Annotated in this window: 44 protein-coding genes and 2 pseudogenes; 29 read left to right on the top strand and 17 right to left on the bottom strand. The window is 56.7% G+C overall.

All coding sequences use genetic code 11. The features are described 5' to 3' along the window. Positions 1 to 520: 520 nt before the first annotated feature. A complete protein-coding gene (locus AC1RO0_RS30635) occupies positions 521 to 1,396 on the top strand; it encodes a glycosyltransferase (RefSeq protein WP_498596287.1) in 876 nt (291 codons plus the stop codon). 142 nt (positions 1,397 to 1,538) lie between these two features. On the opposite strand, the gene AC1RO0_RS30630 is transcribed toward AC1RO0_RS30635, so the two are convergent. The 5 genes from AC1RO0_RS30630 to asnB are packed head-to-tail and all read right to left on the bottom strand — an operon-like array spanning position 1,539 to position 7,386. After that, positions 1,539 to 2,543: a thioesterase domain-containing protein gene (locus AC1RO0_RS30630; RefSeq protein ID WP_498596286.1), complete on the bottom strand. Its 1,005-nt coding sequence runs from the start codon at positions 2,541 to 2,543 to the stop codon at positions 1,539 to 1,541. A gap of 20 nt (positions 2,544 to 2,563) precedes the next feature. After that, positions 2,564 to 3,562 carry an NAD(+) synthase gene (nadE, locus tag AC1RO0_RS30625; protein WP_498596285.1) on the bottom strand — a complete coding sequence of 333 codons (999 nt, stop codon included), beginning with the start codon at positions 3,560 to 3,562 and terminating at the stop codon, positions 2,564 to 2,566. Beyond that, positions 3,559 to 5,112 (bottom strand): class I adenylate-forming enzyme family protein, encoded by a 1,554-nt coding sequence (locus tag AC1RO0_RS30620; protein ID WP_498596284.1) that lies wholly within the window; start codon positions 5,110 to 5,112, stop codon positions 3,559 to 3,561. The genes nadE and AC1RO0_RS30620 overlap by 4 nt, the downstream gene beginning before the upstream one ends. 21 nt (positions 5,113 to 5,133) lie before the next feature. After that, a complete protein-coding gene (locus AC1RO0_RS30615) occupies positions 5,134 to 5,409 on the bottom strand; it encodes an acyl carrier protein (protein ID WP_498596283.1) in 276 nt (91 codons plus the stop codon). 15 nt (positions 5,410 to 5,424) lie between these two features. Then, the gene (asnB, locus tag AC1RO0_RS30610) at positions 5,425 to 7,386 is read right to left on the bottom strand and encodes an asparagine synthase (glutamine-hydrolyzing) (RefSeq protein ID WP_498596282.1); all 1,962 of its coding nucleotides are present in this window, start codon (positions 7,384 to 7,386) and stop codon (positions 5,425 to 5,427) included. A 363-nt stretch (positions 7,387 to 7,749) separates the two neighbouring features. On the opposite strand from asnB, the gene AC1RO0_RS30605 reads away from it, so the two are divergent. Beyond that, on the top strand, positions 7,750 to 8,421 hold the full coding sequence (locus AC1RO0_RS30605; protein ID WP_498596281.1) for a N5-glutamine methyltransferase family protein: 672 nt from the start codon (positions 7,750 to 7,752) through the stop codon (positions 8,419 to 8,421). Positions 8,422 to 8,478: 57 nt separating this feature from the next. Here the strand turns inward: AC1RO0_RS30605 and AC1RO0_RS30600 are convergent, their stop codons facing one another. Continuing rightward, positions 8,479 to 9,306, bottom strand: coding sequence for a LuxR C-terminal-related transcriptional regulator (locus AC1RO0_RS30600; RefSeq protein ID WP_498596280.1), 828 nt, complete (start codon positions 9,304 to 9,306; stop codon positions 8,479 to 8,481). A gap of 384 nt (positions 9,307 to 9,690) precedes the next feature. On the opposite strand from AC1RO0_RS30600, the gene AC1RO0_RS30595 reads away from it, so the two are divergent. The 7 genes from AC1RO0_RS30595 to AC1RO0_RS30565 all read left to right on the top strand — a co-directional run bounded on the left by AC1RO0_RS30595 (position 9,691) and on the right by AC1RO0_RS30565 (position 19,108). Further along, positions 9,691 to 10,383 carry a sugar transferase gene (locus AC1RO0_RS30595; protein WP_498596279.1) on the top strand — a complete coding sequence of 231 codons (693 nt, stop codon included), beginning with the start codon at positions 9,691 to 9,693 and terminating at the stop codon, positions 10,381 to 10,383. 2 nt (positions 10,384 to 10,385) lie between these two features. After that, positions 10,386 to 11,264: a glycosyltransferase gene (locus AC1RO0_RS30590; RefSeq protein ID WP_498596278.1), complete on the top strand. Its 879-nt coding sequence runs from the start codon at positions 10,386 to 10,388 to the stop codon at positions 11,262 to 11,264. 27 nt (positions 11,265 to 11,291) lie between these two features. Next, positions 11,292 to 12,755, top strand: coding sequence for a GumC family protein (locus AC1RO0_RS30585; protein WP_498596277.1), 1,464 nt, complete (start codon positions 11,292 to 11,294; stop codon positions 12,753 to 12,755). Then, entirely contained in the window at positions 12,752 to 14,185 is a 1,434-nt protein-coding gene (locus tag AC1RO0_RS30580; protein WP_498596276.1) for an O-antigen ligase family protein, read from the top strand. Before AC1RO0_RS30585 ends, AC1RO0_RS30580 begins: the two co-directional genes overlap by 4 nt. A gap of 79 nt (positions 14,186 to 14,264) precedes the next feature. After that, positions 14,265 to 16,490, top strand: a complete 2,226-nt coding sequence (locus tag AC1RO0_RS30575) for a family 16 glycosylhydrolase (protein WP_498596275.1) — start codon at positions 14,265 to 14,267, stop codon at positions 16,488 to 16,490. Beyond that, positions 16,487 to 17,710: a polysaccharide biosynthesis/export family protein gene (locus AC1RO0_RS30570; protein WP_498596274.1), complete on the top strand. Its 1,224-nt coding sequence runs from the start codon at positions 16,487 to 16,489 to the stop codon at positions 17,708 to 17,710. Before AC1RO0_RS30575 ends, AC1RO0_RS30570 begins: the two co-directional genes overlap by 4 nt. Positions 17,711 to 18,070: 360 nt before the next feature. Then, positions 18,071 to 19,108 (top strand): nucleotidyltransferase family protein, encoded by a 1,038-nt coding sequence (locus AC1RO0_RS30565; protein ID WP_498596273.1) that lies wholly within the window; start codon positions 18,071 to 18,073, stop codon positions 19,106 to 19,108. Here AC1RO0_RS30565 and AC1RO0_RS30560 read toward each other — a convergent pair. Both AC1RO0_RS30560 and AC1RO0_RS30555 read right to left on the bottom strand, forming a co-directional pair. After that, positions 19,105 to 20,184 carry a transporter gene (locus tag AC1RO0_RS30560; protein WP_498596272.1) on the bottom strand — a complete coding sequence of 360 codons (1,080 nt, stop codon included), beginning with the start codon at positions 20,182 to 20,184 and terminating at the stop codon, positions 19,105 to 19,107. The two genes, AC1RO0_RS30565 and AC1RO0_RS30560, sit on opposite strands and share 4 nt — an antisense overlap. A 20-nt stretch (positions 20,185 to 20,204) precedes the next feature. Next, a complete protein-coding gene (locus AC1RO0_RS30555) occupies positions 20,205 to 20,429 on the bottom strand; it encodes a hypothetical protein (protein WP_498596271.1) in 225 nt (74 codons plus the stop codon). 581 nt (positions 20,430 to 21,010) lie between these two features. On the opposite strand from AC1RO0_RS30555, the gene AC1RO0_RS30550 reads away from it, so the two are divergent. Together AC1RO0_RS30550 and AC1RO0_RS30545 are read left to right on the top strand one after the other, a co-directional pair. Beyond that, positions 21,011 to 21,232, top strand: coding sequence for a hypothetical protein (locus tag AC1RO0_RS30550; RefSeq protein ID WP_153363083.1), 222 nt, complete (start codon positions 21,011 to 21,013; stop codon positions 21,230 to 21,232). Between the two features lie 183 nt (positions 21,233 to 21,415). Next, positions 21,416 to 21,880, top strand: a complete 465-nt coding sequence (locus AC1RO0_RS30545) for a VOC family protein (protein WP_498596270.1) — start codon at positions 21,416 to 21,418, stop codon at positions 21,878 to 21,880. A gap of 27 nt (positions 21,881 to 21,907) precedes the next feature. On the opposite strand, the gene AC1RO0_RS30540 is transcribed toward AC1RO0_RS30545, so the two are convergent. From AC1RO0_RS30540 to AC1RO0_RS30515, 6 genes are read right to left on the bottom strand one after another with little or no spacing between them, the layout of a single operon-like run. Beyond that, complete coding sequence (locus tag AC1RO0_RS30540; protein WP_498596269.1) at positions 21,908 to 22,246, bottom strand: slr1659 superfamily regulator; 339 nt, start codon at positions 22,244 to 22,246, stop codon at positions 21,908 to 21,910. Between the two features lie 18 nt (positions 22,247 to 22,264). Continuing rightward, positions 22,265 to 22,819 carry a slr1658 superfamily regulator gene (locus tag AC1RO0_RS30535; protein ID WP_498596268.1) on the bottom strand — a complete coding sequence of 185 codons (555 nt, stop codon included), beginning with the start codon at positions 22,817 to 22,819 and terminating at the stop codon, positions 22,265 to 22,267. A gap of 4 nt (positions 22,820 to 22,823) precedes the next feature. Further along, positions 22,824 to 25,184, bottom strand: coding sequence for a PP2C family protein-serine/threonine phosphatase (locus tag AC1RO0_RS30530; RefSeq protein WP_498596267.1), 2,361 nt, complete (start codon positions 25,182 to 25,184; stop codon positions 22,824 to 22,826). Continuing rightward, a complete protein-coding gene (locus AC1RO0_RS30525) occupies positions 25,181 to 26,356 on the bottom strand; it encodes a methyltransferase domain-containing protein (protein WP_498596266.1) in 1,176 nt (391 codons plus the stop codon). Before AC1RO0_RS30525 ends, AC1RO0_RS30530 begins: the two co-directional genes overlap by 4 nt. After that, a complete protein-coding gene (locus tag AC1RO0_RS30520) occupies positions 26,353 to 26,868 on the bottom strand; it encodes a ubiquinone biosynthesis methyltransferase UbiE (RefSeq protein WP_498596265.1) in 516 nt (171 codons plus the stop codon). The genes AC1RO0_RS30525 and AC1RO0_RS30520 overlap by 4 nt, the downstream gene beginning before the upstream one ends. 35 nt (positions 26,869 to 26,903) lie before the next feature. Continuing rightward, on the bottom strand, positions 26,904 to 28,607 hold the full coding sequence (locus AC1RO0_RS30515) for a putative bifunctional diguanylate cyclase/phosphodiesterase (RefSeq protein ID WP_498596264.1): 1,704 nt from the start codon (positions 28,605 to 28,607) through the stop codon (positions 26,904 to 26,906). A 695-nt stretch (positions 28,608 to 29,302) separates the two neighbouring features. On the opposite strand from AC1RO0_RS30515, the gene AC1RO0_RS30510 reads away from it, so the two are divergent. The 8 genes from AC1RO0_RS30510 (at position 29,303) to AC1RO0_RS30475 (ending at position 38,321) form a co-directional block, all read left to right on the top strand. Then, complete coding sequence (locus AC1RO0_RS30510) at positions 29,303 to 30,433, top strand: helix-turn-helix domain-containing protein (protein WP_498596291.1); 1,131 nt, start codon at positions 29,303 to 29,305, stop codon at positions 30,431 to 30,433. 563 nt (positions 30,434 to 30,996) lie between these two features. Continuing rightward, the gene (locus AC1RO0_RS30505; protein ID WP_498596290.1) at positions 30,997 to 32,010 is read left to right on the top strand and encodes a UDP-glucuronic acid decarboxylase family protein; all 1,014 of its coding nucleotides are present in this window, start codon (positions 30,997 to 30,999) and stop codon (positions 32,008 to 32,010) included. Next, the gene (gene galE / locus AC1RO0_RS30500) at positions 32,010 to 32,996 is read left to right on the top strand and encodes a UDP-glucose 4-epimerase GalE (RefSeq protein WP_498596263.1); all 987 of its coding nucleotides are present in this window, start codon (positions 32,010 to 32,012) and stop codon (positions 32,994 to 32,996) included. The genes AC1RO0_RS30505 and galE overlap by 1 nt, the downstream gene beginning before the upstream one ends. Next, positions 32,993 to 34,828, top strand: coding sequence for a glycosyltransferase family 2 protein (locus AC1RO0_RS30495; RefSeq protein WP_498596262.1), 1,836 nt, complete (start codon positions 32,993 to 32,995; stop codon positions 34,826 to 34,828). Before galE ends, AC1RO0_RS30495 begins: the two co-directional genes overlap by 4 nt. Positions 34,829 to 34,861: 33 nt before the next feature. Further along, positions 34,862 to 36,283 carry a UDP-glucose dehydrogenase family protein gene (locus AC1RO0_RS30490; RefSeq protein WP_498596261.1) on the top strand — a complete coding sequence of 474 codons (1,422 nt, stop codon included), beginning with the start codon at positions 34,862 to 34,864 and terminating at the stop codon, positions 36,281 to 36,283. After that, positions 36,280 to 36,843: a DUF995 domain-containing protein gene (locus AC1RO0_RS30485; protein ID WP_498596260.1), complete on the top strand. Its 564-nt coding sequence runs from the start codon at positions 36,280 to 36,282 to the stop codon at positions 36,841 to 36,843. The genes AC1RO0_RS30490 and AC1RO0_RS30485 overlap by 4 nt, the downstream gene beginning before the upstream one ends. Then, complete coding sequence (locus tag AC1RO0_RS30480; RefSeq protein ID WP_498596259.1) at positions 36,840 to 37,787, top strand: glycoside hydrolase family 26 protein; 948 nt, start codon at positions 36,840 to 36,842, stop codon at positions 37,785 to 37,787. Before AC1RO0_RS30485 ends, AC1RO0_RS30480 begins: the two co-directional genes overlap by 4 nt. A gap of 33 nt (positions 37,788 to 37,820) precedes the next feature. Next, complete coding sequence (locus AC1RO0_RS30475; protein WP_498596258.1) at positions 37,821 to 38,321, top strand: DUF995 domain-containing protein; 501 nt, start codon at positions 37,821 to 37,823, stop codon at positions 38,319 to 38,321. Positions 38,322 to 38,454: 133 nt separating this feature from the next. Here the strand turns inward: AC1RO0_RS30475 and AC1RO0_RS30470 are convergent, their stop codons facing one another. Then, a complete protein-coding gene (locus AC1RO0_RS30470; RefSeq protein ID WP_498596257.1) occupies positions 38,455 to 38,775 on the bottom strand; it encodes a hypothetical protein in 321 nt (106 codons plus the stop codon). A 511-nt stretch (positions 38,776 to 39,286) separates the two neighbouring features. On the opposite strand from AC1RO0_RS30470, the gene AC1RO0_RS30465 reads away from it, so the two are divergent. Then, positions 39,287 to 40,417, top strand: a complete 1,131-nt coding sequence (locus tag AC1RO0_RS30465) for a helix-turn-helix domain-containing protein (RefSeq protein WP_498596256.1) — start codon at positions 39,287 to 39,289, stop codon at positions 40,415 to 40,417. A gap of 160 nt (positions 40,418 to 40,577) precedes the next feature. On the opposite strand, the pseudogene AC1RO0_RS30460 reads toward AC1RO0_RS30465, so the two are convergent. Continuing rightward, positions 40,578 to 41,285: pseudogene (locus AC1RO0_RS30460) on the bottom strand (IS6 family transposase). Positions 41,286 to 41,361: 76 nt separating this feature from the next. Here AC1RO0_RS30460 and AC1RO0_RS30455 point away from each other — a divergent pair. Next, positions 41,362 to 41,742, top strand: coding sequence for an ANTAR domain-containing response regulator (locus AC1RO0_RS30455; protein WP_498596289.1), 381 nt, complete (start codon positions 41,362 to 41,364; stop codon positions 41,740 to 41,742). On the opposite strand, the gene AC1RO0_RS30450 is transcribed toward AC1RO0_RS30455, so the two are convergent. After that, entirely contained in the window at positions 41,644 to 42,990 is a 1,347-nt protein-coding gene (locus AC1RO0_RS30450; RefSeq protein WP_498596255.1) for an MmgE/PrpD family protein, read from the bottom strand. The two genes, AC1RO0_RS30455 and AC1RO0_RS30450, sit on opposite strands and share 99 nt — an antisense overlap. A gap of 112 nt (positions 42,991 to 43,102) precedes the next feature. Here AC1RO0_RS30450 and AC1RO0_RS30445 point away from each other — a divergent pair, with 112 nt between their 5' ends. From AC1RO0_RS30445 to AC1RO0_RS30410, 8 genes and pseudogenes are all read left to right on the top strand, one after another. Continuing rightward, the gene (locus tag AC1RO0_RS30445; RefSeq protein WP_498596254.1) at positions 43,103 to 44,008 is read left to right on the top strand and encodes a LysR family transcriptional regulator; all 906 of its coding nucleotides are present in this window, start codon (positions 43,103 to 43,105) and stop codon (positions 44,006 to 44,008) included. 84 nt (positions 44,009 to 44,092) lie between these two features. Next, on the top strand, positions 44,093 to 44,995 hold the full coding sequence (locus tag AC1RO0_RS30440) for a LysR family transcriptional regulator (protein ID WP_498596288.1): 903 nt from the start codon (positions 44,093 to 44,095) through the stop codon (positions 44,993 to 44,995). A 176-nt stretch (positions 44,996 to 45,171) separates the two neighbouring features. Continuing rightward, positions 45,172 to 46,116, top strand: a complete 945-nt coding sequence (locus AC1RO0_RS30435) for an ABC transporter permease (RefSeq protein WP_498596253.1) — start codon at positions 45,172 to 45,174, stop codon at positions 46,114 to 46,116. Continuing rightward, positions 46,113 to 46,931: an ABC transporter permease gene (locus AC1RO0_RS30430; RefSeq protein ID WP_498596252.1), complete on the top strand. Its 819-nt coding sequence runs from the start codon at positions 46,113 to 46,115 to the stop codon at positions 46,929 to 46,931. Before AC1RO0_RS30435 ends, AC1RO0_RS30430 begins: the two co-directional genes overlap by 4 nt. Beyond that, complete coding sequence (locus tag AC1RO0_RS30425) at positions 46,928 to 48,556, top strand: ABC transporter ATP-binding protein (RefSeq protein WP_498596251.1); 1,629 nt, start codon at positions 46,928 to 46,930, stop codon at positions 48,554 to 48,556. Before AC1RO0_RS30430 ends, AC1RO0_RS30425 begins: the two co-directional genes overlap by 4 nt. 1 nt (position 48,557) lies before the next feature. Next, the gene (locus tag AC1RO0_RS30420) at positions 48,558 to 49,421 is read left to right on the top strand and encodes a serine hydrolase (RefSeq protein WP_498596250.1); all 864 of its coding nucleotides are present in this window, start codon (positions 48,558 to 48,560) and stop codon (positions 49,419 to 49,421) included. Positions 49,422 to 49,451: 30 nt separating this feature from the next. Further along, a complete protein-coding gene (locus AC1RO0_RS30415) occupies positions 49,452 to 50,996 on the top strand; it encodes an ABC transporter substrate-binding protein (RefSeq protein WP_498596249.1) in 1,545 nt (514 codons plus the stop codon). 112 nt (positions 50,997 to 51,108) lie between these two features. After that, positions 51,109 to 51,305, top strand: a pseudogene (locus AC1RO0_RS30410) (amidohydrolase); the annotation flags it as partial. Positions 51,306 to 51,574: the final 269 nt, after the last annotated feature.

Below are 51,574 nucleotides of genomic sequence, written 5' to 3'. Positions count from 1 at the left end.
GGCCGCTGCAAAGCAGCAAAGGTATAGCGTCTGCTTCAAAGACAGAAAGCCGTTCCCCTTGTGACCCATGCACCAATACCGCGGTGGGACCAACTTGATAGTTTAATCGGTGATGTGCAAAATCCCGCTCGGGTTCTCTCCATATCAACAGTGTAAAATCTCGACATTAATAATAGAAATGAGTGATATTGGGAAGTATTCATGATCACCGGATGGTTTTTCCGCTCGCATTCGCAGGGTTTTTATCAGAACGTTGCGTGACAACCGAAATCGTTCTTTGTTCGAGCAGTTACGAGGTTGAAATATTCTTATGGAAGAGCGCCGACTCCTTTATATCTGTGGCTTTGCGCCACATCCCAATTCGAGCTCCTCGGGACAGAAAATTGCCTTTGCGAAAATCGAGGAATTTTCCAAATCCTTCGTCAGGATCGATGTTTTATATTTTATCAATGAGCTGGAAGAACTTGACGCTGGCCGCGCTTTGCCCCCGTGGCCCGCCAACGTTGGCGACAAGATCCCGATGCGCATCACGAAGAGTATGCGGGTCGTAGCCGGTCTACTGATGCCGCATCTGCCGATGTTCGTATCGGTTCGTCGGCTTGCGGCAAGACGGGAAGTCGCGCGGCGCCTTTCCGATCCGGCCTATACGGACTTTTACAGCGATTTCTCTCAGGGCTCGGCCGTGCTGTCGCGCCGCCAGTTGGCGCGGTTCATCGTTCGCCAGCATGATGTGGTGTCAAAACTTTATGGACGACAGGCCGATAATGCCGGCGGACTGAAGAAACTCTTCTACCGGATGGAAGAAGCGAAGACCCGAGCATGGGAGCATGGTGTGTGGTCCAGCGCCGCGGGGATTGAAACTCTCTCCGAGGACGATGCGGCACTTATCCGCGACGCACACCCGTCGACGCCGGCGAAGTGCGTACCGCCAATGACCACGGTGGCGCTGGACCCTCAAATGCGAACCGCCGCCACGATCGTGCCCGGACGCATGATCTTCTTCGGAAACATGTCACGGCAGGAAAACATCGATGCCGTCGTCTGGATGGCGCGCGATATCCTGCCGCAAATTCACAAGCGCAATCCGGAAGCTCATCTTTGGATCATCGGGGCGCATCCGTCGGACGAAGTATTGGCTCTGTCAGGGCCATCGATCCATGTGACAGGGTTCATCGAATCTCCGATGGAATTGTTTGCCCAGGCGGAGATCGCCGTCGTTCCCTTGCGGCTTGGATCAGGCGTCAAGATCAAGGTGATCGAGACGATCGCAGCCGGCATTCCAACAATTACGACACCGGTCGGCGCCGAGGGCATTCCCTCGCACAGTTTGCTGACGATTGCGGGATCGGCGGTGGAATTTGCAGACAGTGTCTGCCGTGCCTTTGCCAGAGGGTAGTGCGCGAATTCGTCGTTCAGTAAGAGATCGCGGACGGCATTACGCGCTCCCGGCATCGATATGCATTGCAATGGCAGACAACGGCATCGCCGGCGTGTCGTCCATGGCGGCGATGCGGCGTGAGTATTTGCACAATATCCGGTTACGTCCGGTGAACGACCGCGAGCTTCAGGCTATCCTTATATGCCGGTATCCGTGACGAAACAGACAGTGGACCGTGCAGAACCCTGGCGAGATTTGCGGCCAGTTCGCTGGCATGCTCCGACAGACATGTCAAATGATGGCCCGACAGCTGGATATGGAGAAAGCTGCTGGCCAGGCGCAGCCACTGCGTTCCATCATAGAGCCCGCACCGCCGCCCACCGTGATCGAGCCCTGTCGAAAGAACGACGATCGGCGTCGTCGTCGTCGGTGGCAGATAGGATGCGGTTGCGGCCAGATAAACACTACGCAGCGCAGCGTTCGTTTCCCGGATACGCCGCTCCTCAACTCCCGCCAAATCCTCGCTCTTGGCTGCATGCTTCAAGTGGTGTGCCGCGAGATTGCGCGCGAGCCGCCCGATATCGCCGGGCGGCAGACGGACGGTTCGGCCTATATTCCAGAGCGCGTTCATCAGGTGGCCGAACGATTTCTGCACCTTCAACGAACGCCTCTCCACCGTGGCAAGGGTTGCGGCGATGGCCCCGTGCAAACGCCTGTAGTAGGGCCACGTATTCAGCGATGGCGGCTCGATCATCAAGACGAGTTCGACCTCGCGGCCCTGCTCCTTGAGCAATCTGGCGCATTCGTAGGCGACCAGTGCGCCATTGCAATAGCCGCCAAGCCTGTAGGGGCCGGCGGGACGGAAGGCGAGAATGTCTTTCAGACGTTCTTTTGCCATCCATTCGATGCTTGGGCGCAAGCCTGGATCCGCAAGCCCATGCGGCGCAAGGGCTGCAATGGGATAGCCGCACTCGGCGGCTAGACGGCGAACATAGAAGCCGCCCATCTCGAAATCACCATGCAGGAAGATGAGCGGATTGCCCGCCATCTCGGCATTGTAGAGTTTGAGCGTTTCGCTTTCCTCCGCACACGCCCTGCGCCAGAATCTCAACTTTTCAAGACGACGGCCCCTGATGTCGTCTCTTGTCCTGTTTTCGTCATTCATGACTTCCCCCGTCACCCACCTTAGAATACGGGTTGCACCAGCAGCGGCGCCAGATGCAACGGCCGCGTAGCCTTTCTCTTGGAATGAATATCCAACCACACTCGCTCCACCTGATCGGTCGTCAACTGCGTGGCTTTAGCTGTCTCCTCTACCCCGAGCCCCTCGTTCAGAGCATGGAGACACAGATCCATGCGGTCGTAGGGCAATGCGAAGTAAAACTCCTCCTGGGTTTGAGTGAGCGACCATGTATCGGTTGTCGGGGGTCTGCGGCAGACCTCTTCCGGCACGCCCAGATATTCGGCGATCTGATAGACCTGCGACTTATACAGATGCGCGATCGGCTTCAGGTCGGCTGCTCCGTCACCATTCTTCACGAAGAAGCCCTGATCGTATTCGAGCCGGTTCGGTGTTCCCAAGACTGCATAGTTCAGGCGATCCGCGTGGTAGTATTCCATCTGCTTGCGGGTTCGCTGCTTCATATTGGTGGCGGCAACAATACCGAGATAGACGGAAGCCGGCATGCGGTGCCGCGTCTGCGATCCATCCGGAGCTTGAAGCACCAGCGTCGAAAGGGCATATCCTTTGCCGGCTAATAGATTGGACATCACCACCTTGCAAGACCAACCCGAACCATAGGCGGGTTCTACTTGCCGGATGAAGTTGTCGCGCCGCTCGTAACAGCCCATCGCCGCAAGAGCAGACCCAATATCCTCGATCGCGCCTTCCAGCGAAAAGGCCTTGGCGACCTCTTGCCCAAGCGAGAGACTTTCCGGGTCGGAATCGTTTTCCGGCATGAAGATAGCAAAGACGTTGCGTGCGCCGAGCGTATAAGCGGCAAGAGCCGCGCAGACACTGGAATCCACGCCTCCGGACAGACCTATGACAAGCCCTCGACGACGCATCTTGTTGTGCACCTGATCGCGCATCGCCTCCGCGATACGATCGACCTCTGCCGCAGCGTCGATCCGCAAAGCGTCTGAGGACAGCGCGCTATGGATGGAGAGAGGACTTGGGTTCATTCTGCCGGCTCCATTGATTGCTCGAATTCTTCTGCAGCGAGCCTGCGGCTCACCTTCCCAGTATCGGTCTTGGGCAATTCCATCCGGAAAGAGACGGAACGTGGCACCATGAAATCCTCAAGATTTCTCTGGCAGTGGCGAATGACCATCTGCTCGTTCAGAGAAGGATCGGAGGCAACGACGACGGCGTGAATCGCCTGCCCCAGAATGGGATCCCGCCTGCCGAAGACGACGACTTCCGCCACACCCGGACAGGCGTGAATGGCAGCCTCTACTTCCTTTGGCGCGACTTTCTCGCCGCGTGTCTTGATGATGTCGTCCTTGCGGCCGACGAAATAGAGGAAGCCATCGGCATCGGCTCGAAACAGGTCGCCAGTGTAGAGAACGCGCTCCCACGGATTTGGCCCGCGTCGCAACACCTTCGCGGTTGCCTCCTCATTCTCCCAATAGCCCTGCATGACGTGCGGACCACGAATGACGAGTTCTCCCACGACACCGTGCGCAACCTTTCGGCCCTGATTGTCCACCACATAGGCCTGTGTATTCGGTATGGCGACGCCGACCGAACCAGGACGAAGATCGAGTTGCGACGGCGGCAGCCAGGTGCAACGCTTGCATTCGGTCAAACCGTACATCGAAAATAGCATCACATCCGGAAATAGCGCCCGCAGACGTTCAATATGCTCGGGCGGAAGCGCAGCAGCGGTGTTGGTGATATAGCGAAGAGCCGGCAGAGAACCGGGAACCAGATCCCGCATGCCGAGGATCAACGCGGCCATGGTTGGAACCAGTGGGAATCCCGTGACCTTCTCCCGACGCATGGTATCGAAAATGACTTGAGGGAAGGCGAAGGATTTCTCCAGAACGATAGTTGCGCCGACCTTGGTCGCCATCAGGACCTGATAAAGCCCATAGTCGAAGGCGATCGGCAGAACATTCAGGATCACATCGTCGGCGGTATTCCTCAGATAGGCGGTGATCGATGTCGCTGCCGCCTCGATATTTCGATGCGTCATCATCACGCCCTTCGGCCGTCCCGTTGAACCCGAGGTATAGATCAGCATTGCCAGATCCATGTCGATCCCGACATGGCCAACCGGCCGTGCCGAACCGGCGATACTGTCGGAAAAACGCGCGGCGCCGGGCAGAAGCGAGCCGGGATCTCCTGAGATGATTGCCACCTCCACACTGGTTTCTTCCGCCAGGGCCTGCTCGAGAACACCGGCCAGTCTTGCCTGCGTAATCACCGCGCGCGCGCGGCAATTGCGCAGTACAAATGCCAGCTTGTCCGCTTTGGTCGAAGGATTGACCGGACTGAAGACTCCTCCAGCTTTCAGAACGGCAAAAATCGAAACAACCGCCTCCCAGCAATTATCCATGAAGATCATCGTACGATCACCCGGCCGCAGGCCCTTGATCTGCAGGTCTGCCGCCAGATGATCTGAAAGCGCGTCAAGATCGGTGAAACTCAGGCTCATGTCCCTTGTCACAAGAGCCAACTTGTCTCCCCACCGTCTGGCGCTGTAGCGCAGGAAATTCTCGACGCGCATTGTCCCCTCCCATTCGTGTTTTCAGGCTACCGCTGCAACCGGATCGGTTGCCGATCTCTTGCTGGCGATGAAAGCAGCGACCTTGGAAATCGAGTCGAAGTTGGCTGGCAGGATTTCCGCATCGCCGACGGTGATGCCGAAGCTATCTTCGACGAACGTGACCAGCTCCAGAATGCCGGTGGAATCGATGATGTCGTTCTCGATCAATGAGGCATCGTCGGCGATCGCCCTTGTCGTGTCTCCAAACAGAAAGCTCTCGACGACAAAGGTCCTGATTTGCTCTTTCAGCGGAATCATGGTGTTTTTCTCCCTTCAGATAACGGCTGCCATTTCACGATCACTCCCATCCCCGGCCGATCGTGTTACGAATGTTTCATTCCATAGCTGCGTCGACAGGATGCCGACGAAGGCCGTATTGTCCCGAAAGCCATCGGTTTGCCGCCTGCATTTCGCGAGCAGCTTTTCGGCCGACACCGGATTGAACAAGCCCGTTTCCTGCAGCGCCCGCGGCGAAAACAGGCGTTCGACATAGTCCGGCTCCCGCCCGGCAAAGAACGAGCGGCTGTCGGGCGCGCGGTAGGGCTGCTTGGTCCGATTTCCGATCGATGGTGGCAAAAGGCCCGCTGTCGCTCTGCGCAGGATATGTTTCTCGACGAAACCCTTGAGCTTCATTCCCGGAGAAATCCGCGAGGCGAACTCCACCAGACGATGATCCAGGAACGGAAACCGCCCTTCGACGCCATGGGCCATCGACATGCGGTCGCCCTGGCTGGACAGAATATAGTCGGGGAGCAGGAACTTCGTTTCCAAGTACTGCGCCCGGTGCTGCGGATGCCAACGCGCAAAATCCCTAGGTAGCCGGGACAGCACTTCGTCGGTCGCATCATAGCCGGCAAGCCTTGCCTTGAGGTCGCAGGAAAAAAAGATCTTCGCTGCCGCCGTGCTGCGATACCGCGGACGATGCGAGAACAACGGATCGTCCATATCGGCGCTGCCAGCCCCGAAGAAGGCGGCAAGTGCTTCCGGCGTCTGCTGGCTCAGGCCGGGTAAATAAGGATAGAGCCGTCGGAACAGGAGCGGCCTGCGAGACGAGGCCGGTTGCCTGGCGCAGAAGCTGCGAACGCGAGCCTCCTTGAAAATATCGTAACCCGCGAAAACCTCATCCGCACCTTCGCCTGTCAGCACGACCTTCATCCCTTCCTCGCGCACATGGCGTGACAGGAGATGGAGAGGTGCTGGCGCCGTGCGGATGACAGGTTTCTCCGTTTGGGCGATGACCGAAGGAAAGATGCCGGCTATCTGATCCGGCCCACACGCAACTGCCGAATGGCGCGTGCCGAGTGCCTGGACCATCTCATTCTGAAAATAGCTCTCGTCATGCTCGGCGGTGTCGAAGGTGACGGAAAATGTTCTCAGACCCGCTACCGCATAAGGCTTGGCCAGGGCGCAAGTGATCGACGAATCCAGCCCTCCGGACAGATAGGCGCCGACTGGAACATCGGCCCTCATGCGGATCGCTGTCGCATCGTCGAGCAAGGCAAGCAGCTCGTCCGCGATATCGGCTTCATCGCGTTCATCCGCCTTCTCGTCGGCATCCGGAAACGAAACGTCCCAATATCGGCGTATCGCAACGCCGTTGCCATCAACGATCATAAGGTGGCCGGCCGGCAATTCCGAGATACCCTTGAACATGGTACGCGGAGGGACCGGCGCCCACATGGTGAATACCTGGTCCAGCGCGAAAGGATCGATCTCTGCATCAACCCCCGGCACTTTCAGCAGGGCTTTGACCTCGGAGGCGAAAAACAACATCCGCGAATGTTCGACGTAAAAGACCGGACGTACGCCCATGCGATCGCGCGCGATTAACATACGCTGCCGAGTGGCATCCCAAATCGCAAAGGCGAAATCGCCGTTCAGCAGATAAACGCAATCGGGACCCATATCCTGATAGAGATGAATGATCACTTCGGTGTCGGACGCAGTCCGGAAGATGTGTCCCTTGGCTTCCAGGGATTGGCGCAATTCGATGTGATTGAAAATCTCACCGTTGAAACTGATTGAAACGGAGCCGTCGACATTCGACATCGGCTGCTGGCCATCAACCAAACCCACAATGGAGAGGCGGCGATGTCCTAATCCAACGCCGATGCTGGTGAATACGCCATCTTCATCGGGGCCGCGGTGCTGGAGAGATCCCGCCATCCGCTTCAGCAGGCTTACGGCATCAGCCGGTACCATGCCATTTCCGAAATATCCCAGAATGCCGCACATACAAATTCCCCGCTGGAACGAAGGCATTGGAAACGCCTCATGCAACGTTCCCGTCATCCGTAAGCTTGTCGGTGCGGACCGGGGGAAGCAATGGAGCAATGGGATTACCCCGACTGGAAGGAGTAGACATAACCACCCTCAGCCAAAGGTAGGTAGCCCACATGCCCCGGCCCCATCGCCTTTACGCACCTCGCCTCCAATGGGAACATCCGCCCAGCTAAATGCGGGCGAGGCAAAGCGGTATGTCGGGCGGCATGCAAGACAGAAGGGATCAGGATCGTGACAGATAATACGAGAGCGAATGAGACGCGCACGACGAACGTCAAACCTTACTTCACTCGACAGACTGAGGACTTTCCCGCGATGGCCACAGAGAAAGAGACTACCGCAACCTTCATGAATCTTGACTTCGAGCTCGGGCCAAACGTTCTTGTGCCGCGCAAAGAGACGGAATTGCTGGGAACGGTCTGCATCGATCGTCTCAGCCAGGGCACCGTTGCCCCAGTTGTCGTCGACATGTGTTGCGGTTGTGGCAATCTGGGAATTGCTATCGCAACGAAGATTGATGACGCTCAGGTCTGGTCTTGTGATCTGACGCCGGAGACGGTCGACGTGGCTTGGCGTAATGTCATCCGGTTTGGCCTGCAGGACAGGATGAGCGTTGTTCAGGGCGACATGTTCGAAAATATCAGAAACATCGGGCTGGAAGGTCACGTCGACCTCGTTGTCTGCAATCCGCCCTATATTTCGAGCGGCCGCCTTGAGGCGGACCGTGCACATCTGCTGGAGAGTGAGCCTCGCGAAGCCTTCGATGGCGGCCCATACGGAATTTCGATCCAGCAGCGCCTCATCCGGGATGCAGTCGAATTCCTGAAGCCCAGCGGCTGGCTGGCGTTCGAATTTGGCGAAGGGCAGGAGCGGCAGGCCGCCGCTTTGCTCGCACGGACACGCGCCTACGCGCCCGTTCAGTTCATTCTCGATCCATCGGGAATTCCGCGCGTCGCGCTTGCCATGAAACTGTCAGGCGGTCAGTAGAGCTGCCGGATGGATGGCCGTGAGATTGCGGCATGCATAAACAAACATGCAAGCCGCTTACGTATGCTGGCGGGTCTCGAGAAAATCAGGATCCGCCATTGCCCATATTGCGGCCTGGGTGCGGTTCCTGACGTCAATCTTGCGCAGTATGGTCTTGATATGGACCTTGACGGTGCTTTCCGTGATTTCCAGTCGGCGGGCAATCTGCTTGTTCGACTCTCCGCCCATGACCAGTTTCAGGATTGCTTTTTCCCTTGGGGAGAGGTTGCGAACGCCGTTGACGAGCCTCGTTGTTTGAACGGGTATCGCAGCCATGCGCGCGTCATGTTCGTGGACATCGAAAACATCGGAACCAGCATCCGGGCGGATGATCGCGTCGCCCAGTTCAAGCTGTTTCGGCGCGAATGACGTCGTATCGTCGAGCGCCACAAGTCGCAAGTCGGGCTTGTCAACGGATACCACGGGCGTCCGTGGATCCTCCCGACCGCCCGCGTTCGAAACGGACCAGCCCGAGATCACCGAACACTCCTCGGAGATCAGCTGCAAAGCTTTCACAAAACTCTCCGACGAGAGGCCTTTATGGAGATAGCCTTTCGCACCCCGGTCAAGGATGGCAGTCGCCTCGTCGTGGTTATAGGCATCGGCAAGCACAACGACGCGCACTTTTGGATTGATCGACAGCACGGCCGTCACAAAATCCAGAATGGCAACATTGGCAACCGTGCCAATCACGCACACTGCAAGAGGCTCCATTTTCGGCAAGTCACGGAGATCCTCCAGTGTTTCTCCCATTCCGATTACTTCAAAAGACGACGACCCGAGAATAAGTCGAGTACCCTCCCGGAATAAGCGGCTTGAATCAAATATATAAGCCGGGCTGAGCATAAAAATACCCCCCCTTCCCCGACAAGAAAAGATGCATAACCCCAATTTTGATCTTATTGGCGCTCGTCATGCAACGATTGCGCGCATATAAATTAATAAATACTTTATTTATCTTGTCAAATACTTTCGTAAAACCGCAACATCCTACACCCTCGTAATAGTCAATATTTCGCAAAATAAAGTGTCATTATATTGTAATTATACCTCTTTTTCCAACGATTAATATTCAACTAATAACTCGTATTAGTTCGTTCGAACAATAGTCATTGGAGTTACCTCCTCTGTTTCCTTGCAAACCTTGCGCCACAAATGATGTGCTCTGCCTGAGGAAACACGGATCGGCTGACAATCTCGGCCGTAACCAGACCCGAAGAGGAGCATCCCGTGAACCAACCGCCGAAATTTACTCAAGACGTCAGATCGCTGCGGGCCATGCCTGGGATGAGATACACGCCGCGACAAGGGGCGTTCGGCATATTGATCAAGCGGGCATTCGACGTGTGCGCCTCGCTTTTCCTGCTCTTACTCGCCGCTCCGCTATTTGTCGTCATCGGCCTGCTGGTTGCGCTTGACGGAGGCCCGATCATCTACAGGCATGCGCGCGTCGGAAAGGGCATCAGGCCGTTCGATTGTCTCAAGTTCCGCACGATGATGCTTGGTGCAGACGGCTGCCTGCAGGAATATTTGTCATATCACCCGCAGGCCAAGGCCGAATGGGTTCGCGACCAGAAACTCGTGTTCGATCCGCGCGTTACGCCGACGGGGAAATTCCTGCGGGCAACCAGCCTCGATGAGCTTCCACAGCTGATCAATGTCCTGCGCGGAGACATGAGCCTCGTCGGACCACGCCCTGTCACCAGTGCGGAGCTTAGCCATTACAACCGGCATGTCAGCGAATACGCCAGCGTGCTGCCTGGCATTACCGGCCTATGGCAGGTCAGCGGGCGTAACGATCTCAGCTACGAGCGACGCGTCGAGCTCGATTGCGAGTATGTGCGGCAGCATACGCTCCTTATGGACTTCAAAATCCTGTTTCGGACTGCAGGGGTTCTTTTGTCCCGCAGGGGAGCACGATAGCCATGAAGAACGTCGTTGCGTCCGATGCTGCCACCCTCGATGGTGGCACCCGTTCAGAAATAGCCGGCGTATCGGTTCTCATGGCAACCTATGTACGGGAAGAGGCCAGCAATCTCTATGCGAGCCTGGAAAGCCTGCGTATCCAAACGCGCCCGGCGGATCAGATCGTACTCGTTATTGACGGTGCGATCGACGAGGCTCAGGAAAAAGTAATCGCGACTTTTGCCGCGTTGAATGCGCCATGGGAATTCACGGTGCTGCGGCTGCAACAGAATGGGGGGCTCGCCCGCGCACTGAATGCCGGGCTTGGTGTGTGCACCCGGTCGGTCATCATGCGTATGGACAGCGACGATATCTGTCTTCCCGACAGGATAGAGGTCGAGGTCAGGTTTCTTGAAGCCCATCCGGAGATCGGCCTCGTCGCAAGCTGGGCCGAGGAGTTCTATCACGAGAACCCCTCATCGACGCGCTTGCGTGCGGCACCAACCGTTCATGACGCCGTCGTGCAGGCTCTACGCTGGCGCAACGTCATCGTTCATCCATCCGTGGCGATCAGGGCGCACTTCCTGCGCTCGGTCGAAGGCTACAATTCGAAATTCGGCCTTCTGGAAGATTATGACCTCTGGATACGACTGGTGCTGTCCGGGGTGCGTTTTCATGTGATTCCAAAAGTCCTGATCAAGTCGCGAACGGGAATGGGATTGAACGAACGCCGCGGCGGTTGGCGCTACGTCACCAACGAGGTGCGTTTCAGGCTGCATTTCCTGAAGGCGGGATTTCTGTCCTTCAACCAGTTTCTAATCGTCACAACACTCTACACAGGCTTCCGCATGATCTCCGGATCCCTGCGCGGCAGAATGTATGCCTTTGTTCGCAACTGAGACAATTGAAGGAGGCAATGAAACGCAATGACAAAACAAAACGCAGCCGATCCTGTCTCGCCGATCGCGCTTGTCGCTCCCGCGACGGAGAGCCATCCGGGCAGCCCCGATGCAATCCAGGACGCACCGGCAGACCAGGAACCTCGCTATTCACTTGGCCGGTTTCTGCTTGGAGGAACGGCCGTCATTGCAATCGCACTGTTTGCCTGGCCGATGCTTCCACGCGTCTATGAATCGACGGCAACCCTGGTGCTGCGTCCGACGGATAACGAAGGCCAGACCGACTTTGCTCAGGCCATGCGACAGCCTCTGGACGAGAACTCCATCATTTCCGCTCTCGACGCCTTCAATTCCGTCGCTCTGGCCCAAAACGTGATCGACGCCAACCAACTCGCCTTTGACGATGAGTTCAAGGTGAGGCAGGGGCTGGCCAGCAAGGTTCACAGTGCGATTATCAGCATGCTGGGCAGTATTCTGCCGCAAACCCTGGCACGCGACACGCCTTTGCCCGCTCCGAAGGATATGATGGCCGGCAATGGGTCCTCCGCGGATACGCGGGACGCCGCCAAGCTGAGGAATAATCTCTGGGCCAAGCTGGTGATCAATCGCAACCGTCTGTCCTACACGGTCAATGTCGGCTTTCGTTCAAATGACCCGCTGAAGGCGGCCATGCTGACCAAGTCGCTTGTTTCCGCCTATCTTGACACCCAGGTTAGGCGCAAGGTCGAGAATGTCGAGGGCATGAACAGGGTTCTCGAGGACCATGTGCGCCAGGCCCGCGACCGGGCGAATACGTCGGCTGCCGAGATGGAGGCGTTTCTCGAGAAATCGGGCCTTATCGACCAGGGCGCCGAGATCTCGCTCGAGGCTCAGTTGAGCGCCCTTAGTACAGAGCTTGCAACTGCACGGGCGCGCAGCATCGACGCACGGACCCGTGCGGATAGTCTCGAGGTCATGAAGTCGAAAGGCACCTTGGAGAGTGCGCCGGAGGTTCTGGCATCGCCAACGATACAGCGCCTGAACCAAAGCCTCACTGAAAGCATGTCTCGGCTTGCGGTGATGTCGACGGAATCGCGCAACATTCTGGAGCAGGCTCAGGTTGAGCGCGACCGGATCGTTGCCAGCGTTCGCGTGGAAGCCGACAATTGGGCTGAGCGTGAACAGCTTCTCTCTGCGGAGATCGACAAGATCCGGCAGGATATGGTCGAGCGACGCAAGGCAGGCCTGCGTCTCGATCAATTGCGTCGCGAAGCCGACAACGATGCTCAAGTTCTGGCAGACGCGCAGACCCGGCTGAAGACGCGAGCGCCGACACTGGCGGCCCTCAAACCCGATGCGGAGGTCCTCTCGCCGGCAACGATTCCTGTCAGGCCGGTCTTCCCGATCCTGCCCCTCTATGCAGCAGGCTCTCTTGGTATGGCGTTTCTCGCAGGCGCCGGCATGAATGCGTCCGCGATCCGTCGCGATGCAAAACGGCTGTTGAAAATATGACTGTATCCGCCCACAGTTCAGCAGTCCGTTGGGCTGAGCCGGGCCTGGTTCTTGCCATCCCCCTTGCTATTGGCTTTACCTGGCTCGGCTTATGCTTCACAACGCCTCAAAATCCGGCTGCGGCTCTGGTGCCGTTCGGCGTCATCGGCGCGGCCGGATTCGCTCTGGTTCTTATCGCCGCCGCTCTTGGCAGACGGTGGGCCGTGGCCTCATTGCTCGTCTTCGTCATTTTCGGCCTGAGCCTCAGCCTGCGCCAGCGTGCATCGGGTGAGACGGGACTGGATTGGCAGAACGGGCTGAAGCTTGCCGTCTGGATGCTGATACCGCTCGTTTGCCTTGCGAACGTTCGGCGTCTGCTTCCCTACGTCCGCGAGCCGACCATCGTTCTTGGTGCCCTCTACGGCCTGCTGGCGATTGCTTCGGGCGTCTGGTCGCTAACACCTGCCTATACGGTGGCCAACGCCTTGGGGTTTGCCGCCTATCTGATGTTGGCGTGCCTTTGCGCCTCGGTCCTCGGGCTTCAGGCTACATTGCGCTTGGCCACGTTCACCCTTTTGGCTTTCGTCGTGTCGGGACTGGTGGCCGCGATCGTCCTTCCCGACGCGGCTTGGCTGCCTCCATCGGCTTTCGAAGCAGATTTCCGTCTCCGTGGTCTTTCAGGACATCCCAACGTTTTGGGTGAACAGGCAGCGGTGCTAGTGACCTTCGCAATCATCTGCTATCGCCGTGGAATCCTCAACCGTTGGGTTTTTATCGCGGCGCTGATCGCGGGCTTTGGGGCATTGATTGCGGCCGAAAGCCGTACAAGCGCCGCCGCCGCCATGGCAGCTTGCATCATCATCGAACTGCGTGAAAGGCACTATCTCCGGCCAATGGCCGGCATCGCTCTCGTGGTCGGAGCCATCGCGCTGCCGTTTATTGCGATTGGCGGGCTCCCGAGCATGTCGCCACTCCTGGGCTCCCTGGCACGCTCCGGTTCCGCGACAGAGATTACGACGTTGACTGGACGCACGGAACTTTGGGCCGTGGCGTCGGAACTCATCGCGCGCAAGCCGTTGTTCGGCTGGGGTTTCAACGGCACAGAGGCACTCATGATGGGCAGCGTCGGACGCAACTTTGCTGGCGACCCTGTCAATGCCCACAACATGTATGTTCAGACGCTCCTCTGCATGGGCTTCCTCGGCTCACTACCGGCATTCGCCTTCCTCGGCATAGCGGTCAAACGCATGGTGACGAAGCCCGATGCCGTGCGCGATCAGGTGGTCCTCCTCGTGATGATCATCGGCATTGCTGAAGTCAGCCTGTTTGCCACTCCCGGTCTTCTGACGCTTGCCTTTTTCATAGTGCTCGCCGGCGAGCTCCATTCTTCGTCGCAGCCCGCCACGGTTCACAGTGATATTGCCGCTCCTCAGGAGAACAGCAGCTCATGATTTCTGCATTCGCGCGTATTTGTGGATTGCTTTGTGCTGTCGGAGCGGAAGCCGGCCCCTCACGAAACCCGGTGGTATCATGACGACCGCCTTCGACACGGACACCACGACGGATATCTCCGGCTTCGCCACCAGCCATGTGCCGGCCGTGTTTCACAGGTTGCGCATGTCGCGTCATCTCGCCTGGTTCGGTTGGCCGATTGCCTATGCCGTCGGCACTTTGCTGCTGACCGTGCTCGGCAGCGGCACAACCCTGATGGCCGCCCGCTTGCTCGATCCTGCCCAGTTCGGGACTTTCGCCCTTCTTACCAGTCTGTTTACCTATGCCAGCCGCGCCGATCTCGGGATGTCGCAACTGGCCGACAAGCGAATTCCGGGAAAGTCGAATGCGATTGCCGCGCAGGCTGGTCTTGAGATCCTCGTCACGCTCTGGCTCGTTGGGGGGATCGCTTTAGCGGCCAGTATTTCCATGGTGCTGCTCGTCGACAGGCTTGGGGCGGATCTGCCAATTGTCGGGGCAACCTTCGCCATCGTCGGCGGCATCATGGGCATGATTGCCAATGGGCCGGCAACCCTGTTTCGCGCCGCGTCGAGGGTCTGGGAGTTTACCGTCCTCGCGCTCATTCTGCAGATCGCCATGACGGTACCGCGTCTGGCAGGCCTGCTCTTGGGTGGCGTTGACGGTTCATTTGTCGCGGTCGCGATCTACTACACGCTCTGTGCGGTGCTGCTGGCCCGTCCGCTGCCACAGCTAAAGAAACGACCGCCCCTTGCTTCGATGGTACAAGCCGCGTTGCCTCTTTTTGCTTTCAACGCCTCATGGATTTTCTACCTCAGTGCCAACCGATGGATATCGTCGGTATTGTCTTCGCCGCACGATCTCGGGCTGCTGTCCTTTGGAACGAGTCTGGCCATGATCGGCCTGGGCGTCATGGCGGCCGTCGCACAGGTCCGCTATCCGAAGATGTTGGCACGCATGAGTGGCCAATCCCTCCAAAAAGATTCAGCGGTCGTCGAGAGGGAGGTCTTTGTGGTAACGCTCGCGCTTGGTCTTGTTGCCCTCTGCGCGATCTTCGTCAGCGAGCGTGTGATTGCCGCGATCTTCCCTGCCTATACGGAAGCCGTGCCTGCGACGATCGCTCTCGCGGTTTCCTGCGTATCGCTGGGTGCCATGGTCTGGATCGTGCCCATGATCATCGTCCGGTCTCGATCACCGGGCCTCGACTCGCTGAAACTGTTTGCCGTCGGTTTCGGCACGCTGCTGGTCGCGATGATGATCGGCAACAGTCTGGCGGGCATTGCCGGACAAGCCTGGGGCAATGTCGTAGCCGGTCTGCTGATGCTGGCCGCGATGGTCACGCTGATGTGCCGGCTCGGCATGCTGACTGTGATCGCTTCACGGCGGATCGTTGGCCTACAGGGAATTGTGGCAACCATATTGGCATTTCTGGCATTCTTCGGCTCGGGACATGCCGCCGCCGTCGAGCCGGAACCCGTGCAGACCTCGGTCGCCGGCTGGAAGACGATATTCAAGGACGATTTTTCGACGCTGGACCTTCAGGCCGGCAGCAAGGGAACATGGAAACCTTTCTATCCATGGGGCGCGCGCAACAATGCCAGCAACAGGGAAATGGAATACTATGTCGATCCGCGACCAGGTGGCGACAATGTCGCCCTGCAGGCGCTGACGCCATTTGCGATCGACAATGGCATTCTGGCTATACGCGCGTCGAAAATTCCTGAAAACCTTCGTGCTCACGCAGGAGGATTTGCTTATGCCTCGGGCATGCTGACGACGGCCGGGCGCTTTTCGTTCACCTATGGTCGAGTGGAGATTCGCGCCCGGATGCCAAGCGGAAAGGGCTTGTGGCCGGCATTCTGGCTGCTTCCGGCGGACAGAACATGGCCGCCGGAAATCGACGTTTTCGAAGTGCTCGGTCACGATACACGCAGGCTGCATGTCACCGCCCACAGCAGTCTCGATATTCCAGCCGGCGCGCGATCGGCGCAAGAGGGCACGGAGCTCGTCACCGCCGATCTCTCCGACGATTTCCACGTCTACGGCATCACATGGACGAAGGATAACCTTGTCTGGTCTCTGGACGACCAAATCGTCTTCTCGACCCCGACGCCGCCAGACATGCACAAGCCAATGTACCTTCTCGTCAATCTGGCCGTGGGCGGTTCTTGGCCCGGATCGCCGGACGTATCGACGCGCCTGCCAGCAGACCTTCACGTCGACTGGATACAGGTAAAACAGCCTGAGGTTCGCAACGCAGTTCAAGAAAAGGGGACCACGCAATGAAGATCATCAGTCTTTCGGCGCTCAGTATTGTCGCCGCGCTTTCGCTGTTGCCTCAAAAGGGCTTCTCTGACGAGCGAGATGCCTACAAGCTCGGTCCCGGCGACATTCTGCAGCTCAGCGTATTCGGTGTCGCCGACTTCGCGCGTCGCGTGACCGTCAATATCGACGGCAACATCTCCGTCCCGTTTCTGGGCGAACTACACAGTGAAGGCCTGACAATCCACGATCTGCGCGTGGCGCTGACCGACGGGCTGACGAAAGACGGGCGGATCCAGTCCGCCGACGTTTCCGTGGAAATAGTCGAGCTCCGGCCGTTTTACATTTCAGGCGACGTGTCGCGTCCGGGCGCCGTGCCCTATCGGCCGGGATTGACCGTCAGGCATGCCATCGCACTTGCCGGCGGCTATGACGCCCTGCGCTTCCGAACTGAAAACCCATTGATGACCGCTCCGGATCTCAAGAGCGAAAACGAGGGTCTCTGGATCGATCTTGCCCGGCAGAAGGCCCGCGCCATCAGCCTGAGAGCGGAACTGAACAGAACACCTGACATCGACCTCACGAGTATTTATTCCGCGCCGCTGCAGCGTAAGACGCTGGACGAAATCGCTTCGTTCGAAGAAAGCGACCTGAAGATGCGCCTTGCTAACTATGCAAAACAGCGCACATACCTGCAGATCGCCGTAAAAAATGCTGAAGGCACCATAAAGGCGCTTCAGGATCGGCAGGAGCGGAACGAGGAAAGTATCAACCTTCAGCAGGATGCTGTCGATCGGATGAATATATCCGCATCCAAGGGCCTCGTCATGACCAACCGGGTCGATGACGAACGCCGATCACTCGCGGAAATTCGCAGCCAGCAGGGCGACACCGAGGCAAGGCTCGTGCAAGCCCAGCACGACAGGGACGAGCTCGCCCGCAACCTCGAGGTTCAGGACGAGCAACACAACACGCAGCTGAACGACTCCTTGCGTGATACCTCGATCGAGATCGAGAAGCTTGCGGGCCGGATTCGCGCCTCAAGTGAGAAGCTGCTCTATACAGGCGCGGTCAAGGCGCAGATGCGCGGCGGCGAGGGCGGCCCCTCGCTTGTCATCTACCGCAAGAACGGCGAGCAAACGATGCAGATCGCCGCTCAGGAAGACACACCGCTCCGGCCCGACGATGTTCTCGAAGTCACGATCCGGCCCGAACAGATGGTGATGTCCCCGAACAGCCAGTAGGGCATCGTGACCTTAACAGGCTGAAGGCAGGCTCAATGTGCATGGCTTTGTCTCGGGCGGTTTGTTAATCGATAGCGAACATTGACCCCTCCCAGAAGAGGGCAAGGCAATGTTTTTTCAGGGCAGTTTGAAAAGTCGGGGAACGTGCGACCGGCGTCGATGATGACTTCCGCGGTATCATCAATCGACCGGCGTTATCAAATTCCGGAGGTTACTTCTCTTTCAGAGAAAGATACGAGAAAAATATAGTAATTATGCGATTCCGGGTTTGGTATATTTGAAGAAAATAATGACTTGAAATTAATAATTTTGAGTTGTTATTATTGATGCATGGCGACTTATAGTAAAGTCGGGGTGAATATGAAGGCGCCGGCAAATTCTGTCGTTGATCAATTGACTTTATGCTTGCTCGGAAGCCCGTCGACTGATGTCGATTGGGAGGCGGTACTGGTGCTCGCAAATAATAATTTGCTCACTCCTGCAATCTGGTCGTCCATGTCAGAACGAGGGCAATTGGACTTGCTGCCAGAAGACGTGGCGTCGTTCCTTGGCTTCATTCATCGATGCAATGCTGAGCGAAATGAAAGGCTCCGCGCGCAATTGGAGGAGGTGGTCGCGGCGATGAATGCGGCAGGAATAGTACCAACGCTCACCAAGGGGGCAGCGCTGTTGGCGCTAGCGAAAACAGAGCGGCCAACGGCCCGTATCATGCGGGATCTCGATCTCGTGGTGGGAGATGCTGAAAGACAAGCCGCGGAGAAGTGTTTGGTTCAACTGGGATATGCGCCAATCGAGGCTTTCGGTTGGGGGCGGTCCAAAGACGTTGGCGCCGTCGATTTGCACTATCCACCCGGCCGCTACCCCCGATACTGGCCTTCCGACGCGATACTCGCACAGCACAGGCGGGAGATCGATGTCGGTCGCGGAAGAGCGCACATACTTTCAGCCACTCTTCAGGCACAGCACTGGATTGTCCACGACATGTTGAAGGATGGACATCTCTGGCGTTTTCACATCGATTTGCGAAATCTCTTCGAACTGTACCTGCTTTCGAAAGCACAGGATACGATCGATTGGAAAGAAATGGGTATCCTGCTTTCAGATCCGCTAGGTCGCGCCATGCTGAACGCGCAGATATTGGCGCTCAACGCGATTTTTGGCGCCAACATCGTTGCACCCAGGACAATTCCTTCGTGGCTTGATTTGCACCATCGTTTGCGGCGCAACGAGCACCATCCTCGGGTGGGAGGTGTGATCCGGTCTTTTGGACGTATCGCTTGGGGTATTCGTGTTACGCAGATCCATTGGCGGTTTCGCGGCCCCTGGCGTGAATTGCCTGGACGCATTATCCGCAAGGGACAGAAAGTCATTGCGGCGCAGGTATCACAACAAATCTAAAGGCCCTTTATAGTCTCGATGGCATCGTCGAGGCGAGAGATTTCCATTTCAAATGCCTGCGATGTGTTGACCAATTCCCGTAGCGCACCGAATGCAGCATCGGTCAATCGATGACCAGGCGCGGCCGCTTCCGCAAGCAGTCTTTGAAACGCAGCCAGCGGATGTATCCTCGATAGCGAGCACTGGCGCATCGGATTTTGTCGAATGAAGACAATTGTCCTGGTCTTCATCGGCCAATTATCATCGTTATCGACGCCACCAGGAAGAAATTTGACGATCTTCCCGTCCGGGCGGATGTGAATGGGAAGCGCGGCGAGCTGCGGGCAAAAGTCCTGCAAAAGCGGCCAGCTTCCGTCTTTTACCGCGATCGGAAACGGGATGCCACGAAGCCGGCTTGTCTCGTCGACAATGACAATATCGTCCCCGAGCATCGCGCATCCTTCTTCCGTGGCCAAAGCGAGGGCGAGCGTTGTTTTTCCCGCACCAGAGGCGCCGGCGATCAGCAGTTGCGAGTCTCCGAACCGCAAGAGAGCGGCGTGCAACGCAAGCATGAAATCTGTTTGCAGCAATGCGTCCGTCAGAAATGCCTTTACCGCGGGCACTATTTCCGCCTCGGCAAATATGCCCCGGTATTCGTCGTCCGCGACAAGTTCGTATCGATGAGCATTGATCTTAATGGTAAGGTAGTGACGTCCCCACTGTGATTTCAGCGGAACGACGATGCCCCGAAAAAGCTCTTTCAATTCCCCGGACAAGACTTTCGGGCACTCGATCAACCATCTGGTGCCATTCAAATGGAGAGCAAAGACTGAAGTCGAACTGGCGCGCGTATCGAGGATACCCAATTCGATATATCGGTCGAGTAAATTTCCGGCATCTTCGCTTGCCAGCCTGAACTCGGATGAAAATTTGGTCAGCAATAGACTGCGGCTCATGCCGGCGGTGCTGTTGAAAACACATTGCCATGCCCAAGCCGCGAGCTTGTCTATTTCATAGAGATGCTGCTCCCGGCTGTTGAATAATGCAAAAGCATCACCCAATTGCGTAATCGAAATCCTTCGGCCGGGCAGCAGCATTATTGTCATAGGCGGCTGGATCAGCGATCCACATCTTCCTTATTGGAGTGACCGGGCACGCCATCTCCGCCGCCATTGCCAAACCCATTGTTGCCATGGCCAGATTTGGCGATCGCTCCTGATGTCATGGTGGTTGAGAGCAGGAAGGTCAAAACGGGCGGTGCCAAAGCGGCGTACTTTCCGCAACCTTCGACGAACTCGCGCCTGCTTGGGCCGACTTTTTCTGTTTGATCTTCTCTGTCCATGAAAACCTCCCAAAAACACGCGGGATGAAAGTATTTTCTCCCGACTGAGTACAATTTACTGCTTGTAGATGGTTCAATGATCTGCGTTCACCACGAGAAGTATACTTGCATAGTATGTAGCGTAGCGCAATAACCGTCACGATTGCGGATATGGCAAATTTAAAATACCCATAAACCAATTGATGTTGGTAATAATGTTATAATTTGACTAGAGCGGAACACAACTTTGATTGATAATATATTTTCATAAGGCGAAAATATTACTCAAGTTCTGATTTGTAGGATGAATATTCTATAGAGAAGCTGATTATACAGGCAGCCGCGGCGCATCCGTGGCATCTGCCGATGCTGTGAAGACCGGCCATTGTGAATCAGCTCACCACTTGCCGGCTGGCGAAGGATGTTAGATCAGCAATCGCGAAAATGGACGCGGCTGCAAGTTTCCGGATGCATGGCTAACGACACACCATGCGTAAGCCCTTAAAAAAGAAGCACAATAACAGAGCGGTCGGCAGGGACCGATTACATCACGAGCGTACAAAGCGGTCCGAGAGGCCGTTCTTTAAGGGGGACATAGCAAGATGGTACCTACCCGTTCGACGATACAGATCAGCAAGCCTCAACATTCTGTCAATGATGCCTATCGAGCAGTTGAGCGCGAAGAAGTGCTTGCTGTGGCTTTTCGAGATTTCGTGCATGCAACGCTTGTTGCTGGTTGGAAAGAGCCCGAGGTCGCGTTGACCTTGGCCGACATCGCGGACGACTACGTGATGGCTCTCGCTGGAAGGGTTACAGAAATCTAGTGATGCGTGAGCGTCCGCGCTCCTCGGTGGTGAGCGCGAGCGGACGCCGGTAACTCTTCAGCCAAGCCGCCGGTGGCGCCGCCCAACAAGAAGGCGGTTCACCGGCGGCATGAATTCTATCGGATGGGATCACGTTCGTCCCAAGGCCTTGTCTGATGCGGGATGTCGAGGAAGGTGCATACGATGAAGATCAGACAACATCTCTGGTTCCGGCGCGACATGGAGTCGGCGATTGAACTTTATACGTCGCTGCTCCCCAACTCGTCGATCAGCTGGGTTTCGAACATTCCTGCCGACAACCCGAACGGGCCAGCCGGCAGCGTAAAAGTGGCGGGCATCACTCTTGGCAACCGTTCTTACATGGCATTCGAGGCGGGGCCGCTCGCGCCGTTCGATCATGACTCCGCGATAACCGTTTCGTGCGAAACGCAGGCGGAGTTTGAGAGACTGCACGATATTTTGAAGGAAGGTGGCTCCACGGAGGAGGGCGGCTTTGTGCGAGACCGCTGGGGCCTACGCTGGCAAATCCTGCCCAAGTGGCCTAGCGCCCGCACATCGGCGCCAGCCAAGACCGAGCATGTGGCTGAGGACCAATCCCATAAGGCGACGTTCGATATTGCTGAGCTGGAAGCAACAGCAAAAGGCTGAACGCCGCTTACGCGTGCGCGCCGCATCTCATGTCAGTCGCAGATCCAGGCTCGGGTGTAATTTCTTCAGATTCGGCAGTGATTTCATCTGCCAGGGGACCTGCGACGAGCCGCGAACGGTCAGATGAAGATGCGGATGCTTGCGTGCCTCGATCGTGAGCTTGGCAAGCAGATTTATACCGGACGAATTCAAGAATTGCAGGCCTGTCAGATCGAAAGCCGCCCTGCCGCTCTTATCTCCGAGCGCTTTCATGGCCAGGTTATAGATCGGCGCATAGGCGTCAGGCCCCGCCAATCGCATGGTTCCGTCAAAATAAACGGTAGTACCTTCGGACCAAACGCGGAACGCTTCTTCTCTGATTTCCATGGCATTTCTCCCGCGGGTTCAGGACAGCGCAATTGCCATCGCAGCATAGGTTTCAAGTTTCGTTCGCTTGTGCGGACGATCTTCCTCGAAGCGCCATGCCAGATGCGCTTGATAGTCGCTCATGAGGGTCAGTAATCCCAAACCGGATGTGTTGCCGCTGGCAGCAACACTTGCTTCGATCTGTTGAATAAGAAGTTCGCCCGGATCTCCTGCCGTAACATTCGACAGGAAGCGTTGAAACCTAACTGCAGTTTCGTCGTCGACAAAGTTCGACACCCGCATTCTAAAGCTGTCGGTTTCCGCCAAAGCTTCGATGACGATATCGCCTTGCGTACGGAACTTGATGGCGTTCTCGATCAGCTCGTTCGTCAGATAACCGATATCGTGCCTGACCATTTTATATCGCTGCATCGAAGGTCGAAAGCTGAGCGCGATCATCTCCGCAATGAAATCTGATGTCATGGCAGAATGCTTCCAGGCAAGATGAAGCGGTCCTTCGAGGAGACGAAGCCGCAGCGCGTGGCTCGTGTCAAATGAGACAAGGTGCTCTCTGCCGTAAAGTACAGTTGTCATGCTCTCACCTGTGCCTCATCACGACGAGGGTAATGTCATCGTGTATTTTTTGTGTCCCGATATACGCCATCAGATGATCGAGAATCCCGTTCACCACTTCTTCCGAGGTTCCGCCGTGCAGGCGTCGTGCATCTTCGCAAAGTCGTTCGAAGCCAAACAACTCGCCGCTTGAGTTTTCCGCTTCGGTGACACCATCGGTGTGCAGAACGACCATATCCCCCTTCTGAAAGGATATTTCTCGGGTCTCGATGAATGGTGATATGTCGGCTTCGAGGCCAACCGGAAAGCCGAGATCGCCGGTATCGATACGCTCGAGCTCGCCGTTCTGACGAACGATGATCATGTCCTCATGCTGGCCCGATACTGTCAGCCGTTCGCCATCGTAATCGAGAAAGGACAATGTGATATGTTTATCGGTCTCGGTCCGGGCGATGTTCTTGAAGATCGCGCGGTTCAGATCGGTCAGGAATTTCGCGGGGGTCATCTCGCCTGCCTCCTGCAGGGCACGGGCGATTGACTGCACCATGAGCATGAGCACGCCGCTTTCCAGCCCGTGGCCCGTCACATCTCCGATACCTATTTTCAGATTGTTCCCATTCTGCAGGACATCGTAGTAATCCCCGCCGACCTCATCGGCAGGGCGCATATAGGCGGCGATCTCCAAATGCTCGATTGCCATAAGCTCTTTAGCGCGCGGAAGGACCATGAGCTGTATTTGTCGCGCTACGTCCAATTCGGCACCAAGACGCAAATTTTCGCTCTTCAGCTGACCATTGAGGACTGAGATCTCTTCCTTGGCCGCCTCGATCTCCTTGGTGCGCTCTGCGACCAGTTTCTCAAGGTTTTCGGTGTGGAAGCTGATCTCTTCGGCCATACGGTTGAATGCTAAGCCCGCTTCAGCCACTTCATCTTTGGTTGGAATGTTGACTCTTACAGAGTAATCCTTTGCCTGTATGCGCTTTGCGGCACCCGCCAATGCGCTGATGCCGCCCGTAATGCGCTTCGAAGCGGCAAATACAGCAGCCGTGACGATCATCAGTGACACGAGAACCGCGAGGATCTGATAGAGCAAGATGCGGTTGGTGGCGCGTGATATCTGCTCCTTGGCGGCAATCAACGATGCATAAATCTCGCGCTCCGGCACGACGATGCCAAGTGACATGACCTCACGCTGTACGGGGCCGTTCACCCAGAGATTGGTCGGATGCAACTGCTTCACGACGACCAGGTAGGGAACATCTTCGCCTTGTTCGTTAAGTGAGATGTGCTGGATGGTGCCATCAGCGTCGAGCGGCAAGGTCGAAATGGCCTTTTGCGTGCTGTTGCGCAGAGAGCGGTCAAGACCGGTCACGCCCTTGTTAGCTGCATCACTCGCCGAACGAAGACCGATGATCTTTTCGCCAACCGGATTGATGGCGACAACATTTCCATTCGACATGGTCAAAAAACCGAAGCCGCTTTCGGCGACCTTCACATTCTCGACGATTTCGGCGAGCTGCTTTAGGGTAATATCAGTGCCCGCCGCACCCGCCACGCTATGTCGATCGGCTGTCCAAAGTGGATGGAAGAAGCTGACGATCTGTTTTCCCGTGATCGCGTCGGTGTAAGGAGCGGTTTGCGTGATATCGTCGGCAACCGGCCGGGACGTAGGGCTCAAAGCCCATTGTTGCCAGGATTCGTAGAGGCCGGGAAAGAAGAAGTTCCAAAAGTCCGCGCTGTTATGGCCTGGATAGAGTCGGTCGAATGTCTGCGCTTGCGCCGTGTATGGCGCAGTTCTGAAAACCGGGCGCTCCTTCGGACCGATATAGTACATCTGCAGCTTTGACGCACCGTTATGCAGAAGAGAGGGGGCAACAAGATCAAGCACGGCGCTCGTGTCGATATCTGCCTGTACTTGCGGCAAGGGATGATGGTCCTTGTCCAGCAAATAGCCCCATACGCTGACGACGGAAGGTGATCCGGGAAGATTTTGCGCCCATTGGCCAATCGTGTCGTATGTCACGGTTACCGCGCCCGGGGAGGCCTTCGCCATAGCTGCGCCTATGTCGTTGTTCCTGGTCGGCTGATCGATCTGCCCCTGAAGCACACCCGTCAGTGCCTTGACATCGGAGTGGACCTGATCGAGCAACAGGCTGACTTGGGCGGCGGTAGAGTTCGTGTAGGAGCGAATGTAGTCCTGGCTCGCTTTTTCGAGGCCTTCGCCGACCTCAACGGTGGCGTTGCGGGAAAGACGCTGAACGTTCCAAAGCGCCAACCCCCCACTGACAAGCAGGTCAAAGAGGACAGCCCCGCCGACGACGACTAAAAATTTGGCTCGAAACGAGCGCAGGCCGAGCCTTTGTTCTGTGATGGGCGACAACATCATAGCGGCTTCTGTCCGGATGCTGCCCAAATGGGCCAGCCGGCATAGCCTCTTGGATGAAGAGCAGCGAAGATATGATCTGCGAAGCCCTGCTTGAAACGCTTGATGAACGCGGGTGAATCGCCCCGTTTGACCGCCATTTCTTCGGCGTAGACATTCTGCCACGCCGCAATGATGTCAGCAAATTCCTGAGGGTCGCCATCGAGATTGGTTACCATGAAACTTTCCAATTTGACGGCCGTGAAGCCGGCATCCAGTAACATGCGACGGCCCTTTGGGCCCATTTCAACGTCCATGTCGAAATATTCGAAGAGCTTCGCGACCTCGTTGTAGGTCCACTGTATGGTGTCTGCTCGTGGTTCACCGAGACAATGAGAGTTCTTCTCGTTGGTAATGTAGACCCTGCCGCCCGGTTTGCATATCCGATAGAGCTCTCGTAGCAACACATCCGGGCGGTCGAAAATTTGCAGCGAGTGGCGGCATGTCACAAAATCGAACTGATTGCTTTCGAACAGCATCTGCGATGCGTCGCCATAGGTATATTCGATGTCTTGCACATCGAAATCTTCTGCCACCGTGCGTGCATAATCGAGACTCAACATTGAATGGTCGAGGGCAACGATTCTCGATGGCCGGAATTCCTTTCTCAGAAGCATCGCGAAATCGCCTATGCCGCAGCAAATATCGGCAATGATCATGCCTTCGCGAAGCCCGTGACGCGGTAGGATCTCTCGCTCATGTCGCCAGGTCATCTTGGTTTGCGTCCTGAGGATCGGGATGAAGCTCCGGTTCTCAACGAATGCCTGACCAGGATAGAAAGCCGAGTCGTAGATCTCGACTGCAATATTCGGCGAAAGGTTGCTTAGGTGATGAAACAACCGCGATGCCCATGCAACGACGCTCGAGGCGATCACAACTAGCTTAAGCTCGGGCCGCGAACGGGAGATATCGACCAATACGTGCGTTAAAGCACGAAATGCCGTGTTGTTCATATGGATGACGCGCTTGAGATTGACGTAGAAAATGCCTTTGACTGTCTCAATTCCGTTTCTCAGCAACGCAAGGTCATCGGCAAGCTCGGCCACAGAGTGTGGCCTGAGTACCCCCGCGAAAGAGAACTCCTGATTGTTGATGTCGAACCGTGCCGTAAAGCGGGGGGAGGTATCTTGGCTCAATTAAGCAGCCTCTCGAGTGGCAGATCGACAATAAAGGTCAAGGTACCGTCGCCCAGATCCTTGGCTTTTATGTCTGCATCATAATTAACCGCCAGGCCGAACAGGATCGCTCGATCGGCGGGCGTTGCATCGTTGGCAATAACGTCGAGATAGCTTGCTAGTGCCTGTTCGCTTTTTAGTTCCTGAATGATTTCATGGTAGAACCGACGCTTCTGAGGCGAACATGGAAAGGTCAGCTCTATGCGTTCCATTTCGCGGTAGCGATAGAACCGGTAAACGAATTCGCCATCCTGTTCATGCGAATGAAACGACATCTCCAAAAGCTCGTTGAGAGCCGATGAAAGCAGGTTTGCGTGTCGGATGGGATCACGGCGATCATGACTGACCATTCGCGCGACATAGTTGGAGCATTGATCGCAATGCAACCAGTCCGCGGTAAAGACCGCCATATTCATTTCCAGATCGAGCAGTGGCTCGAACCCAATATCCGTTGGCGTCTCTTTTATGTTCAATCGAGATCTCCTTGAGGAAAGGGCATTTCAAAAGGTCAGGGTCCAGCGCGAATTCCGTCGAGGGGAGCCGTCGGGTGTGTACGGCTCCTTTGCGCTATGAAGTCGGTCAACTGGTCAGCGCCCATCGGTGGGCTGAGGAAATAGCCTTGCAAACGGTCGCAGCCCTCCCTCTGGAGCCAGGTAGCTTGTTGCGCTGTCTCCACGCCCTCGGCCGTGACACGCATATCGAGGCCGTGCGCCAAGGCGATGACGGAGCGGATAATGGTTTGGCTTTTGCTATCCCTCAGAAGATCCTTTATAAAATACTTGTCGATCTTGATGTTATCGAACGGAAAATTCTTGAGGTAGCTCAAGGAAGAATATTCGGTCCCAAAATCATCGAGTGAAATCTGGATGCCGAGCACGTTGAGTGTGTTCAACGTGTCAAGATTGTTAATGGTGCGTTCCAGCAAGACACTTTCGGTGATCTCAAGTTCCAGACGTTCGGAGGGGAACCCGACAACATCGAGCGTTTGCGCGACGCGGTCGGTAAAGCCCGGCGTTAGAAATTCGGCTGGCGACAGATTGACGGCTACGGTGTAGTGCACCGGCCATGTAAGAGCTTCTCGGCACGCTTCTTCAAGTATCCATTGGCCGATCTCGCTCATCAAACCATCGGCCTCTGCCATTGAGATAAAGGCTATTGGCGGGATGATGCCCAAACTGGGATGTCGCCAGCGCAATAATGCCTCGAAGCCGACGACCGTAAACGGCGGCTCCACCAACGGCTGATACTCGAGGAAGAATTCATCACGCTGGAGCGCTACGCGCAAACTGCGCCGCAGCATCTCCCTTTGCTCCAGCACCAAGAGCATGCCGGGGTCGAATGTTCGCGCCCGTCGACGCCCCTCTTTTTTGGCGGCGTAGAGAGCCACGTCAGCAGCTTTCATCAACTGCTCTCCCTCGTTGCCGTCACGAGGTGCAATCGCGATGCCGATACTTGCGCCGACGAACAGCGAGATTCCGTCAACGGTGAACGGCTTCTTGAATTCGGCAACTAATGCCTCTGCCAGTCTTTCGGCCTCTGCCGGTTGCTGCGCGGCGACCTGGATGACGGCGAACTCATCGCCTGCTAGGCGGTACGCGACTTCACAGTGATCAAGGGTCCGGCTTATCCTTTCGGCAGCAAGCCGAAGCACGATATCACCGGCACCATGCCCCATCGTATCGTTGACGGGTTTGAAATCGTCCAGATCGATCTGCATCAGCGCGAGACCTGTTTCGCCACTAGTCGGCAGAAGTCTGTCCAACTCCTGGCTGAATTGGCGGCGATTGGGTAATCCAGTTAAAACGTCATGCGTTGCCTGATGCAGAAGCCGCGCCCGCTCCTGGTCTTCCGACAATGTCGCTCTGTTGGCGCCACTGCTGTCGATTTCGATAATGGCAAGACCATCGCGAGTATGGAATAGCAGCAAATCTTGGCCTGTGGACACCGAGGGGTTGAGCCGAATACGTCGCGAGTGCCCAGTATCGATCACAAGCTGGACCAAGTCCGCGAACACGGGATTTGCCAAAGAGGGATAGACCTCCCACAACGTCATGGCGGGCGGGGAAGCATGATCTGCCCGCTCCTTGAACTCCTCCGAGCAGTCTATAAGCTTGAAATCGAGGCCCCAGAGCGAGAACAGCGCCTCAGGGTGATTACCAAATTCAGATTTTTGTGGAACCAGCAACGGCCAATTCGCACGGTTTTCGGGCATGGGGCTATTCTCCTCCCAAACCGGCCGACACCCCCCGTGTGGCCGTCATCCAACCTCAGCAGCCTATGTCGTATCAGAGTCAACGCGTCTCAATTGCAGTCACCGCGAGCGCACCATCACAAGGCATTACTGTACAGGTGAGTGGCCACCAATTGGCACTCAATATATTACAGGATGTTTGATTAGAAAATAGCCAATAAATGCGGCAACATATACTGCTCAAAGGCTGTTGTTTCGAAAGGCGGATTGAGCAGAATCATTGAAGTCACCTTCAATGATTAAGCGCGATCTTTCAGGACCCGTTGGAGAGGAGCCCCCTAGTCTATAAAGTCTATAGTCTATAACGGCGCGCGGACGGCAGCTCGCTACTGCTCTGCCTCCGCCAGGAAAGGGGAGTGCTTTGTTCGATAGGAAGTCAATGTGCGGATCTCACCGGATTACAGCGGAGCCACATGAGGCGCGGCACTTGGCTTGCTACGCTTGGTTTGCCGTGATGTCTTCAAAGACCGGTAGGAAATTGCCTGGACAATAGCCGGCAGCGGGTTGATACTTGATATCTCGTCGGCTGTTAGCCGGAGCCGAAATGCCGTTGACGCGGTGAGCGTATTTGAGGGTCGGGCTCTGGAGAGGCCAAATTGTCAGACTTTCGGCGCGAAGAACAAGCTGCAGCCGACGCTGTCAAAGCCAAAGATAGCATGCGAAGCGACGAAATCGCGCCGTTGCACGGTGAACGTCGTCGTTTTCCACGGCAGCCAACAGTAGCCGGAGAAGGGCAACCGGTTTCGTCGGCGCTGAAGCCGATACTGTTTTCCACGCGAGATCTTGCGCCGATAGATCAATTTGCTGCTTGGCAGGCCTATGTGGCCCCCCTGATGGACATTCAGCGTCCGGATGTTTCCTCCCAGGATACGGAGTTCGTTGCCGATCACGCAGCGTGGAATCTCGGCGGAATGCTGGTCGTCCAACAAAATGCACCTCCCCACAGCTACATGCGCTCGCAGGCGAAGGTGAGATCGGATCTCATCGACCATTGGCATGTCTCGATATTGCGCAACGGTCATATGTGGACGGAAGTCGATGGGCATGTCTCGGAGGGCGAGCCGGGAAATGTGGAGTTGCGGTCTCTGGGGCACCCTTTTCGGGGCCGATCAACCCAGTCGCGAAGCCTGTCGCTTTATTTGCCTCGCGAACTATTTTTTGACATTCCCGGTGCCACGGAGATCAAGAACAACACCGCATTGTCCGGCACCTACACCCAATTGCTGATAGAATATCTGGACAGTCTCGAGGAAAACCTTTCACGCTTTGCCGCAAAGGATCTTCCCCACGTGGTCCAGACGACGCGCGATATGATTTTGACCTGCGTTTCGTCGTCGGCCGTTGATTCGACTGTCTCGGAGCAGCACAGCAACTGGGCGTTGATGGAACGCATGCGGCGTCTCGTGCAGCGCAATTTGATGTCGCCCGATCTCACGACGGAGTGGTTATGTCGGGAACTCGGCGTTTCGCGCACCCGCCTCTACCAACTGCTCGAGCCGGATGGCGGAATTCATCACTACATTCAGCGGCGCCGTCTTCTGTCTGCCCATGCGGCCCTCAGCGACATCACCAATCGGCAGCAAATCGGCGACATTGCCTTTGCCGTCGGGTTTTCGTCAGCCGCCCACTTCAGCCGGGCCTTCAGCAAAGAATTTGGCTACAGTCCTCGTGAGGCACGGAACCTGACTGTTCCGCCTTATCTTGGGCATGTAGCTGCGCCGACGTCTGAGATCGAAGATGATCACTCCTTCGACAAGTGGCTAAGAATGCTCGGCCATAGCCGCTAACCCGGGTTAGTCGACATCGGGCGGACTCTGGCATCGACAATGTTACGGTTCAAGCCGCGCCACGCATGCGTTCAGCTGCCTGATCGGTGGGTTAATTTCCTCCTTACAAAGCGCCCGAGCACAGTCGGCAACATTCGTTGTCGATTGCCGCTGCAGCGATTTTGATCCGCCAGGACTCCCGCGCCGTCAATGCCATCAGAATAACAGTAGCCTGGCTCCTAGTTCTCAGCACACCCGGCCAACAAAGGAGATCAGCTTTCAGCACGGTATCCGATCAATGATAGATTAACTACGGAATTTTCCCGAGAACTACACAAATCATACGGATAATATTCGGATATCTCCTGTATTTATTTGTTTCAACTATGCCAATTTGAGAAAAATAATATGGACGAAATGTAAAGTTTTTGAATTCCCGGATAACGACAGTTATAGGAAATATATTTAAGTTATAATTAGCGATATAAAAAATTATTAACTATCGCTGACGCCAGAGGGTGAGAAGTTAAAAGTGCTTTCGCCTGAATATGTTGAGCGTAAAACAAAATAGTGGGGAGAGTTTTATGAGCATGACCTTCAGATCTTCACATCTATCTCTGATGCATACCGCAAGACGCGTAATTCTTGTTGCCGGAGGCGCAGGATTTCTCGGATCGCATCTTTGTGAGCGTCTGTTACTTGAAGGTCACGAAGTGATCTGTGTGGACGATTTCTCGACGGGACGGATGGAGAATATGCGGCATCTGCTGCGTTTCGATACTTTCAGTTTTATCCGCCATGATATTATCGAGTCGATCGATCTGCCCGTCGACGAGATTTATAATCTAGCTTGCCCGGCTTCGCCGCAACATTATCAGGCAGACCCGATCCATACGTTGAAAACATGCGTATTCGGATCGTTAAACCTTCTAGAGCTGGCCGTGCACCATCAGGCAAGGATATTCCAGGCTTCCACTTCGGAAATCTATGGAGATCCCCAGGTCCATCCGCAGCCTGAAGGCTATTGGGGCCATGTCAATTCCTTCGGTCCGCGCTCCTGCTATGATGAAGGCAAGCGTTCTGCCGAGACGCTTTTCTACGACTTCCATAAGAAATATGGCGTCGATATCAGGATCGCGCGCATCTTCAATACTTACGGGCCGCGCATGCGTCCTGACGATGGCCGCGTCGTTTCCAATTTCATCGTCCAAGCGCTCAAGGGGCAGGATATCACCATCTACGGCGACGGATCGCAGACGCGCTCCTTCTGTTATGTCGATGATCTGATCGAGGGCTTCATTCGGCTGATGCGCAGCCAGCCGGCAATTCACACGCCGGTCAATCTTGGCAATCCGACCGAGTTTAGTATCCGCAATCTCGCGGAGCAGGTCGTTGCGATGACGGGCTCACCATCGAAAATTGTCTATCAGCCGCTGCCGATCGATGATCCTCGCCAGCGTCGACCCGATATTACGGTTGCAAAACGGGAATTGAGATGGGAGCCGTCTGTCGCATTGACGGACGGTCTGAAGTCGACGGTTTCCTATTTCGAACGTCAACTCGTTCGCCCCAATGGCGAGCTTGTCGAGGTGGCGTGATGTCCATGCGAAACATACTCGTGGTAGGTGGTGCCGGCTTCATCGGCAGCCACACCGCCAAGCTTTTGCGCAAGCAAGGCTATGAGCCGATTGTTTATGACAATCTCTCGACAGGCCATGAAGAGTCGGTACGTTGGGGTCCCCTTGAAAAAGGGGATATTCTCGACACGCAACGACTTGTCGAGGTTCTCGCAAAATACAGCCCGGATGCGGTGATACATTTCGCAGCTTCGGCCTATGTGGGTGAGTCCGTTGAAGATCCGGCGAAATACTACGCCAACAATGTAAACGGCACTCATTCGCTGCTGGAAGCATGCCGCCGGACGGGTACGGACAAGCTGATCTTCTCATCGAGTTGCGCGATCTACGGCATTCCGGATCATCTACCAATCCGCGAGCACCAGATCCCGCAGCCGATAAATCCTTACGGCAGAACAAAGCTGATCGCGGAACATATGCTCGCTGATTATTCGGCGGCCTACGGGCTGCATTATGCGGCACTCCGCTATTTCAACGCGTCAGGCGCCGATCCAGAACAAGAACTCCGCGAGTGGCATGATCCTGAGACACATCTGATCCCTCGCGCGCTGCTTGCAGCAAGCGGCTCCATCGACTTTCTTCAAGTCTACGGCGACGACTACGACACGCCGGACGGCACATGCATCCGCGACTACATCCATGTCATGGATCTTGCGCGCGCTCACATACTAGCCGTTGAATATCTGATGAGAGGTGGCGCCAATCTCGCCGTCAACCTGGGTACTGGCCACGGAACATCCATTAAGGAGATTCTGACCGCGATCAGGCGAATCTCCCGATGCCCTGTGCCAGTCGAAATGCGTGCCCGTCGGGCAGGCGACCCACCGGCTCTCTATGCGGCTTCGGATCTTGCAGCCGAGAAGCTCGGCTTTCAGCCTCTTTATTCAAACATTGAAACGATCATCCGAACCGCCGCTCCATTCTTCGGATTGGAGGTGCACGAATGAGTATGCGCGAGATACAAGCTCAAGCAATGCGAGACGAACCGCTAATGGTGCCAGTCCTGGCCGGTTATCGGCGCGCGGAATATCTTGCCGGCACCGCTTTATGGCTTGCCGCGGTTGTCTACTTCTGGCGCTGGTGGTTTGTCCCCGCGCACCATGTTTATCTTGTCGGATCCATTTTGGTGACCTCGGTGCTGGCCTGGGTCACTATCATTCCGCTCTATTTTATTGCCGCCTTCTATCTTGCGCGGAAACCAAGCGGACGGCTGCGTTTGCCTGCCGGCAGCCGCGTGGCAATGGTGGTGACGAAGGCACCATCGGAGCCCTTCGAAATCGTGGGCCGGACATTATCTGCCATGTTGGCGCAACAGGTGCCGCACGACACCTGGCTTGCCGATGAGGATCCGTCACCCGCGACGCTGGACTGGTGCCGCGAACAAGGCGTCCATGTTTCCACCCGCAAGGGGCGCGAGGATTATCACCGCCAGATATGGCCGCGCCGTACCCGTTGCAAGGAAGGCAATCTCGCCTTCTTTTATGATCAGTATGGCTATGCGCGCTATGATTTCGTCGCCCAGCTTGATGCCGATCATGTGCCGGAGCCTGACTATCTTTATCAGATGCTGCGTCCCTTCGCCGACCCGGGGGTCGGCTATGTCTCCGCGCCTAGCATTTGTGACCATAACGCCCATGAAAGCTGGTCAGCGCGTGGTCGCCTCTATGCCGAAGCCAGCATGCATGGATCGCTGCAGGCAGGTTTCAATGGCGGGCTGGCGCCGCTTTGCATCGGCTCGCACTATGCCGTTCGAACCGCTGCCCTCAAGGATATAGGCGGGCTTGGTCCCGAACTGGCCGAGGATCACTCGACCACGTTGATGATGAACGCACACGGTTGGCGGGGCGTTCATGCGCTCGACGCCATCGCTCATGGAGACGGTCCGCGTACCTTCACGGATCTCATTACACAAGAGTTTCAATGGTCGCGCAGCCTGATGATGATCCTGCTGCAATATTCGCCAAAGCTGGTCAGGCGTCTGCCATTGCGGCTGAAGATGCAGTTCCTGTTCTCTCAGCTTTGGTACTGTCTCTTCTCGCTCTTCATGGCGTTGATGTTTTTCCTGCCCGTGGCCGCGCTTATAAGCGGAAGGATTTTCGTTGATGTGTCCTATCCCGACTTTCTGCTTCATTTCGTGCCACAGTCGGTGCTGCTGATCCTGCTTGCCTATCGGTGGCGCAAAACCGGCACCTTCCGGCCGGTTGATGCCAAGATTCTCAGCTGGGAAATGACATTGTTTCTGTTCGCCCGCTGGCCGTGGGCACTTGCGGGAACTCTGGCAGCGATACGCGACTGGGCAACGGGATCTTTCGTGGATTTTCGGGTCACGCCGAAGGGCACGTCTGATGTCGATCCGCTCCCTTCTAGGGTTCTCGCGCCTTATATCTTGCTGTCGTTGATCTCAGTTCTACCGGTGCTGTTTGTCGCCAATGCTGAAGACACTCGCGGCTTCTACATCTTCGCCACGGTGAACGCAGCCATCTACACGCTGCTCGTCTTGGTTATCGTTCTGCAGCATGCGCGCGAAAACATCGTGTGCATGGCCGGCCGCTTTTATCGTCCGGCACTCGCCGGAAGCCTGCTGACCCTGATCGCCTTGCCGTGTCTTGCCACCATCGAGCGCGGCCGTAGCGGGATCGAGTCGCTGACCTGGGACACGAGCGGCTACACGCTGTTCGAATATCGTTTTTCGGTAGCAGGCGCCGGAATAGGCGGACATGACCTGCACCGGATCATATTCAATCCGCATTGGCGCGTGAGCGACGGCGACACGAATTGATAACAGGGAAGGGCGCCACTGGCGCGAACGCAAATGAAAATAGCTGTTATCGGAACCGGATATGTAGGCTTGGTCAGCGGCACATGCTTTGCCGAATGGGGCAACACTGTCGTCTGTGTGGACAAGAATGCTCGGAAGATCGAGGGCCTTCTGGAGGGCAGAATGCCGATCTACGAGCCCCAGCTCGATGAATTGGTCGAGCGCAACTACGCCTCGGGACGGCTTGATTTCACCTGCAACCTGGCCGAGGCGGTGGACGGAGCCGCGGTTGTCTTCATAGCCGTCGGCACGCCGCCACGCGCCGATCGTGGGGATGCAGACCTTTCCTTTGTCTATCTGGCGGCGCGCGAACTTGCGCCGCTGATCGCGGACAATACCGTCGTGGTGGTCAAATCGACCGTGCCCGTCGGCACGGGAGACGTGGTGCAGAAGATTATCGGTTCTGTCCGCAAAGCCGGCACGTTTTCTGTTGCATCCAATCCGGAATTCCTGCGCGAAGGTGTGGCGGTCAGCGACTTTCTTGCGCCGGACCGCGTTGTGATCGGCGTCGAGGACGAGCGCGCGTCCAAACGTCTTGTGGAACTCTACGACGACCCGATCGCGCTGCAAAACACGCCAGTTCTCATTACGAGGCGACGCACTGCGGAATTGATCAAATATGCCTCAAACGCGTTTCTGGCGACTAAAATAACCTTCATCAATGAGCTGGCCGATCTTTGCGAACAGGTGGGCAGCGACGTAAACGAGCTGGCACTTGGCATCGGGCTCGACAAGCGCATCGGAACAAGTTTTCTCACCGCTGGGCCTGGCTATGGTGGCTCCTGTTTTCCAAAGGACACGCTGGCACTTCTGCGGACAGCGCAGGATCATGGCGTAGCGCTTCGTATTGTGGAGGAAACCGTCACCGCCAATGAGGCGCGTAAGCGACGCATGGCGCTGAAAGTGATGGAAGCGCTTGGCAACGACATAGACGGCCTGACCATCGCGATCTTCGGTCTCACCTTCAAACCCGATACCGATGATATGCGCGATGCACCCTCGGTGCCGCTTATCGAAGCGCTGCAGCGCTTCGGTGGTCGCATCCGCGCCTATGATCCTGTTGGCATCGAGAATGCCGCAAAAATCCTCGAAGATGTCGACTTCTGTGATGACCCTTATGAATGCGCAAGGGGCGCCGACGCCGTCGTCGTCATCACGGAATGGGAAACCATCAAGACGATCGACCTGGTTCAGCTCAAACAGCGCATGCGCCAGCCGATTCTCATCGATCTTAGAAACGCATTCAACCCCGATATGGCCGAACGGCTTGGGTTCCGCGTTTCGACCATCGGCCGGCCGGCCAGCGCAGAGAGCGACATTCAGAACACCGCGAGGCGGAGGAACAGTACCCTACGGGCGGTAAACACAACAACGGCAAAAGCTGCCTCGGTTGCTGTGCGGGAGGAACAAAAATGAAGCCATCGAACAACAAAGCCATCCAACTTGCTTGTGCGACTGGGCTGGCAATCGCCATCGCATTCGGGCTGGCCGGGTCAGGCAACGCCGCCGCTACCAAGGTCGACGTCAAGCTGCCTACAGGCGCCCGGCCCATGACGGCGAGCGAGCTCTATGTGCTTTATCGTGACAAGAGCTGGCAGTGGTCCGATGGCGCGGGACGAATGCAGGACGCAGATCGCCGATTTTCCGCCTGGGTCGATGGAGCGGGAGGTCAGTCCTGGGCCGAGGGCCGTTGGACAGTAACTGATACGGGTCGCCTGTGTTTGGTGGCGGCCTGGCATGCGACAAACGGCAAGTTTCCGGCAAAAACCTGCTTTGTCCATCAAATTAGCAACGGAACCATCTACCAAAGGCATGAGCCGGATGGGGCTTGGTTCGTATTTCGTCATGCCGTCGCCCAAAAAGCCGATGAGGCGGAGAAGCTGGTCGCCGATGACCTGGTCTCGCCACGACTAGACGTCGTGAAAGCCACCTTGAGCGCGGGCAAAACCGAGCAGAAGAAGGAAACACTCCAATGAAAACCATATCCAAACTGACGGCAGCTATGCTTTGCACTGCCGCTATTTGCGGAGCAGCTTACACAGCCAGTGATGTTCTTGAGGCGAAGGCCGAGAACCAAAGCTTGTTTCATGACAAGAGGCCGATCGTCACCCCGCAATCGCTTGCTTCGGGCGCCTATGATCCAAATGGGGATTTTGCCAGCGACCATAATCCCAAGATCGAGCATCTCTTCCTTGCGTGGGAAGATGTCGATCTCGCAACTCTCAGCACGGCGGATGCCTATGCGCGCACCCGCGGGCGGTCGTTGCTGATTACGATTGAGCCCTGGTCCTGGGCGCGCGACTGGCGCGTTGCGCCCGAGGATCTTCTGAACGGGATTCTAGCCGGTCGCTACGATGCCAACATGGCAGCGGTGTGTTCGGCGGCAGCTAAGCTCCAGAGCCCGGTTACCATTCGCTGGGCTCAGGAAATGGATGAAAAGAACGGGCAATTCACTTGGGCCTACTGGAAACCAGAAGGCTATGTGAAGGCCTATCGACATGCCATCACGGTATGCCGCCAAAGTCTTCCATCTGCGAAATATATGTGGTCCCCAATGGGAAAGGAGGGACTTGAAGCCTACTATCCCGGCGATCGATATGTTGATGTCGTCGGTCTTTCGGTCTTCGGCTACCAGCCATTCGATCAGAAGAAACTTGGACGGGACTCAACTTTCGTGGAGGCCACCAAGCCGGGCTACGATCGCGTTAAGGCCTTTGGAAAGCCGATCGTCATCGCCGAACTCGGCTATCAGGGGAATGACGCTTACAATCGCGCCTGGGCCGAAGAGGCCGCCAAGCCGCATGCCGAATTCCCGGACATGACAGCAGTGGTGTATTTCAACGACCGTGAAGTCTATCCGTGGCCGGATGGCTTGGGTCGGCCGGATTGGCGTGTCGTTGCCAGCCCTCTCGTGAACTGATCACCGCAGTAAACAACTGAAGTGGAAACAAAAATGTCTTCGTTCCGTTTCGTTATCTTGAATGCTGCGCTTGCGACATTGCTGTTATTCGGGACAGCCAGTGCGGCAACACAACAACAGGCCGATCGGGTGATCGCCCGCGCGGCCAGTAAGGCAATGCCAATGAACGCCGTCGAGTTGCATAGACTTTATGTAGGGCGTTCGTGGATATGGAAAAATGGTGCGGGTTTTTTCTCGAAAAACCGGAATCATTTCATCGCATGGTCGCATACAGGTGCCCAAAAGTCTTACGCAAAGGGCAGCTGGTATACGTCCAACAGGGGCAAACTCTGCATGAATGCCCTTTGGCATAGCAAGAAATTTGCCAAACAGAATGTCTCTTGCTTTATGCATCGTGAGAAAGCAGGGGTCATCTATCAGAAACGGGCATCGGGCGGAAAATGGTATGTGTTCCGGCACAATCCGCTCAAGCATGATGATGAGGTCCGCAAACTGCGGCGGGGTGACTATGTCAGCAAACACCTGCCCGGTTGAAAATCGGACGCTGGAATAGGGGCTATAGCGAAGTGCGGAAGCGAATTGTCTATCATCAATTCGTGCAACCGCTGTCTAAGGTAGCAGCCCCTATTTCCGTCTCTTGAATGATCCGCAAGAGCCTATATTTGCATCAAAATGTACTGCGCGCACGACAGTGCGATGTTCTTCCAAATCCGCTTGGTGTGCAAATATAGGGCGCACCCTTGAAATACTCCTCTGCGGAAACATTGACTTTCGCTGCACGCGGGTTCCCGTTGTAGAAGAACGTGTGATTTCTCTCATATTTTTTCATATATAATTCTATGGTTTTCTTTTCCGGTCGCTTCAAATCAGCTGCATTTACGCTGCTAAGTAGAGTTGTGGAAATTGCCAGTGCTCCCAAAGCAGATATCGCCAATTTTAATAGGCGATGATTAGGGCACTCACTATATATGTCTCGATTCAACTTCATCAGTTACTTCCTGTGATTGTTGCTCTGCATCATTTATGGCGAAAATTGTTTAATTTTTCGTCATAAGCTGCTTGATAATATTAAGGATTTCTGCTTAATTATTTGTTGCAATTTCAGGCCAAGGTCTGCAACAATGCCATCCTTAAGGGCGTTCATTTTGCGTAACTTGCGATCGCTGCCCAGAACCTTCGGTCGGGCGCATTTTGCTTTCGCGAACTTGTCTGCCGATGCGTTGCCCTCAGGCAGAGCGCACTTCCCAAGATACAACACGGTAGCTTTCCGCGTGTTTCCCTGCCCCTTTCTAAGGGGGCCATGCAATCAGATTCAGGCCATTTTTGGGTGTTCCGATGCCGATTTAGGTATCCGGGAAAGGAACTCTTCTCTACGCCAAGGTTATTTTCCGCCCCAACTGCTTGGTATCGCTCATGTATTGGGTGCTTATTCAGTACTTGGAGAACAGACAGTAATTAAGACTGGACAATTTTCAGCGTATTATTGAAAGGCCGCCACAATGATGTGGAGCAAAGCTGATGTTTCTTCAGAACAGCCAACGTTTGTAGAAAGACGTCGGTGGCCGCGTATATCCCAGGTGCCGCTCTGTAGCGGAAGCCAGGGCCTGCCGCAGCTCATGTCCCTGCCGTTTTCGACTCGAGATCTGGCCTCGGATCAACAATTTCCTGCGTGGCAGGATCGCATGGCGCCGCTGATAGATATGCGCTTGCCACAGAATGCCAAAGTTGATGACTGTTTTCCGGTCAATCAAACCGTCTGGAATCTTGAAGGGGTGCTGCTTATCCAGCAAGCCACACCGGCTTTCAGCTACGAGCGCTCGGCCGAGAAAGTACGCTTTAGCTCCGTAGATCACTGGCAGATCACTTTTCTGCGCACCGGAAGAACATGGACTGGCGTCAATGGACGGGTTGCGGAAAACGAGCCTGGCATGATGGAGATCCGCACACTCGGTTATCCTTTTTACGGACGTACCCTGAGCGCGGAATCGGTCACCCTGATCCTGCCTTATGATCTGTTTGCCGATCGGGGCGGACTGCCGGGCGCCAGCAACAATGTTGTTTTCAGCGGTGCGCGCGTGAAGCTTCTCTCAGATTACGTTGCTTTCCTCGAGGCGAATCTTGATCGTTTAACAAGGGATGATCTGCAGGGTGTGAGGAGCCAACTACGGGAGATGGTGTTCCATAGTGTCGCGCCGCTTATGGATTGCCATATGGTCAATGACCAAACTTCGCAAATCGGACTGATGACTCGAGCCCGGCGCTTTATCCAAAACAATCTAGGTTCAGAGGATCTGACACCTGAAACCTTGAGCCGTGAACTAGCGATTTCGCGCACGCGACTCTATGAGCTGTTCCAAACGTCGGGTGGCGTTTTGAACTATATCCGCAAAAGACGGCTTTTGGCCGCCCGCGCGGCGATTGCCGATCCTGCCGATAACCGAAAAATTATTGATATCGCCAGCAAATTTGGTTTCGATTCTGCGGCTAATTTCAGCCGCGCATTCACTCATGAATTCGGCTATAGCCCCAGCGAAGTGCGCAAGCATATGGGAGAGCTCAGGATCGAACACCCGCCACATACGGAGGAACTGCCGATTTTCGATAGCTGGCTAAGCACACTTGGCCTTTAACGACCGACGGAGACGATCTTCTGCTAATTCAGGTAGTCCATTTCGAATTCACGAATGGGTTCAAGAGGCTATGTTGCAAGAATTGCACGGCGGGTGAGACATATGTGTGGCACCGTAAAGTTAACGGGCTCTGGTCGAAAGTCTCGCCCTCCGCCTTCGCTTATGCGGCCCGCAGGTGTGCGATTTCGTTCCACACTTGCATGGTTGCGGTTCTCAGCTCGCGGTGATGGTCGGATGAGATCTCGTGGCGTAGAATGTGAAAAAGGTTGGTGACGGGGTCATACATGGAAACGAAACGCTGAAGATGTCGTGCTGACTTGAAGCCTTTCATGATCCGCTCTCGCCGTCGTGTCGGTTGATGGGAGTTCTCCGCCCGGTTATTCAGGCCCTTGTGGGATCGATGTTCGACGCCAGGCATGTTTGCCGCGCCATAGGATCGCAGCTTGTCGGTGATCATGACGCGGGGCGAGCGCCCCTGTCCTTTCAGAAGCTTTCGCATCAGGCGTTTGGCGGCCTTTGTATTGCGGCGGCTTTGCACCAGCACGTCGAGAACGAAGCCATCCCGATCGACAGCCCGCCATAGCCGATGTTTCTTGCCGCCAATGGAGATGACGACCTCATCAAGATGCCATTTGTCGCCAAACCAACCGGCGGATCGCCTGCGGATTTCGCCAGCAAAGTACCGCCCGAACTTCTCCGCCTAGAGACGCACGGTCTGATGCGCGACGATGATTCCACGCGCCGCCAGCAGATCCTCGATCATCCGCAGACTGAGCGGAAAACGACGGTACAGCCACATCGCGTGCGCGATCACTTCAGCTGGAAACCGGTGGCGGCGATAAAGGCGATCACGAGCGACTTGGATCATGCTGCAAGATTGCACAGACCGATCGCCGACAGGTTAACTTTACGGTGCCCCGGAGATCCTGACCGAGTTGCAGCGCATGAATGTTCACGGTGTCTTGTCGAAGCCGGTGAGGATCTTCGGGATACTGGCGGCTTTGACGACGGCGGTCAGCCTTGCCACCCACGAAGCGAGGCTGAAGCAGCGGATCAAGTCGCTGGACGACACATTGAAGGCTCGGCGCAGAATAGAAAAGGCCGCCGGAATTTTGTCGGCCAGCCGCAATACTTCGAAGGAAGAAGTCTATAGGCGCCTTCGCGAAAAAGCGATGACGTCAAAGGTGACGATCGCGTCCGTTGCCGATGCGTCAAGAAGCGACGGATCATTCAAAACCGCTCAACATGTCCTTGAGGGATACTGTGTCCTCAAAATTCAAGAACGCGTCATGCGCCCCCTCAGCTTCCAGTCCTGCCCAACCTAGGCAGTCAGCAAATTTGGAACGTCGGTCGGCGGTAGTGAGCGGCACGGCGGCTGAGCCGGTCGCGTGGAGCCGTTCAGTCTTCAGGCTGCGCCCATCGCTGAGATTGACGATGACCTGATGCGGAAGGCGTTCGATCCCCTTCTCTTCCGCCGCGCTATAGGCGTTCATCGATATCTTCGGCATATGGCGGCGAATCTCGGGACGCAAAATTGCGGCGGCGGTGAAGTCTGTCAGTGAAAGCTTACCTTGATAGAGCGCCGTGGCGAGACAATACTGCATCGAAAAGCGCGCCTGCATCTCATCCAGCGGATCGGGATAGGCGAGATTGTCGACCGCGGATCGGCCCACTTTCGTTTGAATGGAAAGCACCTCGTTCAGGGAGAAGCCGTGTTCGATCTGTAGATCGCGGGCCGTATCGATGGCGCGGTGCGTGGAGGCGCAGCAGGGATGGAGCTTCGTCACTAGGCCGTGCGTCTCGATGACGTGGCGGTCACTCGCAGAGAGAGCCTCCCAACCAGCACCTGTTTCTCCGCCAAAAAGATCGAGGAAGCCTTGCGGGCGCTCCAGAATATCCAGACGTCCACTCATCCCGGCTTGCGCAAGGAGCGCTGCTTCGACTGCGTTTCGCGCGGCCATGCCGGCATGAAGTGGTTTGGCCGATGTTCCGAACTGGCCTTTCGGACCGGCGGCAAAGCTTGTGGCAATGCTCATCGCCTGTGCGATCTCCGTTGCATTCAGGTCCAAAAGCACAGCCACGCCGGCAGCCGTTCCAATGCAGCCGACGGTCGATGTGCCATGCCATCCTCTGTTGTAGTGCGACGGATTGACTCCGAAGCCGATAGAGGCCTGCGCTTCAAGGCCCGCGAGATACGCGTGCAGGAATTGTCGCCCCGAGACGGCGGCATCGGCGGTTGCGATCGAGAGCAAGGCTGGAACCAACACCGCAGAGGCATGCGCCCGGGCGGGATGGAAGTTATCGTCGAAATCCAGACAATGAGCAGCCGTCCCATTGATCAGCGCTGCAACCGACGGCGATGCTCGGCCGCCTCGCAGGATTGCCGAGGCGCCGCTCGCGCTGATATCTGCGGAGAAGGCCCTTGCCACGGATTGTGGCGCCGGATCGGCGGCGCCCGCCAGCATGCAGCCGATCGTGTCGATAACGGCCTCCTGCGCGCGCGCCATCGCGACGGGAGAAAAGCTCGTTCTCGAAACGATCTGATCGGCGATTTTTTCCAGGACCGTCGCCATTGACGAATGCCTCCACAAAGTCTTCGTTGATGCGCGCAAGGATGCTGAGCTTCGCGGGGTGGCGCAATCTTATGCGGTTTACGGGTCGATCTATTCAATTTCGGGAGCGGGAATGACGAAGGACAGTGACGTCACGATCAGCGTCAAGCACATCCAGACCTATGACGCGATCGCGGCGACCGGATCGACGATCGCCGCGGCCGGCGAACTCGGCATCTCGCAATCGAATGCCAGCCGACTTCTGCATCAGCTCGAACTTTATCTTGGCGTCCGCCTGTTCGAACGCGACAAGAACCGGCTGGCGCCGACGCGCGAAGGGCTGCAGCTCGGGCCGGAAATACGGGCAATCTCCGATCGCCTGACCGCGCTGAAAGTGCTGGCGGTGGAACTGGAGAATGGCCGCTCCCAGGAAATTCCCCTGCGGCTGGCGTTTCCGGCGAGCCTCTCCGTCACGCTTGTTCCGCGCCTCGTCAAGCGCTTCCTTGCCGAGAATGGACTTGTCCGGATCGAGGTTGCATCAGGCAACTATTTGGCGATCGAGCGTATGGTGGCGGATGGGGAAGCGGATATCGGTTTTACGCGCCTCCCGTCGCCAACGCCGGGGTTACGGCTCGAGCATGAAATGCCGTCGCGCAATATCTGCGTACTGCACCGGGACCACCCGCTGGCCGGACGTGCCATGCTCACGGTTGCCGACCTCAAACCGCATGACCTGATCCTGCTCAATCGAGAGCGCCCGGTACGCCATGAATTGGAGGCGCTCTTCTACAAGCAGGGACTGCGTAAACGTCCTGCCATCGAGGCACATTCGGTCGGGTGCGCCTGCGGGCTCGCCGCCGAAGGCCTGGGGATCGCCATCGTCAGCGAATTGCTGGCGAGCGAATATCGCTCGATGCCGCTTGTCTTTGTGCCGCTGGAACCTTCTCTGCCGGTGACCTATGCCATTGTCAGCTCGGATCGGGCGCCTCTGCCAAAGGCGGCAGCTCCGTTTTTGCGGTATCTGCAGGACTGGGCATAGCGTCCAATTTTGCTTTCAATCCGTGGCGGCGCTGGTTAGCCGCAGGACCACTTGCGCTTATGCTTTTAAGGAGCCTTTCAAATGATCAATTTCCGACAATTGGAGGTGCTGAAGACATTGCTGGCAACCGGATCGACGATCGCGACGGCAAAGAGCATGGGTCTCAGCCAGTCGGGTGTCAGCCGCCTGTTGCAACAACTCGAAACCGATTTGTCGCTGACGCTGTTTGCCCGCGACAAAGGGCGGCTCATTCCAACGCCTGAAGCCGGCATCCTCGCCCGGGACGCAGAGCATATCCTGCTCGGGCTCAACCGGTTTTCAGGTCTGGCCGAGGATCTGCGCAGCGGAGCTGCGGGGCCTGAAGTCGTGCGTATTGGGTTGCCAAGCAGCATGTGGGAGGAGTTCGCGCCGGCCATGCTGGTCGATTATGCCAAGGATTACCCAACGGTCCGCATCGAGACCTTTTTCGAGACGACGACGGCGATCACGCGGCTGGTCGAACAACAGGTGATCGATTTCGGGTTTCTGCGCTACGAAGGAGAGGCTGGGCAGGGCATCGATATGGAGCCAGTGGCAAGCGGGGTAACTGTCTGCGTCATCCCCGAAAGCCATCCGCTGGCAGCGGTTGCCGAGATCACGCCTAGGGATCTGCGCAATATTCCGTTGATCCTCATCGGACGACAAAGGCCAACCCGCATGCTTCTCGACCAGACCTTCAAGCGGGCTGGCGTGAAGCAGAATGTCAAGATTGAGACGCATACCAACAGCTCGGCTTGCGCCTATGTCGCCCACGGCCTGGGTATCGCCATTATCAGCAGTTTCTACGCTAATCTGTATCGGCACCTGCCGGTCGTTCAACGACCCTTCACGCCTGTCTCGAAGCAGGAGTTCGGATTGGCCAAGCCGGCAGGCGCGCCGCCGTCGCTCGCTGCGCAGGCTTTGATGGACGCGCTCAAACGTCAGATCGCTTTGTCGCAGAAAGCATAATAAATACAATTTTTTATTGAAGCTTATGTAGGCCAATTGTGGCGCTCCGTAGCGCGCGGTATTCGCATAGATCTATGACAAAAATGCATAATATTGCGCAAAATTTTCTCATCGCTCATAGTCTGTGAACAACAAGCCGATCAACGGCCCATTCACAATCGCGTTCAGGGGAACCGATGCTCAGATTTATCCTAAACCGCCTCCTCATGGCGTTGCCGACGGTCGTCATCGTGGCGATTACGGTGTTCGCGCTTATTCGGTTCATTCCCGGCGATCCGGCAGCGCTGCTGCTTGGCGATATGGCGCAGCCGGATCAGATTGCCGAGATGCGCGCCGAGCTTGGGCTCGACAAGTCCATGCCCGAACAATTCCTGATCTGGGGCGGCAATGTCCTGACCGGAGACTTCGGTCGCTCGATCGTCAACAATGAGCCGGTCCTGGGGCTCGTCGTCTCCCGGTTTGTCGTCAGTGCGGAGGTCGTACTGACCGCGGTGCTGTTGGCGAGCCTGATCGCGGTTCCGGCTGGCGTCATCGCTGCCTGGCGGCAGAATAGCCTCACGGATCTGGCGCTTGTCGGCACGGCGACGGTGCTCCTGTCGATCCCGACATTCTGGCTCGGCCTGCTGCTGCTCTTGTTCTTTGGCTTGAAGCTGGGTTGGCTGCCTGTCCTTGGCTATGTCTCGATCGGCAGCAATGTCGTTGGTGGACTGCTCTATCTCGTCCTGCCGATCATGACGCTGGTCATCCATGAGATGGGCGTGCTGATCCGCATGGCGCGTGCCTCGACACTCGAAGTCCTTCGGCTCGACTATATCACCCATGCCCGGGCGAAGGGCCTCTCCGAAAGCGCAGTCCTCTGGAAGCATGCTTTCAAGAATGCCTTCGGCCCGACCTGGACGATGATCGGCCTGATCCTCGGCAATCTGCTTGGCGGCATCGCCGTGATCGAGACCGTCTTCACCATTCCGGGCCTCGGCCGGCTCATGGTCGACAGCATTTTCCAGCGTGATTATCCGGTCATCCAGGGCTGCCTGCTGATCGTCGCGCTCTCCTACGTGGTCGTCAACCTCGTCGTCGATCTGCTCTATCCTCTCTTCGATCCGCGTGTGGTGGCCGAATGAAGAAATTTACATTCAATGGCCTGATCGGCGGCGTGCTGATCGCCCTTCTGCTTGTCGTCGCAGCCCTTGGCCTCTTCTGGACGCCGTTCGATCCGATGAAGCTGAGCTTCACGGCGCGTCTTGCTGCCCCGAGTGCTCAGCATTGGCTCGGGACGGACGAATTCGGTCGCGATGTCCTCAGCCGTCTCATGGTCGGCGCGCGCGCCAGCGTCTGGATCGGTACGCTGACAGTATTGCTTGCCGCGATCGCCGGGACTTTGATCGGCCTCGTCAGCGGCTATGCGCGCGGCGCAATCGATGCGGTCATCATGGCGGTCAACAACGCGCTGCTGGCTTTTCCCGGCATCCTTCTCGCCTTGGGGCTTTTGGCCGTCTTCGGCGCCAACCAGTACGGGATCATTTTCGCGCTGGGGATTGCCTATACACCGTCCATGGCACGCGTGGTGCGCGGTGCCGTGCTGTCACTGCGCGAACGAGAGTTCATCGAAGCGTCTAAGGTCATGGGCAACAGCGAGATCTATACGATGCTGCGTCATATCCTGCCCAATTGCCTGGCACCGATCACGGTTTTGTCGAGCTCGATGTTCGGTTGGGCGATCCTGTCCGAAAGCGCGCTCAGCTTCCTCGGTCTCGGCGTTCCGCCGCCGGCGCCCACTTGGGGCAATATGCTCGCCGCCGGCCGGCCGTTCGTCGAGCAGGCCGTCTGGCTCGGTCTCTTTCCAGGCCTATGCATCGCGCTCACGCTTCTCGGCATCAATCTTCTGGGCGACGCGCTCCGCGACAGGCTGGATCCGCGCATGAGAGGCCTGAAATGACCCAACAGAAACTCTTAAGCGTCCGCAACCTCTCGCTCGAGGTTGCCCATCGTGGTGTCGAAGTGGTGAAGAGCGTCTGCTTCGATATCGAGCCCGGCGAGATCTTCGGCATCGTCGGTGAGAGCGGTTCCGGCAAGTCGCTGGCGACGCGTGCGTTGATCTCGCTGCTTCCGCCTCCCATCAAGGTGACGGGCGGCGAGGTGACCTACAAGGGCCGCGACGTCATGTCGATGAGCGAGGCGGATCTGCGCAGGCTGCGCGGCGCCGAAATCGGGCTCGTGTTTCAGGAGCCGATGACCTCGCTCAATCCGTCGATGACGATCGGCCGGCAGTTGGAGGAGGGGCTGACCCTTCACACCAACGCGACGGCTACAGAGCGGCGCGCCCGCATCCTCGTCATGCTGGAGCGGGTCGGTATCCGCGATCCGGGGGCGGCACTTTCCGCCTATCCGCACGAATTTTCCGGTGGCATGCGCCAGCGCATCATGCTCGCCTCCGTCATGCTGTTGAAGCCGGCACTGCTGATTGCCGACGAGCCGACGACGGCGCTCGATGCCGTTGTCCAGCGAGATGTCATGGAGCTGATGGTCGAACTGACCAAGGCCGAAGGCACGGCGGTTCTGCTGATCAGCCACGATCTGCCGATGGTGGCGCGCTATACCAGCCGCATCGTCGTGATGGAAAAGGGCTCGGTTGTGGAACAGGGAACCACGGAGCAGATCCTCGAAACGCCCAGACATCCCTATACACGCAAGCTTTTGTCGTCGCTTCCCGTCCGTGGCAAAGTCCGCAGCAGCGATATGGCCTCTGCGCCGATGGTGTCGGCGCGCAACATCGTGGTCGATTATCCCGGCCGCAAATCGCTTCTCAAGAAGGGAACGCCGAAACGGGCGCTCCACGGTGTCAGCGTCGATATCCATGAGGGCGAAGTGGTCGCCCTGGTCGGCGGCTCCGGTTCGGGAAAGACGACGCTTGGGCGCACCATCGCCGGACTGGTCCATCAGAGCGAAGGTGAAGTGCTCTTTCAGGGACGCGAGCGTTCGGCGGATTGGCGCGACTATCGGCTGAACTGCCAGATGGTGTTCCAGGATCCCTATTCGTCGCTCGATCCGCGCATGACGATCCTGTCGCTGGTCGAGGAAGCCCTGCGGCTTGTGCCCGATATCGATCGGGCCGCCAAGAAGAAGCGGGCCTATGAAACGCTCGAGGAAGTCGGACTTGGAACCGATCATGCCCAGCGCTATCCACACGAACTTTCCGGCGGCCAGCGCCAGCGCGTCGCGATTGCCCGCGCCATCGCCCGGCGGCCGAAATTCCTGATCGCCGACGAACCGGTCTCCGCGCTGGACGTCACGGTCCGCGCCCAGGTTCTCACGCTGTTTTCGGATCTGCAGAGACGCTACGGCTTTTCCTGCCTGTTCATCAGCCACGATCTCGGCGTGGTCGAGCAGGTGGCGGATCGTGTCGTCGTCATGCAGGACGGCCGCATCATCGAACAGGGCGACCGCAACACGATCTTCGACAGGCCGCAGGAGGCGTATACGCGACGTCTCCTCTCGGCCATCCCCGCGCTCGATCTCAACGAGACCGGCGGGGTTAAACTGAAATGGCGACTGGAGGCCTAAAATGAACACGACCACCACTTCGAGCAAGGCGGACGAACGGCTGAATGCGATCTGCGATGCGCAGCCTTTCGTGACGCGCTATTGCATCCGCAATCTCCTGACCGGCGAAACCTTTGGCCGCGGCGCCGAAGAGGAAACGCCATCGGCCTCAACGCGCAAGACATCGATCATGATGGCGGCGTTCAAGGCCGTCGGCGAAGGCCGGCTCGATCTCGACGAGCAGATCGTCTATGAGCCGCGCTTCGCTGAGGAGGTGGCGAGCGGCATATTCCGATATCTGACGCCGGGCATCGTCATATCGCTGCGCGACGCGATCACCGGCATGATGGTGTTGAGCGACAATGTTTGCACCAAGATGGTGTTTGAACGCCTGACGCTGGAAGAGGTCGATCTCTACTGCAAGTCGATCGGCATGACCGGCACGCATCACCGCTTCCTCATCCCACCGCTGGCGCTCTCCCCGGATCACGCGCTTGGCGCGGTCACCACCACGACAGCGGCCGATCAGGTCATGCTTTTGCAAACGATCCTCGATGCGCAAACGTTGCAGGTTGCAGCGGAAAAACTCGGCTGCCCGGCGGATCTCTGCCAGTTTGCGCTGCAGACCCTGAAGAACCAGGTGCTGCGCTACGGCATTCACTCCCGCCTGCCGTTCGAGACGAAGGTGGCGAGCAAGGGTGGGCGCGGCAAGCGTGGGCGCATGGATGCGGGCATCGTCTACCGTGACGGTGCGCCGTTCTACATCATCGCCGCCTATACCGATCAGGTGCCGCAGGCGATGCCGGACGGAACGCCTGGGTACACTCTGTCGCTCGAGACCATCGGCAGGCTTTCGCGCGTCTGCTGGGATGAATTCCAAGCATAGAACAATCAAACATATAAGAGGGGTAGAACGATGAAGACCATTCTGCTTGCGGGCACCATCCTGATGTCGCTCGTCGTAAGCGCGACTGCCCGCGATATCGTCGTGGCACAGAGTTCCGACCTGCGCAGCAACAATCCTGGGGTCAATCGCGACGGCAATACCGACGGCGTCATCCTCCACATCGTCGAGGGTCTCGTCGGTTACGCCAACAATGGCGAGGTCAAGCCGCTTCTGGCCGCCAGCGTCGATATGGCGGCCGATGGCTTGAGCTATACGTTCAAGCTGCGCGGCGGTGTGAAGTTCCACAACGGCAAGCCGTTGACGGCAGACGATGTGGTCTGGAACTGGAACCGTTACATGGATCCGAAGACCAAATGGACCTGTATCAAGGATTTCGACGGCAGCGGCGCGGTGCATGTGACCGGCATCAAGGCGACTGATGCTTCGACCGTGACCATGACGCTGGAAAAGCCGTCGGCGGTTTTCCTCGGCCTGATGTCACGCCCTGAATGCGGCTATACCGGCATCATCTCCCCGGATTCCATCGCTGCCAGCGGCACCTTCGACAAGCCGATCGGAACGGGCCCGTTTAAGTGGGACGAATGGAAGAAAGGTGAATATATCCATCTCACCAAGTTCGACGGCTATATCTCGCCCGCCAATGACGGCAAGCCGGACGGCATGGTCGGCTCCAAGCGGCCGCTGGTCGACGGCATCAAATTCATGGTCATTCCCGACGCCTCCACCGTCAAGGCCGGCCTGCAATCGGGCGTGCTCGACACGGCCGAGATTTCTCCCGATCTCATTCCCGAGTTCAAGGAGAGCAAGACGACCCAGGTGATCATTTCGCGGAACAACGGCAAGAATCTCTTCTACTTCCAGACACGCGATCCCATCTTGAGCAAACCTGGCATCCGCCGCGCCATGGCGCAGGCGCTCGATCTCGACCAGCTCGTCGAGGCCGCATCGAACGGCACGGGCGAGGCGAACGGATCGATGGTCTCTTCCGATTCCGTTTACTTCAGCGAAACACAGAAGAAGCGTCTTCCCTATGATCTGGAGGCCGCCAAGAAAGAGCTTGATGCGGCCGGTTACAAGGGCGAACCGATCAGCATCATAGCCAACAAGCGCGGAAACGTGCCGAGCTTTCCGGCCGCCGTTATGGCGCAGGCCATGCTCCAGCAGATCGGTATGAACATCCAGATCGAAGTGCTGGATTACGCTACGCAGGTCGATCGCCGCCGTTCGGGCAAATATCAGATCATTTCGCAATCTGTGGCGCCCCGCCTCGATCCGGCGCTGATGTACAGTTTCTACGTCGGTGACAAGGATCAGAACGCGTCGCTGATGTGGGACAATCCGAAGGCCATCGAACTGATGAAGGCCGCCTATGCGGAAACCGATCCGAAGAAGCGTCAGGCGATCTTCGATCAGTTCCACGAACTGATGTTGCAGGATATGCCCGGTGTCTTCCTCTACGACATGATCGATGTCTGGGGTGCCACGAAGGCGCTGAAAGGTCAGCCCGTCTGGCAGTCCAACGCCCGCCTTTGGGAAGTGTCACTCGATAAATAAGGCGGAAAGGAATGGCGCAGCCAAACATATGTCTTCGGCGGGCATGCTGTCCGCCGAGCCAGATTTTCGGCGCCTGAATTTCATGCTTCCGCGAGGAGGCTACATGCCGAGACCGCTTCATCTTGGCTTGCACGCCTTCGAAGGCCAGTCGCGACGGATGTCGAAGATGTCAGTCGGGTGACGCCGACGGCGCGATGCTGGGCGCCGGCCTAGGCAATCGGTACCAATCCACATACGTGGCAAATCGTCGCCCGAGGACGTAGCTCCGGCGCGCGCAAGACCATGGTTCATGCTGCCAAGGCATTGGCGGAACAGGCCTCTATCTCGTCATAAGTTTACAACGCTCTTGTTTGTTCTAGCTTGCGTAAGCAAGCCCGATGCGATCGGTATCGAGATCATTACATTGTGTGAGCTGCGTATTCAGCCAATTAAATGGGGCCATACCGTCCTGTGGTACTTCTCCGCGAAGTTCAACATACAATGGTTCGTATCTCATCGAGAGCTCCACCTGCTTTTATAGTCACGCAGGCATGGCGCGGATAGAGTCAAGGCTTCGGATGCAAGGGTAGGGGATGTCG

Source organism: Rhizobium sp. GW821-FHT14E12, from assembly GCF_058803745.1.
The sequence above is the reverse complement of the archived record's forward strand: the minus strand, read 5'-3'. Positions and strand labels throughout refer to the sequence as shown.

Bases quoted from the DNA above. Each gene is read 5' to 3' on its own strand.
- AC1RO0_RS30635 (WP_498596287.1), top strand. From the start codon at position 521: ATGCGCATCACGAAGAGTATGCGGGTCGTAGCCGGTCTACTGATGCCG.
- AC1RO0_RS30630 (WP_498596286.1), bottom strand. From the start codon at position 2,543: ATGAATGACGAAAACAGGACAAGAGACGACATCAGGGGCCGTCGTCTT.
- nadE (WP_498596285.1), bottom strand. From the start codon at position 3,562: ATGAACCCAAGTCCTCTCTCCATCCATAGCGCGCTGTCCTCAGACGCT.
- AC1RO0_RS30620 (WP_498596284.1), bottom strand. From the start codon at position 5,112: ATGCGCGTCGAGAATTTCCTGCGCTACAGCGCCAGACGGTGGGGAGAC.
- AC1RO0_RS30615 (WP_498596283.1), bottom strand. From the start codon at position 5,409: ATGATTCCGCTGAAAGAGCAAATCAGGACCTTTGTCGTCGAGAGCTTT.
- asnB (WP_498596282.1), bottom strand. From the start codon at position 7,386: ATGTGCGGCATTCTGGGATATTTCGGAAATGGCATGGTACCGGCTGAT.
- AC1RO0_RS30605 (WP_498596281.1), top strand. From the start codon at position 7,750: ATGGCCACAGAGAAAGAGACTACCGCAACCTTCATGAATCTTGACTTC.
- AC1RO0_RS30600 (WP_498596280.1), bottom strand. From the start codon at position 9,306: ATGCTCAGCCCGGCTTATATATTTGATTCAAGCCGCTTATTCCGGGAG.
- AC1RO0_RS30590 (WP_498596278.1), top strand. From the start codon at position 10,386: ATGAAGAACGTCGTTGCGTCCGATGCTGCCACCCTCGATGGTGGCACC.
- AC1RO0_RS30585 (WP_498596277.1), top strand. From the start codon at position 11,292: ATGACAAAACAAAACGCAGCCGATCCTGTCTCGCCGATCGCGCTTGTC.
- AC1RO0_RS30580 (WP_498596276.1), top strand. From the start codon at position 12,752: ATGACTGTATCCGCCCACAGTTCAGCAGTCCGTTGGGCTGAGCCGGGC.
- AC1RO0_RS30575 (WP_498596275.1), top strand. From the start codon at position 14,265: ATGACGACCGCCTTCGACACGGACACCACGACGGATATCTCCGGCTTC.
- AC1RO0_RS30570 (WP_498596274.1), top strand. From the start codon at position 16,487: ATGAAGATCATCAGTCTTTCGGCGCTCAGTATTGTCGCCGCGCTTTCG.
- AC1RO0_RS30565 (WP_498596273.1), top strand. From the start codon at position 18,071: ATGAAGGCGCCGGCAAATTCTGTCGTTGATCAATTGACTTTATGCTTG.
- AC1RO0_RS30560 (WP_498596272.1), bottom strand. From the start codon at position 20,184: ATGCTGCTGCCCGGCCGAAGGATTTCGATTACGCAATTGGGTGATGCT.
- AC1RO0_RS30555 (WP_498596271.1), bottom strand. From the start codon at position 20,429: ATGGACAGAGAAGATCAAACAGAAAAAGTCGGCCCAAGCAGGCGCGAG.
- AC1RO0_RS30550 (WP_153363083.1), top strand. From the start codon at position 21,011: ATGGTACCTACCCGTTCGACGATACAGATCAGCAAGCCTCAACATTCT.
- AC1RO0_RS30545 (WP_498596270.1), top strand. From the start codon at position 21,416: ATGAAGATCAGACAACATCTCTGGTTCCGGCGCGACATGGAGTCGGCG.
- AC1RO0_RS30540 (WP_498596269.1), bottom strand. From the start codon at position 22,246: ATGGAAATCAGAGAAGAAGCGTTCCGCGTTTGGTCCGAAGGTACTACC.
- AC1RO0_RS30535 (WP_498596268.1), bottom strand. From the start codon at position 22,819: ATGACAACTGTACTTTACGGCAGAGAGCACCTTGTCTCATTTGACACG.
- AC1RO0_RS30530 (WP_498596267.1), bottom strand. From the start codon at position 25,184: ATGATGTTGTCGCCCATCACAGAACAAAGGCTCGGCCTGCGCTCGTTT.
- AC1RO0_RS30515 (WP_498596264.1), bottom strand. From the start codon at position 28,607: ATGCCCGAAAACCGTGCGAATTGGCCGTTGCTGGTTCCACAAAAATCT.
- AC1RO0_RS30510 (WP_498596291.1), top strand. From the start codon at position 29,303: ATGCGAAGCGACGAAATCGCGCCGTTGCACGGTGAACGTCGTCGTTTT.
- AC1RO0_RS30505 (WP_498596290.1), top strand. From the start codon at position 30,997: ATGAGCATGACCTTCAGATCTTCACATCTATCTCTGATGCATACCGCA.
- galE (WP_498596263.1), top strand. From the start codon at position 32,010: ATGTCCATGCGAAACATACTCGTGGTAGGTGGTGCCGGCTTCATCGGC.
- AC1RO0_RS30495 (WP_498596262.1), top strand. From the start codon at position 32,993: ATGAGTATGCGCGAGATACAAGCTCAAGCAATGCGAGACGAACCGCTA.
- AC1RO0_RS30490 (WP_498596261.1), top strand. From the start codon at position 34,862: ATGAAAATAGCTGTTATCGGAACCGGATATGTAGGCTTGGTCAGCGGC.
- AC1RO0_RS30485 (WP_498596260.1), top strand. From the start codon at position 36,280: ATGAAGCCATCGAACAACAAAGCCATCCAACTTGCTTGTGCGACTGGG.
- AC1RO0_RS30480 (WP_498596259.1), top strand. From the start codon at position 36,840: ATGAAAACCATATCCAAACTGACGGCAGCTATGCTTTGCACTGCCGCT.
- AC1RO0_RS30475 (WP_498596258.1), top strand. From the start codon at position 37,821: ATGTCTTCGTTCCGTTTCGTTATCTTGAATGCTGCGCTTGCGACATTG.
- AC1RO0_RS30470 (WP_498596257.1), bottom strand. From the start codon at position 38,775: ATGAAGTTGAATCGAGACATATATAGTGAGTGCCCTAATCATCGCCTA.
- AC1RO0_RS30465 (WP_498596256.1), top strand. From the start codon at position 39,287: ATGATGTGGAGCAAAGCTGATGTTTCTTCAGAACAGCCAACGTTTGTA.
- AC1RO0_RS30455 (WP_498596289.1), top strand. From the start codon at position 41,362: ATGAATGTTCACGGTGTCTTGTCGAAGCCGGTGAGGATCTTCGGGATA.
- AC1RO0_RS30450 (WP_498596255.1), bottom strand. From the start codon at position 42,990: ATGGCGACGGTCCTGGAAAAAATCGCCGATCAGATCGTTTCGAGAACG.
- AC1RO0_RS30445 (WP_498596254.1), top strand. From the start codon at position 43,103: ATGACGAAGGACAGTGACGTCACGATCAGCGTCAAGCACATCCAGACC.
- AC1RO0_RS30435 (WP_498596253.1), top strand. From the start codon at position 45,172: ATGCTCAGATTTATCCTAAACCGCCTCCTCATGGCGTTGCCGACGGTC.
- AC1RO0_RS30430 (WP_498596252.1), top strand. From the start codon at position 46,113: ATGAAGAAATTTACATTCAATGGCCTGATCGGCGGCGTGCTGATCGCC.
- AC1RO0_RS30425 (WP_498596251.1), top strand. From the start codon at position 46,928: ATGACCCAACAGAAACTCTTAAGCGTCCGCAACCTCTCGCTCGAGGTT.
- AC1RO0_RS30420 (WP_498596250.1), top strand. From the start codon at position 48,558: ATGAACACGACCACCACTTCGAGCAAGGCGGACGAACGGCTGAATGCG.
- AC1RO0_RS30415 (WP_498596249.1), top strand. From the start codon at position 49,452: ATGAAGACCATTCTGCTTGCGGGCACCATCCTGATGTCGCTCGTCGTA.